We start from the raw sequence: 56203 nt of genomic DNA, 5'->3' as shown, positions 1-56203 counted from the left end.
AAATCGCTCAATCCGACGACCTTGGTCGCCGAGGCGTGCAGATCGTCGATGGTGCCGACGTCGTCTCTGCCGATCACAGTCATCTCCTAGTGGTGGTATTCGCCGCCGTTGACATCCAGGCATGCGCCGGTGATCGCCCGCGCCAGATGCGAGGCGAAGAAGACCACGGCATCAGCGATCTCATCGGGTTCGGGCAACTTGCGCAGGTCGATGGTCTCGGCCGTTTCGGCATATACCTCTTCGGGGGTGATCCCGCGCTGCTTGGCCTGATAGTTGAAGTACCACTTCAGGTTGTCCGCCCAGATATAGCCGGGCGCAATGGTATTCACCCGAATGCCCTTCGGCCCGAGTTCGGTGGCCAGACTCTGCGCCAACGCCAGCAGGCTCGCCTTGGCCATCTTGTACGGCCCGAAGGTGCGCCGCGAATGCCGCAGCACCGCCGAATTGATCATGACCACCGAGCCCTTGGACTCGGTGAGCGCGGGCACGAACAGACGCGTCAACCGCAGTGCGGCAAGCACATTCGTCTCGAAGCCGGCACGCACGTCATCGAGATCGACATCGGCCAGATCCGTGATCGGCGGAATCGCGAAGGCATTGTTCACCAGGGTGTCGACGTGGCCGAACGCGTTCTGCGCCGTCTCGACCAGATTCGTCACGGCCGCTTCATCGTTGATATCGGTCGGCACCACCACCGCGCGCCTGCCGAGTTCGGTGATCTCCTTGGCCACCTCGGTCAGCCGCGACTCGGTCCGCGAGGCCAGCACCACATCGGCACCGGCGCGCGCACTCTGCACCGCGATCGCACGCCCCAACCCCGGGCCGACGCCGGAGACGACAACTACCTTGTCCTGCAACAACATCAGCCGAGCATCCTTTCCGCCACGGCAACCTGACGTGCCGCGATCCGGGCCTTCCATTGCTCGGACGTGACCTGAGCCTCCTGGTAGTACGGCAGCCGGTCCGGCAATTCGGCGAGCGAAACCACCTCCACCTTCGGCCCGTCTTCGGGCTTCAGATCCCGTGACAGCTGCTGCCAGCGGAATTGCAGGTATCCGCGCGCATGCCCGGTGCGCTCGATCCAGTTGGTCAGTCCCGGATCACGCTCGCTGATCACGAGCCGGATCATCCCGTCCGGATCCACCCGCGCCTGGTCGGCGGTGAGGCTGGTCTGGTGGTTGATGTAGTCCAGCGACAGGTACCACATGCTGCCGAGTTGGAAACCCTGATACGGCGCATCCGATTTGGGGACCGTGAGGATCATGACCTGATCGTCGTCGAGTTCGTAGTGACCGACGGAGGAGAACTGCGTGGTCAGTCCGCCCGGGGTGGAGCGCGGTTCGGTCATCGTATTGACCGGCAGATTGAGATAGAACCACTTCGGGAACGCCAGGAAGGTATTCAGCCGCGAGACCAGCATTTTCCCCGCGATCTCATAACGCTTGCTCATCACGTCCCTGGTCAGCGGCGGCGGTGCGTCGCCGATCGTGTCCACCCGCTGAATGCGAATCGTGCCCGGCTTCTCGGTGGCCCAGTCGCTGTATACCTCGCGAACCACGAGCATGGCGGAGTCCGGTGCGAGATGGACGTAGCCGGGCCGCGCCGCGCCGGGGCCGAGCCGGAGTTCGTAGGTACCGTCGGCCGCGATATCGAGGGCGCGGGCATCGAAGGCGGTCTCGCTGTCGGGGACATCCACCGGCGAGTAGTTGCCGTTGAGCACCTGGAAGCTGAGGTCACGGGTGGTGCCGCGAGTTCCGGTCACCACATACTCGGCGTCGGGGCGCAGATACGAGTGGAAGTAGAGGGTGTCCGGATTGTCCAGACCCATTTTCGTATACGGCCCGGTGGACATGACGAAGAACGGAAAGTCCCGCTCGAAGGCCCACGCCATCTGAATTGAGGCGCGAATACTGCCCGCGAGGTAGTCGTAACCCTCGACGAGGTCCTGTTCGGTCCGAATATGCGGTGCGCCGGTGATGATCTCCTCGGCGGCGGCGATGGCTTCCGCGAACGGCTGTGTCAGCAAGAGGCTTCTCCGAAGTAGCTGTTCCAAATATGTACCGCTCTGGTACATTTCGATATGAGCAAGATTAGAACCTGTTCTAGGAGTTGTCCATGGTTGCCCGCAGATCCGCCCCGACCGCACGGGTGGTCCAAGTGCTGGATTTCTTCGTCGAGCGGCGCGGGAAACGCTTCGGACTCTCCGAACTGGCCCGGGAACTCGATTTGGCCAAGCCGACCTGCCTGGGCATCCTCACCGAACTGACCGCGGGCGGCTATCTCATGCGCGACGCGAACACCCGCACCTATGGCCTCGGACCTGCGCTTATCGCGGCCGGCCGGGTCGCACAGGACAGCTTCGCCATCGCCTCCATCGCGCGCGCCGAGCTGGAGAAACTCACCGCGCTCTACCGCACGACCTGTACCGCGTCGGCCGTGGTCGGCGAGCAGATCATGGTGCTGGAAAGCACCGGTCCGGGCCTGGTCAAGGTGGGTGCGGCCTACCATTTCGCGCCGCCGGTCGGTCTGATGTACGTGCTCTGGGATACCGACGCGGCGTTCGACGCCTGGTTGCGCAAGCCGCCGACGGTGCCGCTGCGCCAGGACGAGGCCCGGCTGCGCCGGATCGTCGCGGAGTGCCGCGAGCGCGGCTACCTGGTCGAAAGCCTGACCGCGGCCGGTCGGCGGCTATACGCTTTGCTGGCCGGGGTCGCGGCCAGCGACCTGCCGAGCGAGGTGCGCGAACTCGTCGGTGAACTGGTGACCAGCCTCGGGGAGCGGGTCTATCTCGGCACCGATCTGCGCCCGCGCAAGGAACATCCGGTCAGCCTGCTCGCGGCACCCACCTACGGCGGCGACGGCAGGCAGAACATGGTGCTGACGATGTACGTCGGAGCCTCCATCACCGGCGCCGAGATCGACCGTCGCGGAACCGCACTCGTAGCCGCCGCGGATCGGGTGACCGCCGAATCCGGGGGTCACAAGCCGGATTCCAACCATTGACCAATGACCGAAACGTGTTCTAGTTTTGGGGTGTGAGCCAGTACGCGAAGTCGACGGCGAGCACCTACGAGTTGCCTCATCTGGACGCGCTCGAGGCCGAGTCGGCACATATATTCCGGGAAGTCGCCGCTACCTTCGAACGGCCGGTGTTGCTGTTCTCCGGTGGTAAGGATTCGGTGGTGATGCTGCACTTGGCGGCGAAGGCCTTCTGGCCGGCGCCGCTACCGTTCCCGGTGCTGCATATCGATACCGGGCACAATTTCGACGAGGTCATCGAACACCGCGACCGCACCGTCGCGCGACTCGGTCTGCGGCTGGTGGTCGGCAGCGTGGGCGACGATATCGACGCGGGCCGGGTAACCGAGGAGACCGGACCCCGCGCGACCCGGAACCGTTTGCAGACAGCCACTTTGCTGCGGTCGATCCGTGAGGGCGGCTATGACGCGGTCTTCGGTGGCGCACGCCGCGACGAGGAGAAAGCACGCGCCAAGGAACGCGTATTCAGCTTCCGCGACGAATACGGGCAGTGGGATCCACGGAACCAGCGCCCCGAGTTGTGGAACCTCTACAACGGACGCCACAACAAGGGCGAACACATCCGGGTGTTCCCCCTGTCCAACTGGACCGAACTCGATATCTGGCATTACATCGCCACCGAGAACATCGAGCTACCACCGCTGTACTACGCACACCGCCGAAACGTGGTGCAACGCGATGGAATGCTGTTGGCGCACACCAGGTTCCTCACCCTGCTCGACGGTGAGCAGCCGTATGAAAGTACGGTGCGATTCCGGACGGTCGGCGATGCGACCTGCACCGGCTGTGTCGAATCGACCGCGGCAACCCCCGCGGAGGTGGTCGCCGAAGTCGCCGCCACCCGCATCACCGAACGCGGCGCCACCCGCGCCGATGACCGTATCTCCGAGGCAGGCATGGAAGACCGCAAACGCGAAGGGTATTTCTGATGACCACCACCACCCTGCTGCGCCTAGCCACCGCGGGCAGCGTCGACGACGGTAAGTCGACACTGATCGGGCGTCTGCTGTTCGACTCCAAAACGATCTTCACCGATCAACTCGCCGCGGTGGAGGCGACCAGTAAGGCGCGCGGTGACGACTACCCGGATCTAGCGTTGCTCACCGACGGCCTGCGCGCCGAACGCGAACAAGGCATCACCATCGACGTAGCACACCGCTACTTCGCCACACCCCGCCGCAAATTCATCATCGCCGACACCCCCGGCCACATCCAATACACCCGCAACATGGTCACCGGCGCCTCCACCGCCGACCTCGCACTGATCCTCGTCGACGCCCGCAAAGGCATTGTGGAACAGACTCGCCGCCACGCGTTCCTGGCCAGCCTGCTCGGGATCCCGCACCTGGTGCTGTGTGTGAACAAAATGGACCTGGCCGGATGGTCCCAAGACCGGTTCGAAGAGATCCGGGAAGAATTCACCGGCTTCGCCACCAAACTCGACGTCGCCGATCTGTCCTTCATCCCGATGTCGGCACTGCACGGCGACAATATCGTGCATCGCGGTGCGAGCATGGGCTGGTACGAGGGCTCACCGCTGCTGCATCACCTCGAGGAAGTGCATATCGCCTCAGACCGCAACCTCATCGACGCCCGATTCCCCGTGCAGTATGTAACCCGCAGGCACGCAACCGATTTCCGTGGCTACGCCGGCACCGTGTCCGGTGGCGTCTTCAAACCAGGCGACGAAGTCGCGGTACTGCCTTCGGGATTCACCACGACGGTCGAGGCGATCTGGGGTCCGGGCGGGACGCCGGTGGCCGAAGCCTTTCCGCCGCAGGCCGTTACCATCCAGCTCGCCGACCACCTCGATGTTTCCCGTGGCGATCTGATCTGCCGGCCCGCGAACCGACCCCACCTCGGACGTGATCTGGACGCGATGGTGTGCTGGTTCGCCGAGGATTCCGAACTCACCCCCGGCGCCACCTACACCATCCGCCACACCACCCGCACCGCGACGGCCGAAATCCGCACCCTCGACTACCGGCTCGACGTCAATACCCTGCACCGCGACGAGAACGCGAACTCACTGTCGCTCAACGAGATCGGGCGCATCCAGCTGCGCACCCGCCAACCCTTGCTCTTCGATCCGTACCGCCGCAACCGCACCACCGGCAGCTTCATCCTCATCGACGACACCACCAACAACACCGTCGCCGCGGGCATGATCACCGGACCGACCCTGCCCTCCTCTCGTGTCGTCTGGCATTCGACCGCGGTCGGCCGCGACGAACGCCCGACCGCGGGAATGACCGTGTGGCTGACTGGGCTGTCGGGCTCCGGAAAGTCCTCTGTCGCGGTGGAACTGGAGCGTCGTCTGGTCGCGGCAGGCCGCCCGGCATTCCTCCTCGACGGCGACAACCTGCGCCACGGCCTCAACGCCGACCTCGGCTTCACCGCCGCTGACCGTGTCGAGAACATCCGCCGCGTCGGCGAAGTCGCACGACTGTTCGCCGAAGCCGGTGTCATCGCAGTGGTTTCCCTGATCAGCCCGTATGCCGCTGACCGCAACAAAGTCCGTGCCGTGCACGAGGCCGCGGGCATCCCCTTCGTCGAAATCTTCATCGACACACCACTGCAGGTCTGCGAAGCCCGCGACCCCAAAGGCATGTACGCCAAAGCCCGCGCCGGCGAAATCCACGGCTTCACCGGCATCGACGACCCCTACCAAGCACCCACCCGCGCCGAACTGGTACTGCGCCCCGAAGACGGCGACCCGGCGGCCATGGCCACCGCCATCCTCGCCAAGCTGGCGGATCTCGACTGAGACGACCGGTCAGGAATCGGCCCGCAACGCGGCGCGCAACCAGTCGAACACCGGTCCCAGGGTCGGCGGGACGGGCCAGCCGTTGATGATCGAGAGGAGTTGCCAATAGCGTTCGGCGCGTGGGTCTCCCGCGACGTCGAGGCGGATCAGCAGCCAGTTCCGTAGCTCGGCGTCATCGGGGCGGCCGAATGTCGTCGCGTATGCGGCGGTCAGCTCGTCGACAATGGGTCGGGCCGCGGCCGACGAGGGTGCGGTGCCGGCCGAGAGCGCCTGGCCGACTCGTTCGCGCACGAGTTCGGTCAGCTCGTGGTGCAGCCCGGTGGTATCGCCTTCGGCGCGCTGCGCGGCCTGGTATTCCGCCATGCGGCGCACCGATGCGCGGAAATCCGGATCTCGAGTGAGTTCGGCGAGTTCCACCCAGGCCTGCACCTGGACGGGTTCCGGGTCGTCGGGTAGTTCCGGCATTGCCGCGCGGATGAGATCGACGAATTCCGGGTTGGCATCGGCCCCACCGAAGGTGTCTTCGACGAATTCGGTAATGAGGCGGCGCTTTTCGGCGTCGGAGAGTTCGACGAGCTTGTGCATGAGTTCCATCTCCTCGGGGGTCGAGCCCCGCTCGGCTATTGCTCGTAACACCGTGCGCCGCACCCGCAGTGTGCTGATCTGGAACTCCAGCGCGTCGGCATGTGCGGCCGCGACCTCGGGCACCGTCAGTTTGCGGTCGAGCACCTGTCGGATGGCGGGCAGATCAATACCGAGTTCGCGCAGGGTTCGCACCAGTTGCAGGCGGGCGAGCGCATCGTCGTCGTAGAGCCGGTAACCGGCGGGGCTGTGGGTGGTCGGCGGCACGACACCGGTATCGGCGTAGAAGCGGATGGTCTTGACCGAGAGACCGGTCCGTTCGGCCATCGTGCCGATCGGATAAAGCGTGTCGCCGTCCATACCCCTACCCTCGTGTCTCCCCTTGGTGGAGACGCAAATCCCCGCACGATGCTACGGGTCCGGCGGGCTCAGCCGATGGTGCGGAAGAACTCGCGGATATCGCCGATGAGCAGGTCGGGTACCTCGAGCGCCGGGAAGTGGCCGCCGGAGTAGAACTCCGACCAGTGCGTGATGTTGTGCGCCTTTTCCGCGAAGCGGCGGATCGCGTAGTCACCGTCCTTGAAGACCGCGACACCGGTGGGCACGGTGCCCTTCGGCGTGGGCGCGAACATCGCGGCATCGTGGAACCGCTCGTAGTAGAAGTTGGCCACGCTGCGGGCGGTGTCGGTGAACCAATAGATGCTCACATTCGCCAGCATTCGATCGCGGTCGATGCCCTGTTCCGGCAGGTCGTTTGACTGGTCGATCCACTCCTTGTACTTCTCGACGATCCAGCCGAGCTGCCCGGTCGGGGAATCGGCCAGCAACTGCGCGATGGTGTTCGGGCGCGAGCCGTTGAGGTTCATATAGGCCGAGCCGTCCTTCTGGAAGTTCTGCATGCGTGCCAGCCGCTGCTGCTCGGCCTCGGTGAGCGCGGCCATATCGGCGGGATCGCCGGTCGGAAAGGTGACCAGCGCATTGACGTGCGCGCCGAGCACATGCGCACCATCGAGCCGGGCCAGCCGCGGGGCCAGAAACGCCCCGTGGTCGCCACCGTGCACCCCGTACCGGTCGTAGCCGAGGCGAGCCATCAGCTCCGCCAGCGCCGCCGCGACCCGGCCGTCGTGCCAGCCCGCCTCGGTGATCGGACCGGAGAAGCCGTGGCCCGGCAGCGACGGAATGACGAGATGGAAGGCGGGCACGTCGGCGTGACCGTGTGCCTTCGGATCGGTCAGCGGGCCGATCAGATCCAGGAAATCGATCACCGAGCTGGGCCAGCCGTGCAGCATCAGCAGCGGGGTGGCATCGGCTTCGGCGGACCGCACGTGCAGGAAGTGCACATCTTGTCCGTCGATAGTGGTGCTGAACTGCGGGTATTCGTTGAGCTCCGCCTCGACCGCGCGCCAGTCGAACTTTTCGGCCCAGTAACCGGCGAGCTCGCGCAGGTAGGCGGTGGGTACGCCGCGTTCCCAGCCGGTGCCGGGCAGGTCGTCGATCCAGCGGGTGCGGGTCAGCCGCTCGCGCAGATCGTCGATATCGGCCTGGGGGATCTCGATGCGGAAGGGGCGGATCTCGTTGTTCGTCATGCTTTCGACTCTGCTGGTAACGGGGATGCCGCCGAATCACGAGAATTCGTTATCTTCGGGTCCACGACTCTTTACGTTGGCACCGAGGCCATGATCCGGGCATGATCGCTTGGTGTTGAGCGTTCCCGACCGCGGTGCCTTCGTCGGGCGAGCAGCAGAGGTCGCCGCGCTCCAACGTGCGTACCAGGACGAGTCGGTGCAGACCGTGCTGATCGCCGGTGAGCCCGGTCTCGGCAAGTCGCGGCTGGTCAGTGAGTTCGCCTCGCGGCTCGGCTCGGATGTGCTGGTGCTGACCGGCCGGTGTCCGGAGTTCGGCGTGAGCGGGGTGCCGTTCGCGCCGTTCGTCACGATTATGCGCGCTCTGGTACGGCGGATCGGCATCGACGAGCTGACCGCACTACTTCCGGCCGCGCGCCCCGCGCTCTCACGCTGGCTGCCCGAGCTTGCGATGCGGACCGGTGCGGCCGAGCCCGAATCGGATCGGATCCGGCTGTTCGGCGAGATCCTCACGGTATTCGAGCAACTGGCGATCTCGCATCCGGTGGTGCTCGTCCTGGAGGACCTGCACTGGGCCGATGATTCGAGCCGCGAACTGCTGGCCTTCCTCATCGCGAATCTCACCCAGCGCGATCTGCTGCTGATCGGCACCTACCGGCCCACCGATTCGGAGCCGCTGCGTCGACTCGTCACCGGACTGCGCCGTGATCCCGGTGTGCGCGTACTGAATCCGGAGCCGCTGACCAAACACGAGGTCGGGCGTCAACTCGCCGCGGTGCTCAACCGCGAACCGGAACCCGGGGTTGCCACCCGAGTCTTCCAGCGCAGCAAGGGGATTCCGCTTTTCGTCGAGGCGCTGGGGCGAGCGCTGCAGGAGGATCCCGATCGCGTACCCGCGGACCTGTCCGACCTGTTGCTCGGCTATCAGGCCGGACTGCCGGAGCATGCCAGGGCGCTCTTGCGACTGGCCGCTACCGCGGGCTCGCCCGTGCGGGCAGCGTTACTGGAATCCGCGACGGACCTGTCCGACGACGCCCTGCACCCGGCACTGCGCCAGCTGACCGACCAGCGATTACTGCTCACCACCGACACCGGCTACGAGTTCCGGCACAGCCTGATTCGCGATGCCGTCTACGACGATATGCTGCCGGTCGAGCGAAAGCGTCTGCACACCAGGCTTTCTCAGGTGCTACTCGGCGAAGACGCCCTCCGTGCCGGTGACCAGCGGATGGGCGAGCTGGCCTATCACGCGTATGCCGCGGGCGATCTGCCACACGCACTCGTGGCCTCCTGGGGTGCCGCTACGGAATCCGAAGGGGTACAAGGCGAACGCGTGCGCCAGCTGGATCGAGTGCTGGAGCTGTGGCATCGAGTGCCCGACGCGGCGACGCTGATCGGGGCCGATCGGCTCACCGTGCTGGAACGCATTGTCGAGGCATGCTTTCACGGCGGCATCGTCGAGCGCGGCGTCGCGGCGGCCGACGAGGCGCTGGAACTGCTGGATGCGGCGGCCGCACCGGAGCTGGCCGCACGCCTGTACTACTACCGGGCGGGTTTGGAGAACCAGAGCAGCGCCGGATCCGTCGATGATCTCACCCGGGCCTTGGAGTTATTGCCCGCGTGGCCGCCGAGCGTGCTGCGTGGCGAGGTGCTCGCCACACTGGCCGCATCCCGTGTCTTCAACGGTGATGCCGACGGGGCCGCTCGCGACGCCCGCGCCGCCGTGGAGATCGCCGAGCAGACCGGCACGCCGGCGCTCGCCGCGCGCGGCTACGCCTATCAAGGTCTGGCGGCGGTCGCCGGAAATGGTTCCGCCGTTGCGTATTTCGAACAGGCGCATGCCGCGGCGAACGATCCGCAGACATTGCTTACCGTGGTGCTGTGGGAGTCGGCGGCGCTGGTCGCGGCGGGCGAATACCAGGCGGCCATCGAGGCGATCCAACAGGGATTGCGGGCCGCCCACAAGACCTTCCGTTTTGCCGATGCCGGGCCCATCCTGTTGGTGAAATGGGCGCAGGCATTGGCCGCGCTCGGACGCTGGCCGGAGGCACTCGGTCTCATCGACGAATCGCTCACCGAGCAACTGCCGCCGCTGAGCAAAGCCGCGCTGCTGCTGTGTCACGCGAGAATCGTGCTGGCCCAGGGCTCTTCGGCGGCGGCAACGAGCAGTGCCGATGCCGCCGCGGAACTGTTGAGCGACGGACCGTGGGCGCGCCAGTACCAGCTCCAATTGCATACGGTGCGAACCGATATCGCGATCGCGGACGGACGATCCCGACATGCGCACGAGCTCGTCGCCGAGACGCTCGCGGCCGACGACCTCACCACCCACCACCATGAGGTGTGGCCGTTGCTCGCGACCGCTGCCCGGATTGCGGATTTCGCGTCCACCGCCGACCGATTGCCGGTGACCACCGCGGTCGACACGGCCTACCGCGCCGTCTTCACCGCCACCATGGATAGCGATCCGGCCGCCTGGCACAAGGCGGTATCCGCATGGCGCGCCATCGATCAACGCTACGACCTGGCCCGCAGCCTGCTCAACGCCGCCGAAGCCGAACTGGCGGTCGGCAATCGCGCCGCCGCCCGAGAACCCCTGCGCGAAGCCGCCGAACTCGCGGCGGATTTGGGGGCGACACCATTGGCCGACGCGGTTGCGCAGGTGGCCGAACGTGCCAGGGTGGCGCTCCAGGTAACTCGGCCGGAACCGGTGAACCAACAGCCCCGCACCTTCGGTCTGACACCACGCGAACTCGACGTATTACGTCTGGTCGCACAGGGATTGAGCAATCGCCAGATCGCGGCCGAGCTGTTCATCAGCGGCAATACCGCGGGCGTGCACGTATCGCGCATCCTCACCAAACTCGGTGCCGCGACACGGACCGAAGCCGCCGCGGTGGCCCGCAAACACGGCCTCATCGAGCCTGACTGAAGCAGCCGTTCACTTCCCCACCGCGCGGATCAATTCTTTCGTTGTCGATCAAGCCGTGAGCGGCGCGGTGATGCGCCGTCCGTCGGCGGCACCTGCGACAAGCGTCAGCCGACACCGAATGCGGTGACTACTCACCGAAGGGAGCTGAACCCCGATAATGGTCGGACTATGACCGAATCCCTACTCCACCGGCGCTTCCCCGAACTGGCCGGCACACTGCCGTTCGCCCGGCTCGGTATCGCTCCGACACCGGTCCGCCCGCTGGACCTCGGCACTCACAGCACTGTGTGGTGCAAGGACGAAAGCGGGTACGGCTCCGGCGGGTGGGGTGGCAATAAGATCCGCAAGCTGGAGTGGCTGTTGCCCGAGGCCCGACGGCGCGGTGCCCGGACCATTCTCACCTTCGGCGGCACCGGAACCAATTGGGGTCTGGCCACGGCGCTCTACGCCCGGGAATTCGGCATCGACACCGCGCTGGCGCTGGTCGACCAACCGGTGGACGACCACGTCCGCGAGCAGCTGCGACGACTGGAAAACTCCGGCGCCACCCTACATTTCACGCACAGCAAGTTGCGCACCGTCCTGGCCGCACCGTGGCTGCTGCTGCGGCATATGCACGGGCGCACCCCACCATATCTGCTGCCCGTCGGCGGATCGTCGCCGATCGGCGCACTCGGCTATGTCGAGGTCGCATTGGAACTGGCGGCGCAGATCGCCGCGGTCGAACTACCGCAACCGACACATCTGGTGACCGCCGTCGGATCCGGTGGCACGGCGGCGGGTTTGGCCCTCGGCCTACGGCTTGCCGGACTACGCACCCGCGTCGTCGGTGTCGTCGTCAACGACTCGCTCCCCCTCGACGCGCGACACATTGTCGAGCTGGCGAACCGCGCCGCGACGGTGCTGCGCGCACGCGGCGCGGAATTCACCGCGCCCGAGTTGCGCCAGGACGACGTGACGATGGTGCGTGACTGGCTCGGTCCCGGCTACGGCCATGAAACCCCGGCCGCCATTGCCGCGAAGAAGCTCGCCGCGGCCAACGGGCTGGAATTGGAAACCGTCTACACCGCAAAGGCTTTGGCCGGACTCCTGGAGATGGATACCCGCGGCGACTTCGGCAACGGACCCGTTCTGTTCCTCGATACCTATGGGCCGCGCTGATCCGGGTCCAGTCCCAGAATGACCGCCAGCACCGCACGCAACCGCTCCACATCGCCGCGAAGGCCGGTCACCGCGTCCTGATACAGGAAGGCCTCGATGAGCCGGACCAGCGCATAGGCGAAGGTCTGGGTATCGACCCGGTTCTGGTAGCCGTCCACGATCGCGGTATCCAGAATTTCGGCGACCACCCCGACCACCTTCGGCTGTACCGGCCCGTCGCTGGTGGTGATGATGCGGCCCGCGGTGGCCTGTTCGGTCGCGATGAAATACCTATATGCCTCGCTGCGCGTCAGCCACAGCGCCGCCCGGTCCAGCAGGGCCAGTACCCGCCGCGCGCCGGTGTCGTCCACCCGCGTCTGCGCCGCCACGACCATCCGCTCGAATTCCGACACCATGACCGCGCCGAGCAGACCGTCGCGCGAACCGAACCAGCGGTAGATCGTCGCGCGCGACAATCCGAGTTCCGCCGCGATCGCCTGCACATCGACCCGCTCGCAGGCCAGGAACTGGGCGCTGGCCGCGGCGAGCACCTGGTCCTGGGAGGCGGCGGCGGGACGGCCGACGGGACGGGCGGCACCGGAGGTTGTGGTCATCCCAGCCCTGGGATCGATTCGCGACACATGCGTAGTAACGTACCAAATCGACCCGAGCGAGCACCGCGCCCGTCTGGGCCAGTGCTCCGTCACCGCGAGAGGATGTGCCCGTGCGCTCGACCCTGATCTCCCGTAGGGACCTGGACTTCCTGCTCTACGAATGGCTGCGGGTCGAGGAGCTCACGGCGCTGCCCCGGTTCACCGAACACTCCAGGGATACCTTCGACGGCTTTCTCGACCTCTGCGAGGATCTGGCCACAAGGCACTTCGCCACCCACAACAAGCGCAACGACAGCAACGAGCCGACCTTCGACGGTGAGACGGTCACCATCATCCCGGAGGTGAAGGCCGCGATCGAGGCCTTCACCAAGGCCAATCTCATCGGCGCCGCGATGGACGAGGAGATCGGCGGGCTGCAGCTGCCCGCCACCGTGGAGGCCGCCGGATTCTGCTGGTTCCAGGCCGCCAATGTCGGCACCACCGGCTATCTCTTCCTGACCGTCGGCAATGCCAATCTCCTCGCCGCGCACGGCACCCCGGAGCAGATCGACCGCTTCGTCAAGCCCATGGTCGAGGGCCGGTTCACCGGAACGATGTGTCTGTCCGAACCGCAGGCGGGCTCTTCGCTGGCCGATATCGTCACCCGCGCCGAACCGCAGGCCGATGGCACCTACCGGCTGTTCGGCTCGAAAATGTGGATCTCCGGCGGTGATCACGAGCTGACCGACAATATCGTGCACCTGGTCCTGGCCAAGATTCCGGGCGGACCGGCCGGAACCAAGGGCATCTCGCTGTTCGTCGTGCCGAAATTCCTGGTGGCCGAGGACGGTTCGCTCGGCGCACGCAACGATGTGGTGCTGGCCGGGTTGAACCACAAAATGGGATATCGGGGCACCACCAATACGGTGCTGAATTTCGGTGAGGGCAAGCACAATCCGGACGGCGCGCCCGGTGCGGTGGGCTACCTTGTCGGCGAACCGCATCGCGGCCTGACCTACATGTTCCACATGATGAACGAGGCGCGCCTCGGCGTCGGGCTGGGCGCAACGGCGTTGGGCTACACCGGATATCTGAAGTCGCTCGACTACGCCCGGGAACGCCGCCAGGGTCGCGCGCTCACCGCCAAGGATCCGTCCGCACCGCAGGCGCCGATCATCGAGCATGCCGATGTGCGACGAATGCTGTTGGCGCAGAAGGCTTATGTCGAGGGCGCGCTCGCTCTGCTGCTCTACTGCAACCGCCTCGTCGATCTGGAACGCACCACCACGGATCCGGCTGCCAAACGCGATCACACCCTGCTGCTGGAAATCCTCACCGGCGTGGCGAAGAGCTGGCCGTCGCAATGGTGTCTGGAGGCCAACAGCCTCGCCATCCAGGTACACGGCGGCTACGGCTACACCCGCGAATACGATGTCGAACAGCACTATCGCGACAACCGCCTCAACCCCATCCACGAAGGCACCCACGGCATCCAGGGGCTGGATCTGTTGGGCCGCAAGGTGATCCAGCACGACGGCGCGAGCCTGCGGCTACTGGCCGCACAGATCGAGCGGACCGTACTCGCGGCCACCGAGGCGGGCGGCGAGTGGACCGAATTCGGCGGACAGCTCGACGCGGTCTGGCAACGGCTGCTCACCGTCACCGGCTGGATGTTCGCCGCCGGCGATATCGCCGCCGCGATGGCCAATTCCAGCATCTACCTGGAGGCCTTCGGGCACGTGGTAGTCGCCTGGATCTGGCTGGAGCAGGCACTCGCCGCACACGGCAAGGACGGCGACTTCTACGACGGCAAGCGTGCGGCGGCCCGCTACTTCTTCCGCTACGAATTACCCAAGACCACACCGCAATTGGATCTGCTCGAGCTGATGGACCGCACCACGCTGGATATGCGCGACGCCTGGTTCTGACCCGTCAGAGGACCAGTGGTTGCCGCCCGGGTCGGGTGCGGCGCCACGCCACCGCAAGGAAGACCAGCAGGCCGACCAGCGGCAGGGTGCCGATCGTCCAGCTCAGCGGCAGCGGCGGTCCGGGCTGGTCGAGCACCGTGATATTGCCGAGCGTCCCTTCACCGTGTCCGAGCGGGCCGTCGATCGCGAAGGTGAAGGTGTAGGTGCCGGGGTCGTCGAAGGCCTTGACGTCGAGGCCCCAGGAGTCGCGTTTGCGGGGATGGCGGACCAGCGGTGTGGCGCGGCGGCCGGGTCTGATGGCGGGTCCGGTCAGGCGAAGTGTCCCGGATTTGTCGGCGATGCCGCCATCGGGCATGAAGGTGAAGTCGAGCGACTTCATCGCGCGGATGGGCCAGGTGGAGAAGCCGACGGTCACGCCGTACGGACCCACCTGGACGCGCTCGGTATGCACAACCTCGACCGGTGCATAGGCGGAGGCGGGGGTGATGGCGACCAGCGACAGCGTGATCACGGCCAGTACGGTGACGGCGAGCCTGCGGAGTACGGACATCACGCATCCTTCATTGCGGGCAGCATGGTGGTGAACCGGCCGCCGAGGAATCCGGCGAGCAGGCCGAGCGGAATGCCGAGCAGCGTGATCGTCACGATGTCGCCGGCGGCGATATGCGACGTAGGGCGGACGAGGTTCAATTGCAGCGGGAACGTCAGGCCGACGATCACGCCGGTCACGGCACCGGCCACCAATACGATCTTGCGCGCATCGAAACCACGGGCCCGCGCCGACCAGAACAGCCCCTCGACCGCGACCGCCGCGACGATCATGAACATCGGCATCATGACGGGCAGATCCGGCGGCCGTCCCGTGAGACCGTCACGCAGCGGCAGTCCGATCGCCGACGCGTAGGTTTGCGCGGCCCAGGGCGAGAACCACCACAGGATCGCCTGCATGGCACCGAGCGAAACCGCGATGGCAACGGCCGCGCCCGCACGCGCCAAAAGTGCCGCGCCGAGTACGAGCAGCATCGGCCCGAACAGGACGATGCCGAGGATGGTCGGGTCGACGGGCAGATGCAGGTTGTTCAACGCATTGGTGGGAATCGGTGCGAAGGTGATCAGGATCGGAATCGCGACGACGATGCCGATTCGGCCCCAGCGGTGGTCGCGGTGGGCGGCGAAGACGATGATGCTGCCGATCATGGTGAGCGAGATGGACAGGAACAGCGCCACATGTGACGGGGTATTGAGCACCGCGTCGAAACCGTAGATCGAATGCCACTCCAGATCGAGCAGGCCGTACAGCAGGAACAGTGCCGCACCGGCTCCGGCGACCATATAGCCGAGCGGTGCGGTCAGGTTGCTGCCGAAGACTCGGATGGGAGTGCCGCCGAGGCGGGGCACGGGCCGACCGGCCCGTTGGGCCGAGGTCGCGATGAGAACCATGGCCAGGCTGGCGAATCCGGATATCGCGCTACCGGAGTACAGGAACAGATGCGGCAGGGTGAAGAACGTGTCGGGACCGACTTCATTGTGCCACTGGATATCCCAGCTCAGGCCGACCAATGTCACCGCGGTGCCGAGCAATACACCCCAGGCACCGATGCGGGCCGCGATGGTGCCATCGGAGATATCGGGTCCAGTGTCGGCTTCGACCGGTGCTGCCGTGGTCATGGTGATCATTCCTCCTGATCTGTGCATGTTTTCAGCCGCCGACCCAGATCGGCACCGCGAGTTCGTCGAGGCTGTCGTGTTCGTCGATCGACAGTCGAAGCTCCCACGGACCGGTCATCATCAGTGGTACCGATGCGGCATGGAAGTGGCCCGGACCGGTGGCCGTCGCCGCGATGGGCTGTCCAGCGTGGCCCATGAGCGGCTGATTCACCTGAATAAGTACTGCGGCATGGTCTTTCGGCGCGCCGGTGCGGTCGGTGACGGTGATATCGATAGCGGTGCTGCCGATTCGGAGGCTGTCGATGGAGACCGTGACGAGGTGCTGCGGGGTACCGGTTTTCAATACGAGCGGACCGGATGGGCGCGGCCAGGCGAACCAAGCGATGACGGCGAGCACGATCACGATCACCGCCCCTACTGCGAGGAAAACGCTTCTCCGAGTTGCGGACTCGAGTGCAGTCGATCGCTCACTCATGGCCGCGCTCCCGCCGCGACATCGAGAACGAGAGGGACCGTGAGTACGGTGTAGCGCCGTTCGACCTGGATCCAGAGGCGATAGCGGCCCGCGAGCGGGAAGGTGTAGGTGAACGGCACGTCGGGTCCGTATCCGGCGACCGTCTCGTCGGGTGCGCTTTCGCCATTGGCGGGTGGCATGAGCATGGTGCCGTGGCTCGCGGCGGGCTCGGTCATATCCATGCCGGGCATATCCATCCCCGGCATATCGGACATGCCATGCATCGATGTCGCGCCCATCGAGTGGCCGTGACCCCAGATAGGTGAGTTCTGTACGGCTGCAGCGATATCCGGGTCGCCGGGTAGTGGACCCGCCATGATCAGGTGGCCGACCATGCCGAGCCACGGTTGCAGATCGGCGGCATCGCCGAATTCGGCGGTGATGGTGGTCGGTGCCCCTGCCACCGGAGTAGTCGTCCTGACGGTGACCGGGTTACCGTCGACAACGGTCGACGCGATCTTGTCACCACCACCGAGATGCACTGTGGCGCTGGCGGATTCCGGTTCTGCAGCACCGGGCAAGACGGTGAAACCACTTGCCGCGCGTACCATTTGCACACCACCGCCGCGCCGCGCCAACTCCGCGGACAGCGCATACCGCCCGGCCTCGGGCGCAGCCAGATGAACCTGATACCGGCCGGGCCCGACCCGGATCGGATGCAGATGCGACAGGCGACCGGTCGGGCCGACGGTTAGCAGATGCATGAGCGCACTGTCGTGCACGACCAGATCGTCGACGGGTGCACCGGTGGCGGCATCGATCAGAACGAGGTCGAGATCGCCTGGCCGCCCGGCGTTCACGGGCCCACCCGCGACCATGAGCAGTACCGGCGGCCGCGAAAAGTCCGAAATCAACGGCTGATGCACGGCATAGGGATCGGTGACATTGTCGAGCGTGGGATCGAGCTGACCGCCGGGTTGCGGTGGCAGCGGCAGCGATGCCGAAAGCAGCGCGGCGGTCACCGACACCGCGACACCGGCCACCATCCCGGCGGCCGGAACCAGCGCCCATACGCTGCGTCGAGCACGAATCGCGATCACCACCGCGACGGGCAGCAGAACGCCCGCCACCAGAAATCCGCCGTAGACCAGGCGCTCGGGCGGCGGGATCACCTGCGCGGGCACGATGAACGGAATCCGCGCCACCCGCGTACCGTCGCCGACGGCCAGTTCCCACGGCCCGGCGCGGTCCATTCGGACAGTCGCCGAGTACATCCCAGCAGTGCCGCCGAGTTCGACAACCGCCTCGGCGGTGGGCGCTCCAGGTGCAGGCTGTGTCGACTTCTCGGACACCCCCGTCGGCGTCGCCGCGAGCGTGAGTTGCCCGGGCGCGGCACCGGCATGGGTGACCACATCCACCCGCAACGGCCCCGGCACGCTGGTCACCCGGCGCAAGATGATCGTCAGCTCCCGATCACCGAGCGACTGCGCGACCGAAATATCCGAACCGGAGGACGCCGAATCCGCCGCCACGGGACCCACCCCGATCGACACCAAAAACGCACATACCCCCGCGACCAGCAGAGCGCGACCAGCACCGGCGACAACACCCACGCCCGTCATGGTAGGGATGCGTGACCGCCAGAACATCACCTCCAGTGGGGATTTCGCCTCCCCCGCCGGAGTGATGCCGCCCTGGACCGGCATCCGGATAATGCCCCAGCTCACCGCCGAAACCACCGCTCGGCGGTGAGCTGATTCAATCGCCGGTCCACGTCCGGCGAATGGGCCGCCCACGAGAAGTGGGTGGGGCAGCGGCGTGGACTCGCTCGTTAGCGCAACGGTAGTGGCGGCCCGCTACGCGGAACCTGGTGTTCGGGGCCTGCCGAGCCCGACATTGTTCCGTTCCGCCCCGCCAGCCCGTCATTCGAATCTGTGTGATCGAAAGTCATCGGCTGTGAGCGAGGTGGCGCAATGGCCACTCCGAGACCCATCTGCCCAGGTCAGAGCGTGTGGTGGGCGGCGGAATAACATCCGCTGATTTGCGGAGCTCCAACGCGGGCATTTGAGCGTCTCCGCGGCAACTATCGTCGCTATCCATGCAGGTCAGCGAGAGAAAGGTGGCGGAGGTGGGAGCCGAGGCGACGCCCGTGCGACGGTTGCGGGCCGACCAGGCGCGCCGGATAGCCGACGTGCTGCGTCATCAGATACATGCGGGGGCGTTCGACGATGTGCTGCCGAATGAGCAGGAGTTGGTCGCGGAATACGACGCGTCGCGCAATACCGTGCGCGACGCACTCGCACTGCTCAAAGACGAAGGGCTGATCGATCGGGTACCGAAGGTGGGCACCCGGGTCGCCCGGCGCAAATACGATCACGGGCTGGACGCGCTGCTCGGGCTGCAGGAAACCCTCAAGGGCCACGGCACGGTGCGCAACGAGGTGCGCGCGGCAATGCATATCACCGCACCGCCCGCCGTCGCACGCAAGCTCGGGCTGAATCCCGGTGAGCGCGTGGTCTATATCGAACGACTGCGCTATCTCGCCGACCTACCGCTGAGCCTGGATCTGACCTATCTAGCACCCGAGATCGGCACCGAGGTCCTCGGCCACGATCTCGAGACCAACGACATCTTCGTACTCATCGAACAGATCAGCGGCGGACCGCTCGGCTCGGCCGACCTCGCGCTGGAAGCGATTACCGCCGACGCGCACACCGCCGCCACCTTGGAAGCACCCGAGGGCGCGGCGCTGCTGATGCTCGAACGGCTGACCCGGCTCGACGACGGCCGACCGGTGGATCTGGAATACATCCGGATGCGCGGAGATCGAATCACCATGCGCGGCAGCCTGACCCGCAGCGCATCCGAATGGAAGGTCATCTGATGGCACTTGCGAACCAACGCACCGACATTCCGGTGACCATCGACGAATCACTATGCATTCAGGGTTGCACGCTGTGCGTGGAGATCTGCCCGCTCGACTCGCTGGCCATCAATCCGGAAAACGGTAAGGCCTTCATGCACGTGGACGAGTGCTGGTACTGCGGCCCCTGCGCCGCCCGGTGTCCCACGGGCGCCGTCACCGTCAATATGCCCTATCTGTTGCGCTGAACGATCCGGAAGTCCCATGAAGAAACGCCTCGCTCCCCTGCTCCTCGCCGTCGCACTCGCCGCGGCGGGCTGCTCCCTGCAGAGTTCGGACAACACCCCCGAAGGCACCGTCAAGGTCGTCGTCGGCTACCAGTCCAAAACAATCAATACCGTCACCGCGGGCACCCTGCTGCGCGCCCAGGGCTACCTGGAGCAGCGGCTACAGAAGATCACCGACAGCGGCGGCGCCAAGTACCAGGTGGAGTGGCAGGACTACGACACCGGCGCGCCGATCACCGCGCAGATGCTGGCCGAGAAGATCGATATCGGGTCGATGGGCGATTATCCGTTGCTGATCAACGGATCTCGCACCCAGTCCAATGAGCGGGCGAAGACAGCGCTGGTATCGGTGACCGGCTACAACCCCAAGGGTGCGCTCAATATGGTTGTGGTGCCGCAGGATTCGACGGCGACCGGGATCGGTGACCTGGCCGGGCAGAAGATTTCGGCCAGCGTCGGCTCGGCCGGGCACGGCACCCTGGTGCAGGCGCTCTCGCGGACGGGTGTCGATCCGGCCAAGGGCGTCGAGGTGCTCAACCAGCAGCCGCAGGTCGGGGCCACCGCATTGGAATCGCATCAGGTCGGCGCGCTCGCGCAGTTCGTGGCCTGGCCCGGACTGCTGGTCTTCCAGAACAAGGCGAAATTACTCTACGACGGTGCGGAATTGGGTGTGCCGACCTTCCACGGCGTGGTCGCGCGACGCTCCTACACCGCCGATCATCCCGAGGTGCTGCAGGCCTTCCTCGCGGCCCAGCTCGATGCCACGAAGTTCTTGAACGAGAAGCCGTTCGAAGCCGCCAAGATCGTCGCCGACGGTTCCGGACTGCCGCAGGAGGTCGTGTACCTCTACAACGGGCCCGGCGGAACGTCTTTCGATACCACGCTCAAGCCCAGTCTGATCGACGCGTTCAAAGGCGACGTGCAGTACCTGAAGTCGATCGGCGACTTCGCCGAACTCGATATCGACAAGTTCGTCGATCCCGCGCCGCTGCGCAAGGCCTTCGCCGACAACGGCGTGGGCGACTACGACCAGGCGGTGGCGGCCACCGCCAACCCCAGCCGCGTCACCGGCACCGACCCGGTCTGCGCCCGCCCCGTGAGCAATGCCGCGCAGGCCGGTGAGCTGTGGCTCGACGGCACGGATCGACCGCAGCCCGCCGCCGATCCGACCTGCCTGTTGCGTGCTGTTCAGGCGGCCAAGGCGCAGGGCAAGGTGGTCCGCGCCGCGTATGTGCCCGATGCCGAACTCGGTACGCGCTGGTTCGCCGATAAGGCGGTGTGGTTGCGCGATGGCGACGGCTTCCTGCCGTTCACGACACCCGCAGCCGCGCAGCGCTATCGGCAGGCGCATCCGGCCGCCACGGCGATCTCCTACGACCAGGCCGTCACGGAAGTCCGACCATGACAGCATCGCGCAGCGATACGTTGACGGGTGGTGGCCGGGAGACGGGCAGGCGTACCGCGGCCCTCGCCGGCCCTGCCGTGGCCGATGACGAAACCGCCGAGGTGCGTGGGAGTTCCGTATGGCGTACCCGAGCGCTCCAGGTGACGTCGGTCGCGACAGCGATCGGACTGTGGCAGCTGCTCACCGCCAATAATGTGCGGTGGTGGCTGCGCTTCGACACGCTGCCGACGGTCACCGAGATCATCCGCGAATTCGGCAAGCAGCTGCAGTCGGACCAGTTCTATGTCGATGTCGCGCAATCGCTGATCCGTATTCTCACCGGATTCGGGCTCGCGGCGGTGGTCGGTGTGGTCGCGGGCATCGGTCTCGGCCGCTCCGGACTCTTCGCCGCGGTGCTCGGACCGCTCACCGAATTGGCGCGGCCGATTCCGGCCATCGCGCTGGTGCCGGTGGCGATTCTGCTGTTCCCGAGCGACGAATCGGGCATCGTCTTCATCACCTTCATGGCATCACTGTTCCCGGTACTGGTCAGCACCCGGCACGCGGTACGCGCCCTGCCGACCATCTGGGAGGACGCACTGCGCACCCTGGGCGCATCGCGCACCGATGTCGTTGTGCGAGTCGTATTTCCGGGCATCCTGCCCGGCGTATTCAGCGGCCTGTCGGTGGGCATGGGCGTTGCATGGATCTGCCTCATCTCGGCCGAGATGATCTCCGGGCGGCTCGGCATCGGCTACCGGACCTGGCAGGCCTACACCATCGTCGATTATCCGGCGGTATTCGTCGGCATGATCACCATCGGCATCCTCGGCTTCGGCACCTCCGGAATCGTGGAATTGGCCGGACGTCGGATCACCCGCTGGCTGCCGAGGGAGGTCGCCGAATGACCACGACAACCGCACCCGCCACCCCGACCACAACCGGAATGCGGTTGAGCCTGGACGGAATTCGCATCGCCTACGGCGGCAAAACGGTGCTCGAGAACCTGGAGCTAGCTATCACGCCCGGCGAAATCCTGGTCGTGGTCGGCAAATCCGGCTGCGGCAAGTCGACGCTGCTGCGGGCGATCGCCGGACTACGCAAGCCGGACCAGGGCGTGATCCGCGCCGACGGCATAGCGGTGACCGGACCATCCGCCGACCGCGCCCTGGTCTTCCAGGACGATGCACTGCTGCCGTGGCGCAACGTGCGCCAGAACATCGAGCTCGCACTGCAATTGCGCAAGGTGCCGCGCGCCGAACGCAAGGCGAGCGCCCGGCATTGGGTGGAGGAGGTCGGACTCACCGGCTACGCCGATTATCTCCCGCGCGATCTCTCCGGCGGCATGCGGCAGCGCGTCCAGTTGGCGCGCAGTCTCGCCGGATCGCCGCGCGCGGTGCTGATGGACGAACCGTTCGGAGCACTCGACACCCAGACTCGAACAACCATGCAGCGCTTGCTGATCGACACCTGGCGCGCCCACCCCACCACCGTCGTATTCGTCACCCATGACCTGGACGAGGCGCTACTGCTCGGCGACCGCATCGCGGTACTCGGCGGCGGCGTGCTGCACACCCTGGTCGATGTGCCCGAGCCCCGCACACCGGCGGATCGCCGGTCGGTGAAGGCCGAAATCCTGGAGAAGTTGTGAATATTCCCGAGCTATCCGATCGGATCCGGCTCGACTGCGATGTGCTCGTCATCGGTGGCGGCACCGCGGGGACCATGGCCGCACTGACCGCCGCCGAAGCAGGCGCCGATGTGTTGCTGCTGGAGAAGGCGCATGTGCGGCACTCCGGTGCCTTGGCCATGGGCATGGACGGGGTCAACAATGCGGTGATTCCCGGCAAGGCCGAACCCGAGGACTACGTCGCCGAAATCACCCGGGCCAATGACGGAATCGTCAACCAGCGCACCGTATATCAGACCGCCACCCGCGGCTTCGCCATGGTGCAGCGACTCGAACGGTACGGAGTGAAGTTCGAGAAGGACGAGTACGGCGAGTACGCGGTGCGCCGGGTGCACCGGTCCGGGTCGTATGTGCTGCCCATGCCCGAGGGCAAGGATGTCAAGAAGGCGCTGTATCGCGTACTGCGCCAACGCAAGATGCGCGAGAAGATCCGCATCGAGAACCGGCTCATGCCGGTGCGGGTGCTCACCGATGCGGGTCGCGCAGTGGGTGCCGCCGCATTGAACACGCGCACCGGTGAATTCGTGGCGGTGGGCGCCAAGGCGGTGATCCTGGCGACCGGTCCGTCCGGTCGATTGGGGCTGCCCGCGTCGGGTTACCTGTATGGCACTTACGAGAATCCGACCAATGCGGGCGACGGATATTCGATGGCCTATCACGCCGGCGCGGAGCTCAGCGGTATCGAATGCTTCCAGATCAATCCGCTCATCAAGGATTACAACGGTCCGGCCTGCGCCTATGTGGCCAATCCGTTCGGCGGGTACCAGGTGAACGCGAAGGGCGAACGCTTCGTCGACTCCGATTACTGGTCCGGACAGATGATGTCGGAGGTCAAGCGCGAGATCGAATCCGCTCGCGGGCCCATCTATCTCAAGGTGTCACATCTGCCCGACGAGACCCTGACGACGCTCGAAGGCATTCTGCACACCACCGAACGCCCGACCCGCGGCACCTTCCACGCCAACCGCGGCCATGACTATCGAACCCACGATATCGAGATGCATATCTCCGAAATCGGTTTGTGCGGTGGACATTCCGCATCCGGCGTATGGGTCGACGAACATGCCCGCACTACCGTTCCCGGGCTCTACGCGGCGGGGGATCTGGCGTGCGTGCCGCACAACTACATGATCGGCGCGTTCGTCTTCGGTGATCTGGCTGGTGGCCATGCAGCATCCACACTGTCCGAAGTCGCTGCGCCCGTTGAACTTCCGGAAGAGCAGCTGGCGGCGGCACACGACCTGATCTACCGGCCGCTGCAGCAGCCGGACGGCCCGCCGCAGCCCCAGGTCGAGTACAAGCTGCGCCGATTCGTGAACGACTATGTCGCGCCGCCGAAGACGGCCGCGAAACTGTCGATCGCGGTCGAGACCTTCGAGCGGATGCGCGGCGAAATCGCCGAAATCGGTGCCCGCACACCTCATGAGCTCATGCGCGCGGTCGAGGTCTCCTTCATCCGCGACTGCGCCGAAATGGCGGCGCGCAGTTCACTGACCCGCACCGAATCACGGTGGGGGCTCTATCACGAACGTGCCGATCTGCCGCAGCGCGACGACAACGAGTGGCGCTATCACCTGAACCTGCGCAAGAACTCCGACGGCGCGATGGAATTCCTGAAGCGGCCGGTGGCGCCGTATCTGGTACCGGTGCCCGGTCTCGATGACCTGCCGTCGACCGACACCACGGTGGTCCCGGTGGCGCAGCCGGAACTCATCGGTGGGCGCGCACCCGCCGATGCACCACGCACCGTCCGCACCTCGACGACACCGCCGTCACCACGACTGGTCAGCCTGCTGGCCCTGGATTCGCCTACAGTGCAGGACCTTTCGACCTATCTGTCCGATGCCGATGCCGGTGTTCGAGTAGCGGCGCTGTCGGTGCTGACCGAGAACACCCCCGAGGGATTCACATCGGTATTGATCGACGCGCTCGACGATGACGCGGCATCCGTTCGCGCGGCGGCCGCGGCGAGTCTGCGCGAACTCGTGGAGGTGCTTCCCGATTCGACCGGCCTCGCCGATCGACTCGACTCCCCCGACCCGGTCGTCCGAGCGACCGTCGTGGATCTGCTGCGCGCGCTGCGAGCCGGAACAGCGGCGCAATTCGTTGTGGCACTGACCGATTCGGATCATCGGGTGCGCATCGAGGCGGTGCGGGCTCTGGTGTCGCTCGACGACTGGCAGGCGGTCTCGTCGGCGGCGACCGATGAGAACCGGGAGGTGCGCATTGCAGTCGCGCACGGGTTGTCTGCGATCGGCGGGCAGGGCACCGAAACCGCGCGCGCCCTTGCCGAGGATCCGGACCCGCTCGTGCGTGCCGCTGCCTTGGCCGCCTTCGCGAATCTCGGTGTCGCACAAGATGACACAGCGCTACTTGTCGGCGCGCTCGCACAGTCTGCCTGGCAGGTCCGGGTGGGTGCCGCGCGGGGTCTCGCGGGCGCGGACCCCGATTTCGGCGTCAACCCGCTTTCCGAAGCCCTGCACGATCCGCACCTCGATGTGCGCAAGGCGGCGGTACTGGCGCTGGCCACCTGGCCGCACAGCGGGGCGGCGCACGATGCACTGAAGCTGGCGATCGATGACACCGATGCGGACGTGCGTGCGTATGCGCGCCGCGCGTTGGACAGCGTGCACCCATGGTCGTAGCCGCACATTTCCCGCATCAGAAGCCGCGGAACACCCCATCCGCGTCGACACTGTCGGAGAAGTCCTCGAAGTCCATGTTCGACAGCGACAGATTGTTCTCTACGGCGGGCATTTCGCTCGGCACCACGCGGAAGGTCTGAAAGCCGACCACGTCTTCGTTCCCCCGGCTCGTATCCACAACGAGAATCGGATGTTCGGGATCGGTGATGGTTCGCTTGTCCACCAGGAACAGATAGTAGGGCGGTGGCGCGGGCAGCAGGCTCTCCAACTTCTCCACCGTCAGACCTTCGAAGCGACGGTCATCGACCGGCGTGATGCCCGCGTACGCGAGTATCCCGTCACCGAGATCCCACGGCTGCAGAGCCGCGTCCAGAGTTTCGGCCCACCCGGCATCGTCGGCGAAATCGGTTCTGATGAACAAGGATTCGTCGTCCGGCAGCAGCAACAAGTTTTCCTCTCTCGCCGAGGTCGGTCTCACATCACCCGCACACATGGCCAACACGAGCACGGCCAACGCAGTCACCACCACCGGACCAGACCTCACGAGCGGGAAGCCTACTCACCCTCCGGAGACCGGCCGCGCGGCCGTGCGAATAGCGACACCTCCCGATAGCGGCCTGGGTCGCCGATCAAGAATTCGGCACCTGCCACGGCCGCCAGGACCTGTTGCTGCTCGTGAGATCTCCACTGCTGGAGGCAAACTACGGAGCTGCCGGCCAGGAGAACACCACGCAATATGACGATGCCATCACGGCCGCGCTCCGGGCCCTGGATCGAAATCCGTTTATGCGCAGCGGAATTGGAAAGCAGCGACGGGTGTCGTGCCGGGTGCCACGTTGATCTGAACGTAGGCGATGCTCGCCAGCTCGCAGCCGGATGGCACGGAGGTGACCTGTGCTTGGTAGCAGCCGTCCGGGAAGGTCTGCGTCACGGTTCCATCGCCGCCGGTCGTCAACGTGGCCAGCACCGGACCGGCGGCGCACGTGGTGATGCCGACTCCGACACCTGTCACCGGCAGTTGATCGGTGCCGGTGGTCGCCTGCACCTTCAGCGAACCGTCGCTGGGTCCCTGAGCATCGGCCGCGCCAGCAGGCAGCATCGCCACCAGTGCGGCACCGAGTACGGATGTGACAAGCAGCGTGTTGCGCAAGCGGGTCTCCTTCGGCGGATGTGAGCGGATCCGGGCGATCACCCCCGCCACGGTATTCCAAACCGACCGGCACGGCCACGACCCGGAGCAGCCAGTCGCGCCGAGGATCAGGCTGGATCCGCGATAACCACCACGCCACTGGGCGCATCAACCAGCGAAACCGTCCGCGCGGCAGCATCATCCACGTGCACGCGCGGATGATCGGGCAGCTCGGATTCGTAGTACGTACCCGGGCCATAGAATTGGCCGTACTTGACGACCACACCGCCGATATCGAGTACCGCAGCCTCATGTTCCTGGATGACGGCACCGCGACCGGCCGGCGGCTCCCACGCAATGCTCTGGGCGACAAAGCGTTTCGAGCCCGCCGCCTGCGCGGCGGCGATCAGGTTGCGAGTGCCCTCGGAACGGATGCGCGCATTCGCACCGGCGAGTTCCGGGAGCAGCGCGGCATCGTCGGGGAGATCGGTGAGCTGATGCATCAACAGATCGGGCCGGAAGGCTACGACCGCGGCGGTGAGCGCGTCGAGGTCGTACACATCGCAGACCACCGGTTCCGCACCGACGGCACGCACCTGATCGGCCTTGGCGGCAGACCGGGTCATCCCGGCAACCTCGTGTCCGGCCTCGATCAGCAGGGGTAATAACCGCGTTCCGATGACGCCGGTCGCGCCGGCCAGATAGATCCGCACCCGACCCACCCTAATTCCCCGGACCGAAAGTGGGGAACGCCGAGGCGTTGCTGGTCGTATGCTCTTGCCCAGCGGCATCGAGGGAGATGGAGGATCCATGGCGGATCGGGAAGTGCTGACCTGGGAACTATTCGGTACGGCGAGCCGCGAGCTCGCCACCGAAATCGCCAAAGACGGGTTCGAACCGGATCTGATCCTCTCGATCGCGCGCGGTGGCCTATTCGTCGCCGGGGCGCTCGGTTACGCACTGGACGTGAAGAACCTGCACGTGATGAATGTCGAGTTCTACACCGGTATCGACCAGCGCCTCGATCTCCCGGTCATGCTGCCGCCGGTCCCGCAGGCGGTCGATCTGGCCGGTGCGACGGTCCTGATCGCCGACGATGTGGCCGATACCGGCGCCACCCTCAAACTCGTCCGCGACTTCTGCATCGACCATGTCGCCGAGGTGCGCTGCGCGGTCGTTTACCAGAAACCGCATTCCGAGGTCGATTGCGAATACGTCTGGCGGCGCACCGACCGCTGGATCAACTTCCCCTGGTCCACCGAACCGCCGGTGGTCGATCGGCAGGCCCGAGTACTCGACGCCTGAACCGCGCGACTCGGCGCCTTGCTCAGGCGGACGGTGATTACGGGCCGGATCACAGAAGTAGATGTCGAGATCGGTCACTTCGGCGATCCGGATATGGTTGGCCATTTCCTGGCCCCCGGTCAGTGTTCGGCGGAGGGTCCGTGGCAGCCGTGCCATCGCCGTCATCATCGCTTCCTGACGTCGAGGACCTTGTGGGTATGCGGCGAGTACAACAGGATGACGAACCCGGAGGCGGAGCCATTCGGGCGCGGCGGTTCAGGCCGGTGGCGGCTGCGGTTCGGTGGTTCGTCTCGCGCGAGCGAAGCGGCGCATGATGGGCAGATCCATCCAGTGGTAGAGCACTGCGGCGGTGGTGGTCGAGACGATCAGGCTCAGTATTGCGAATCCGGTCCAGCCGAGGATGCCGAACTGTTTGCCGCCGATGAGATTTCGGGTGATCAGCACCATTACCGGGAATTGGATCAGGTAGAAGGCGTAGGAGACGTTGCCCAGCCATACCATGCGCGGATGGGCGTTGAGACCGCGAATTCCGTGCGATCCCGTGCGGCGAGGGTGGCCACCACCGCTGTCATCGGCGCGAGCAACAGCACCGACATCTTGTAGTTCACCGGCGCGTAGTAGCGGATGTAGGTCACCGCATTGCGCAGGCAATCGGCGAACAATTCCCCGGTCACTGCGTTGTAGTCGGGCATACGGCCCTGCTCCACGGCCTCCGGCCCGCAACCGTCGACGAGGTTGAACACGCAGTTCTGCAGCGATTTCCACAGGGTTTGTTGGGATCGGCCCCAGTGATCATTGAGCCCGAACTGCAAGGTCACCAATTCGGTCCGCGGTCCGAACGCGCCCGACTTGTCCGCCTTCGCGGCCTGCATGCCCACTGTCCACCCAGGCCCAGTGTCGATCGACGCGCCCGGACAGGACACATCGACCATCTCATCGGTCCCGTACACGCCGATCAATCTGCCCAGTTGCGCAGGCCAGGCCGTGCTCCCATGACGTAGGCAACTGTTGTCAGGGTCGGTCGAGTCCAGGCGTTCGCGGAGAACGAATCACCCAGCACCACAAGCGCTTTCCCCTCGGGAGCGGAATCCGCCTCCGCACCCCCCGCCCCCGCCATCGAGACCGAGAGCGCTACCGCAGCAGCGCACAGCCACCGTCCACTTACGCCGAAAACCTGAATTCCCTGGCCTTCTCAGTATCCGGCGTGCGGGTCGAACCCGTCGGCGGGTGTGGCTACTCGAATCATGTCCACTCCTAATCGGTTGGTGCGGCACCGGCGAGGTCGCGTGCGGCCAGCAAAGACGAGGCCCGATCCGATCGGCAGCGGAGCGACCGGTCATGGGGATCGGATTGTGCGCGTCGAGTGTGTGGCCGACGGTGCCGGACCGAGTCCGGGATTCCGCTGAGCGGGACGGCACCGGCCGAGGTGGGGAGCCGTCCGCGGATACACCACCAAGGAGCTGATCTGCGCTTGCACGCCTCTGGCCCTGGGGCATATGCCGAACCGAGGATCGCCGGAATACTCACTGCCGCAAAGGCACTCGCCGAACGTATCGCCTTCCGCGATTACCAAGTCGCAACCCTGACCACCGATCTCGATGAGCTCACCGCTGTTTGTGTCCAACGCTGCCTGCAGCCCACGGTGTCGGCATGGACACTGCCGCCCAGTTGCTCGTCACCGCCGGTGACAACCCGGAGCGGCTACGCGAGGAGAGCTCGTTTGCGGCGTTGCGCGGCGCCGCTCCAGTCCCGGCTTACTCCGGAAAGACCACGCCGGCACCGACTTTCGCGTGGTAGTCATCGTGGAGCGAACAATGCGCTGCATCGAATTCCCCTGGCTGTCCGCCAGTTCGACAGGTCATCGGCTCCCACCTGTGCCGGGCACTGATCGCACGCGGCGACCGGGTCACCGCGATCGACAACCCGAGCACCGGACATCGGGAGAATCTGTCCGATCTCCTCGCCTGCCCCGAATTCCGGCTCGTAGTCGGTGATATCACGACTCATCGATCATGTCGCCGAGGTGCGTTGCGCGGTCGTGTATCAGAAACCGCATTCCGAGGTCGATTGCGAATACGTCTGGCGGCGCACCGAACGCTGGCTCCCTTGGTTCACCGAACCGCGTGGTCGATCGGCACGCCCGAGTCACTCGACGCCTCAACTCGGCGCGCGACTCAGGGCGGACGGTGATTACCGGCCGGATCGCTCGGCAACGGCGGCGTCGAGGCGGGCGCCGAGCGCGTTGACCTGGTCGCGCAGCCGGATGAGATGCTCGATCGGATAGCCGACCTCCGCCATGACCGCCTCGATCATCTGCCGGGCCTGCGGTTGCAGTGCGCGTCCGGCATCGGTGGCGCGCAGTTCGACGGCACGGCGGTCGTTGGCACTCCGGACGCTCTCGACCAAACCATGTGCCTGGAGTCGCTGGATGAGCGGTGAGACCGTGCCGTAGTCCAGCTGCAGCTGTTCGCCGAGTTCCTTCATGGTCATCGCGGGCCGCCCCCACAACGCCAGCAGGGCCAGATACTGCGGATAGGTAACACCCATCCCCTCGAGAAACGGCCGGTATGCCGCAGTCATCGATCGGGATGTGGAGTACAGAGCAAAACACAGCTGCGACGCGAGCGAGAGCAGGTCGGCATCGGTTCCCCCGACGGTTGCGGTAACACCATCGGACCCCGCGGCCGCTCCGACACGCACCACTGGTGTGGAATGCGCTTCTTCGGGCATTAGCACACTGTATCCCAGCGAATTCGCTCCACGAGTTGTGCTGTTACGGGGTAACAGCACGGGAAGCGAACGGTGGCGATGACACCCGACTTTCTGACACCTGTTCTACCGGGCAAGGCTGAGAGGAGCGCGCCGCATGGTGACGGCCAGGACCGTCCGGTCACCGAACTGTTCCGCGCGGCCCCGGTGCCGAAGCTGCAGTGGCGGTACAGGGCATTTCGGCCGCAGTTGGCTAGATTGCGGGTAGCTGGTCGCCTTGTACGACTTCGATGTCGAGGTCGAGTTTTACGGTGGTGCCGATGGCGGCCACTCCCGCGCGCACAACAGTGTTGTAGTCGATCGCGAAATCGTTGCGGTGCAATAGTGTTTCGGCGTGGAACGCGGCACGCACACCGCCCCACGGATCCGCTCCGAACCCACCATAGGTCACGTCGAGATCGACCGAGCGACGCTGCCCGTGCAGGGTCAGCTCACCCGGCATCACCCAGGTGTCACCACCGGTACGACGCAACCCGCTGCCGGTGAAAGTGATCAGCGGATAACTGTCGACATCCAAGAAGTCCGGCGAACGCAGGTGATTGTCACGCATCGCGGTACCGGTATCGATACTGGCCGCCTTGATCTCCGCGTGCCCCGTGGACCGCTCGAACGGTTCAGCGATATCGAGCCGCCCACTCACCTCCGCGAATCGGGCCTTGATACTCGCAATACCCAGATGACGTGCAGTTGCGATCACCGTCGAATGCACCGGATCGATCGTCCACGGCCCCGACGGCGGCGACGCCACCGTCCCCACGACCGGCACCAACACCACCTCACCGAGCACACCCGTCCCCACCGAAGAGATCTGCACGGTCCGCGCCACCGGTTCGAATCCGACAGCAGTGAGCACCGCGGTATGAACACCGGCAGGCAACAGCTCGGTACCCAACGCCCCGGTCTCGTCGACGACCGCGCGGGTGATCTGGCGGCCCCGCATATCCGTCACCGTCAACACCGCGTCCGGCACCGGCCACCCCTTCGCGGTGCGAACACGACCGGTCAAACCACTCATCAACGATCCCCGGACTCGTCGTAACCGAGCCGCACATCGTAGGCGACCTCGCCACCGGACACAGTAACCTGCCCGGTCACCGGCGGATAACCACGAGCAACCACGGTGTACTGCCCTTCGAGCAGATCGGTCACGACATAACAGCCGTTCTCGTCGGTGCGTGCCGTAGCGGTCACCGCACCCGCCGCGTCGAGCACACTGACCAGCACATCGGGCACCGCCCTGCCGTCGGCCCACGCGGACCCGGCAAGTACCGCCATCGCAGCCAACTCGATGTCATGACGCAACACACCACTGTCCGGCACCGTCAATGTGGTGGCACTGGGACGCATATGCTCAGCGGCCGCGACCAAGGTATAGACGCCCGACACCACACCGTGGCACACGTAGGTGCCGTCGCCGCCCGTGACAGCCGCCCCGACCACCTCGCCATGCACATCGGTCAACGTGACGGTCGCACCCGACAACGGCACACCGCGGCCGGCGGTACGGACCACACCCGACAACTCACCGGAACCCACCAAGGTCAGGTCCAGGTGCTGGGGCCGATGACCGAGCGACACATTGACCGCGGTCGGCTGGTGCCCCATCGCCGACACGATCAGCACGTAGCCGCCCATCTCCGGCGCATTGACCGCATAACCACCATCAGCAGCGCTGCTCGCCCGCGCGACCTGGCGGCCACTGTGATCGATCAACGTCAACACCGCACCTGGGACCGGACGGCCGTCCTCACGATGGACACGACCGCCCAACGCCCCACCGTCGAAGTCCGACCCGGGCAACCCGCCGTTCGACAGACCAGTCTGTGACGACGCAACAACCCGGTACACACGACCGTTCTGTTCTACCGATGCATGCCCCGCGCCCGACGCAGCCGGCACCGGTTCAGGCTCGGACAACACCCGCTCGGCGTCTTCCCAGAGTTGGTCTTCGTCCCAGCTCGACTCCGCGAATTCAGCCAGTTCGGCATCCAGTGCCGCCATGCCGTCCGCGGCGGCCGGAATGTCCTGCGACGCAGACTCTTTCATGGTCGGGTCGACGGCCGGATCGATGTCGATCGTGCGCCGCAGCGGACGGTTCGGAAGCAGCGCGGTCGCGATGAGGGCGACGACCGTCGCAGCCGCAGCGATGAGGAAGATCCGGCCGGTCGCGTCGCCGTAGGAGGCGCGCACGATCGTGAGTATCGGTGTCGGCAAGGCATCGAGATTCAGGTTGCTGCCGCCGGAGGACCCAGTCTGCACACCGATCCTGGCGAAACCCTCTGCCGACAGCTCGCTCACTCGGGTAGCCAGCACCGAACCGAGTACCGAGACGCCGATCGCGCCGCCGAAGGTGCGGAAGAAGGCGACGCTGCTGGATGCCGCGCCGATGTTGTGCACGCTCACGGTGTTCTGCACGGCCAGCACCAGGTTCTGCATCATCATGCCGACGCCGAGCCCGACAACGGCGATATAGATGCCGACCAGCCACAGGTTGGTCGCGTGGTCGATCGTCGAGAGCAGTGTGAATCCGACCACCAGCAGCGCACCGCCTGCGACGACGAATGGCTTCCACTTGCCGAACCGGGTGATCAGCTGTCCGGAACCGACCGAGGCGACGAGCATGCCCGCAACCATCGGGATGGTCAGCACGCCGGCCACAGTCGGTGAGTATCCGCGTGCGGTCTGGAAATACTGGCCCAGGAAAGTGGTCGCACCGAACATACCGACTCCGACCGCGATCGAAGCGATGATCGCCAGACCCGTGGTGCGCTCGGTGACGATCGCCAGTGGGATGATCGGCGACTTGGCGCGGGACTCGACCCACACGGTCGCGATCAGCAGCAGCACGCCGATGCCGACATAGAGCGCCGATTCCCTGGAAAGCCAGGCGTAGTAGCCGGCTTTCCCGACGAACGACACCCAAACGAGCAGGACCGACACACCGCCGGTGAGCAGTGTGGCGCCGAGCCAGTCGATCGACACTCCGTCCTTACGCTCGGTGGGCAGCCGCAAGGTCGCCTGCAACAGCACCAGGGCGATCACGGCCAGGGGCACGCACACGAAGAAGCACCAGCGCCAGCCGAGCGGACTGTCGACGATGACGCCGCCGAGGATCGGCCCACCCGACATCGAAACCGCCATCACGGCACCCATGTAGCCGGAATACCGACCGCGTTCGCGCGGCGCGACGATGGAACCGATGATCGCCACGACCAGGGCGGTCAACCCGCCCATGCCGATGCCCTGGATGACGCGTGCCGCCAACAACATTGGCACGTTGCCCGCGATGCCCGCGATCACCGAACCGGCGACGAAAATGACGATGGCCGATTGGACCAGCAGCTTCTTATTGAACAGATCGGCGCACTTGCCCCAGATCGGGGTGGAAGCGGCGTTGGCCAGCAGCGCCGTGGTGATGACCCAGGCGTATGCGGTCTGCGATCCCTCCAGGTCGCCGATGATCGTTGGTAGCGCGGTCGACACAATCGTGGTGCTGAGCAACGCCGTGAACAGCGCAGCCAGCAGCCCGGTCATAGCTTCCAGGACTTGACGATGGGTCATCGCGTCCGGATCGCGCCGCGTCCCCGCATCGACTGAATTAGACATCCACTTCCTGACTCTCCGTCGAAACCGGCTCGCTCTCACCCACCGCGGTGTGGTGCGCAACTGCGGCCAGCGAATTCCTGAGCTTCTGAACAACCAAGGTGGCCTGCTCGGCTTCGTCCTCGCTCCAATCGGCGAGAGCAGCCTGCAACCCCCGCGCCCGCGACACCCGGACGCGCCGCAACAGATCGCGTCCCTGGTCGGTGATCTGGATGAGGGTGGCCCGGCCGTCGCTCGGATCGGCATGGCGGGCAATATCGCCGGAGCCCACCAGCTCGGCGACATGCCTGCTCAGTGTCGATGGGGTGATGCACAAGTCCACCGCCAGATCCACCTGCCGGCACCGCCCCCTGGCCTCGAGGGAACCCAGCACGCCGACACCCCCTGGAAGTAACTGCCCTTCTTCCGGATGAGAGAGGGCAGCGCGGATCGCCCGGCCCATGAAATAGAGCTCCTTTATCAGGCTCTGAGCCGTCTCGGGTGACACTGCCATGCCCACTCCCAGCACGAGATTAGTTACTTGCGCTACGCAACTATACATAGGTTACTTGCGCTAAGCAATTAGCTGACCGTGGAGCATCGCCCCCGGTGGTACCGCCAGAGACCCACCTGTCCCCCAGACCGTGGCGGCATACTCGGGATCGACGAATCGGGAGCATCGGCGGTGAAACCGGGACCTATGACTCTTGCCCCGGTCAGAAGTTGTAGACGAACTGGGCAGCGTTTTCCATCACGCACCAGTTGGAGAACTCGGAGGTGAAGGCCACCGGCTTGCCATCCCACATGCCGATCGCAAGGAATGTCACCGGCTGATAAACCATCGGACACGCCGCGCCAGGGATACCGGTGAGCTTCGCGAAATCCCCATTGGCCGTGGCCAATTCGCCGCAGGACTTCTCGGCTTCGGGGTGGCTCCCGCCAGTCTTCGACGAACGAACCAATGTCGCCACCCGGACGTCGGGCTTATCGGCTCGCGAGATCGCGACCAGCGCCGGCGCCGAGGCACCGGGGGCCGCTGGATTCGGGGTATCGGTTCCTGCGCGGCTGGTCATGAACGCGACGTTCGTCGCGCTCGGTTCACTGACCATCGTGGGAGCCATCGGATTTCGCGACTACATCCCCACGGACCGCGCCAGTGGTCGATTGTCGCCCTCGCTGTCGTCATCGGCCTGAGCACCGCCGCGACCGGGGTGTTCCCTCCGATGACGGCATCGTCGTGCACGCCCTGGCCGTGATGCCGGCGTTCGTGTCCCGGCATCTCGTGCTGGTCCTGCCGGCGATCTGGATGGCCGTCACCGGCGCGGGAATCATGCTCAGCCCCCTCCGCGGTGCGCTACGACGGCGTCCCCCGCCCCTCCATGGGGGTTAACATTGCATGTCATGATCGTAGGCCTACATTGTTGACACCACGTTCTGGGCGGCGTCTACTGGAGATCTACAGTTCCAATCCGACCGCTCGGGGTTCCCCATCATGGTCATCGTCATCGGCATGTTCGTTCTGATCACCGCCATCATCGCCGGGGCCGCCGCCCTGCTCTCCACCGGCGGTGATGCCCACGCACTGACCGGAGACGTGACCTTGTTCGGCTACCACGCCACCGACACCGCAGGCCTCATGGTGATCTGGGGTATCACCGTCGGCGTCATCGGGCTCGTCGAACTCAGCCTGCTACTGGCCGACACCCGGCGCACGCACCTCGCGCGCCAACTCCCCCGCCGTCCCGGCCGGTCCGGAAACAAGTCCACCCCGCAGGCAGCAGACGAGGCGAAAAACGTCCTCCAACACTGACTCTCGCCACCGGTGCACACCCCGCGTGCAGGCTACGCCTACCCGATGTTGTTCTGCCCCAGACTTATTCACTGAAACCAGGTAGCTGACATGACCGTCCTGATCCTCGGAGCCGCCCTACTCGTCACCGGGTTCCTACTCGGCATTTCCCTTCTCGTCACCGCAGGGATCGTGATCCTCCTCATCGGAGCAATAATGATGTTCATGGGAATCGGGGGCGGATCCGGACGCGGCTGGCGCCACTACACCAGCCGACCCCGCCGTCGTCGGCGTCGGACGCGGCAAAGCTGGTAGACCAAAAGCCCTGACCGCGGCCACTCGAGCCGGCAAATTCGTGTCCGGATCGAACTCGCCGAATGGACCTGCGATGACCGCGCGGGACCGAATCGCGCTGTAACCGGTGCCAAAACGATGGACGATTCGTCGGCGCACGAAGGGTACGACGTCGACGACGGGGTAACTCCCATAACAGGACCGAACGCGACCCGCGGACTCGGACGACGCACAACATCTCGACGCCTACCGCGTCGGGAAACCCGAGGAGGTCATCGTGAAGCCTGCAGGCCATGACCAAGCGTCTGCGCCGAAAAGGCCTGACGGAATTCCGGTGGAGCCGTCAGCTCCGGTGCAACCAGCGCCACCGCCAGCCCGGATCGACCGGACCAGAGCTGGCAGCATCTGGGTGAGCATGAGCGTCGGCGGCGTGTTCTTGGTCGTGCTGTTGATATTCGTGGTCCAGAACACGACCAGTCTCCGGCTGGGATTCCTGGGATGGCACTTCACCCTGCCGGTCGGGGTCGCGATCCTCGTCGCCGCAGTCGCGGGACTCCTGGTCATGGCCGTGGCTGGGGGCGTCCGGATCATCCAACTTCGCCAAGCCTTCACCCGCCTGGCACGCGCCCGCAAAACCGACACACCTCACCCCATCCACAACACAAACACACCCCGGCCGTGAAGACCGGCGCCGAGGACGGTGAGTGCTGCGAGACCGGTGCGGAGGGCCGGAATGAGCTGGTGTGTGTGCTGAGCCATCGGATTCCTTTATTTCGGGGTGAACGTCGGGGATCGGTGGCGCGTGGTTCGGGTGGATGCGGTGGGGCAGTGTGCGGGTGTAGGCGCGTACGCGGTCGGCTTCGGGTCCGCGCGGGCTCTCGATCGTGGTGAACACGACCGGTTGGCCAGCGGCCAGGGCTTTATAACCGGTCGCTTCGATGCTCGAGTATTCAACGAACACTGCGCTGGTGTGGTCATCGGGTTCGATGAAGCCGAACCCTTTTTCGGTGTTGAACCAGGCGACGATGCCGTGGCGCCAACTGGTGGGGTCGGGTCGGATGGTGAAGATGTCAGTAGGCGAAGGGGTAGTCGTCATCGGGTAGTGGGGTGATCAGGGATTGTTCGAGTCGATCGGTGGCGTCGGCGGCGTCGAACGCAGCGCGGATGCGTTCGGCCAGCGGTGTGAGCGCCGTGGTATCCAGACCGATGTCGCGTTCGGTGTCGTGGGCGAGGGTGAGTTGTTCGGCGAAGTCGGCGTCGTCGCGGGTGGGGATCGTGGCCATGGTCAACCTCCTTGCGCGGTCGCTGCAGACTGAGTCTGGGTGTTATGGGGTGGGCCCGGTTGCCGGTCCGGGCCCACCCCTGGTCGGGGGAGGAAGAGTGACGTGACATTCGACAGATTGTCCGCGTGTGGCGGTGCCGTCCTTTGCCCCGATATTTGCCACAGTGTGGCGGTGCGCGGAATTGCTGGTTCGTTCAGCGTTCTCGAATGCGCCTGGTCGGAGTAGGGACCTCATCGCCACCGCGACGGTCATTCCCACTATCGGTAACGGGCATCACCTCGCTTTCTTCTGGCTGCGCTGTGCGATTTCGGCTCGTCCCCCGGCGCGGCGGAGGTCCACGCTGGGTGGCCCGTCCAGTGCGGGGGCGACGGCCCCGCAATCGCTGGAAGTATTCCGATAGCAGCGGGCGAGCTGGTGCCCGCAGGCCCGGCACCGGGACCAGTGGACGCGGTGCGGCGGGCATTCGGGCGAGGGCTTCGCACAGGATCTGCTCGACCTCGGCGAACAGCGACTCGACGTCGGGATCGAGGATCAGCAGCTGCGCGTCGAGGGTGTCGAACGGACCTACACGGGTGGTGTTCGTGATCATGACGCTGCCTCCTTCGGAAGAAGCGCCGGGTGGGGGGGTGTCAGGCGTTGATGGCCTGGCGCTGGCCGTTGCTGTGTTCGATTTCGATCTTGCGGGGTTTGGCCTTCTCCGCGACCGGGATCGCCAGGCGCAGCACACCATCGGTGTAGTCGGCGCGAATGTGGTCGGTGTCCAGGCCCTCACCGAGGAACAATTGGCGGCTGAATACCCCGCGGGAACGTTCCGCGGCGATCATCGACCGCCCCTGATCCAGCTCCGGGCGCGATGCTCGCACGGTCACCACATTGCGCTCGATATCCAAGTCGAGGGACTTCGGATCGATACCGGGCAGATCGAACTCCACCAGGAACTCATCGCCCTCGCGCCAGGCGTCCATCGGCATCACCGCGGGACGGGCCGCCGTGCCGAACACCTGCTGCGTGAGACGGTCCAGATCACGGAACGGATCGGTACGCATCAGCATGGTCGCCACCTCCAACACACTCCAATCTACATGGTCGGATCAGATAACCTGTGCCATCTGACATAGATTTGTTTTAGCACTCACGACAAGAGAGTGCAAGCATCTAAAATAGAAAACCTGTCAGCGGTGTAGCGGTGAGGAGAAGGATGCAGCAGGACCCACCACCCGGATCGCATCTGCCCGATCCAGGGCAGGCGGTGTACGGGATTTCGGTGACCGCGGACCTGGCGGGGATCGGGGTGCAGACGCTGCGGCTCTACGAACGCCACGGACTGATCGCTCCCGCCCGCAGCGACGGCGGCACCCGCCGCTACAGCAGCGACGACCTCGCCCGCCTGCACCGCATCGTCGCGCTGGCCGCGACCGGCGTAAACCTCGCCGGTATCGCACGCATCCTCGACCTCGAAGACGCCAACGCCGACCTGCACACCGAAAACGACCGCCTACGCCGCGACACCGGCCAACCATCGACGTCATCGGACTGACGCGCCGGCGTCGGCGCGCGATGTGAACCGCTGCCGCGCGAGTCCGCCTGCGCCCCAGCCCATGCGAACAGTGGTTGTCTCCGGCGGGAGGTCCACCAGGCTCGGTGGATGACCGAATAGTGCGCTGGCAGGTGAATGTGTTCATTCCATGCGCGACCCACGAACTCGACGCCGAACCCTCGACAGGTTTACCCGCACCAAGCCCCGCGCAGCCGAACGCAACCAGTGCGCTGGGTGTCATCGCGGACCAACTGGCGAAGGCCGAGGAAGCTGACTTCTCGACGCTGATGGCACTGACCGACGAACCCGATACGACCCGAACGCGCGGTCCTGATCGCACACACCACCTCGGTGACGGCGGGAAGTAAGCCCGTGCGATGGAAGGAGAAAATCTACCGTGGCGGGTGTAGACATTCTTCGAGGGCCGGTATACAGTCACTGTCGTTCGAAGAGAGAAGTCCAGTGGCCGGGCAGGTGAACTGCCCGGAACATGAGGTTCCACCGTCCCCTCCGGCGGAGACGAGAATCCGGTGCAATCGGCCGGACCGCCGGAGGGGACGAAGAAGATCAAGGTTGAAGAACAAGATCAACAAGCAAGACCGGCGATCCAGGAGGTGGTCACTGAGTAGTCACCTAGCAGTTCCGCGTCCCGGGAAGTGTCGGGTGCGGTGTAGGACATCGGCCCGCACGGCCGGTGGACAGAATTGATATCAATCCCCCCTCTTCCATAGATCCCAGGCCCCGGCGCACACGCGCCGGGGCCTGCCGACGTTGAACCCCGAGAGGTGCTGTGCAACAACCGAACACCGACCCCGCCGACGGCCCCAGCGCCGCCGACAAACTCGATGACGACGACTACCCCGCCTACAGCATGGGCCGTGCCGCGGAAATACTCGGCGTCACCCAAGCATTTCTGCGCGGCCTCGACGCCGCCGAACTACTGACCCCGCAACGCTCCCCCGGCGGGCACCGCCGCTACTCGCGCTACCAGCTACGCATCGCCGCCCGTGTCCGCGAACTCGTCGACGCCGGTAACCCCCTCGAGGCGGCCTGCCGCATCGTCATCCTCGAGGACCAACTCGCCGACGCCCAACGCATCAACACCAACCTCCAGCAAGCCCTCGACGACCGCTCACCCGGAGCTGATTGATCTCTGGACGCCCGGACCGACGACACCCTCACGGCGCATCGGTTCCGCGTACATCTCCCGCATGCCGATGCGGTCAGATTGACCAACCAACGGTCGGGAATCGCTTCTTCGACAGCTGATTTCATTCCCTCATCAGAGGTCGAAACGGGTCCGAAGCACCTACCGATCCCGCCGCGAGTCGATCGCCAGGCGCCCCAGTGTGGTCGATGTCAACGCTGGAGCAACCCCAGCAGCGTTGGTTCCAGAAGTCGATCGCACACCGCGATCAAAGATCGCGGACAGAATCACCGGGGCGCTATCGCTCCGCCGACGCATAGAGCTCGGTGACCGCCCGGCGCAGTTCACGCACGGCCACCATCGGTTTGGCCAGGTCTACCGCCGCCAGGCCGCGGCGGACCGGTCCGGGTGCGCGGCCAGCCAGGTGGCGACCTCGTCGTTGGAGATCAGCGCGCCTTCGCGGCGGGCGTGCCAGGCGCCGCAGGTCGATGGTCTGTGACCGATCCGGCAGCGTCACCTGCGGCATGTCGCGCCGGGTTGGCGGCGATCGTCCCGACGTGCTCACCGCCCGGTCTCCGGCGGTTTCGCCGGGGCGGGTGTCTGCGCGGGCCACGGTTGGAGTTCGAGGGTGCTCAGGAAGCTTTCGGCAGCATCCTGGACCCGGTCGTGGTCGCCGGTGGCGAGCAGGTCGAGTAGCAGTCCGCGAATCGTCGCGATCACCAATGTGGCTGTGCGGGTTGCGGTCTCGGGGTCGGTGCCGGGCGCTTGATCCTCGCGCAGCGAGTTCATCCAGTCGGTGACGACGTGGTCGAGGAAGTCCGCGAATTGATGGGGGGCTTGCAGGGCGCGTCCGTAGACGGCGAAGAACAACCGGAACTCGGCCTGCCGCCGCGGGTCGGAGGTTCGGATCCAGACCGCGCGTGCTGCCGTCGCCAGGTCGGGGTGCGCACCGACCGCATCGCTGGTAGCGGCGAACATCCGCTGCCGTAACCGCTCGAGGATGGCCTGGAGCATGTGCTCTTTGGTGCCGAAGTGGTGCACCAGCGTCGTCGGCGAGACCCCGAGGCCGGCGGCGACCGGCCGCCACGACAGCTCGGAGAGCCCGTGCTCGACGGTGTAGTCGACTACCGCGTCGAGCAGCTCGTGCCTGCGCTGATGGTCGACCGGGCGCCCTGCCATCGCCACCTCCTCATGTGCCCGATTGACATTTCTAGAACGACTGTACTATCTATGTTTATAGAACGAATGTACAAGGAATCGAGTGGTCAGGAGTCCTCATGTCACGAGTCGTCGTCTTCGACGAAACCGGCGCCCCTGAAGTCCTGCATATCGTCGACGAGCCGGTCGGCAACCCCGGCGCCGGCGAGGTGCGCCTCAGGATCGAAGCCGTCGGCATCAACCGACTCGACCAGATGGTGCGCACGGGTATGTCGCCGCGACCGATCCGATTGCCACACGCCCGCCTCGGCGTCGAGGCGACCGGCACCATCGACGCCCTCGGCACCGGAGTCGAAAGATGGTCCATCGGCGATCCGGTCATCGTCACCGCCGTGCCCGACATGGACTCCAACGGCACCTACGCCGAACACATCGTTCTCCCGGCCGACCGGGTCGTCGCCCGGCCCCCGAGCTGGACGCCATCAGTGCCGCAGCGCTGTGGGTGGCGTACTCCACCACCTACGGCGCGCTCGTGGAAAAGGCCGCGATGCAACCCGGCCACCATGTCCTGATCACCGCCGCTTCCAGCGCTGTCGGTTTGGCCGCTATCCAGATCGCCAATCAGATCGGCGCCATCCCCCTCGCCGTCACCCGCCGCCCCGCCAAGGCGGACACCCTGCTGGCGGCCGGTGCCGCCGCGGTCATCGTCACCGACCACGACGACGTCGTCGAGGCCACGCACCGGCACACCAACGGGGCCGGCGCCGACATCATCCTGGACTCCGTCATGGGCCCCGGTCTGGCGGAACTGGCCGGCGCGGCCAAACGGTTCAGTGGCACCCTGGTCACCGTCGGCTGGTTGGACCCCCGCCCCGCACCGTTCCCGGCCAGCCCGATCACCATGATCCGCTACATGAGCTTCGAGCACACCCTCGACCCGACAGCGGTACAGCGCATCGCCGCCTTCCTGACCGCCGGAATCCGCACCGGCGCCCTGCACCCCACCATCGACACCGTGTTCACCCTCGACGACATCGTCGCCGCCCACCACCACCTGGAACAAGGACACCACATCGGCAAAATCGTCGCCACCATCTGACGCAGACCTGGCCGGGCGCTCGCGCATCCCTTCCTCCCGCACGCATGAACCTCGACCGGATATCCGGCCCGCTCAACTCCGCCGGTCTCGGGATCAACCGGACACTGGACTCTCTCCCGCGCCCGGCGTATTGCCGCGGCGTATCGCGCAACCCCGATCCCTCGGAAGACGCCCATCGTCTTGATCGGTCGGCGTGGTGCCTCGCGCAGCACCATCGGAAGTCGTCGCGCACGTTCCCCCGCCGCCCGAGGCCGGTCATGACCCGGATCACAGCTGGCTGGTAACGAGCAGACCGAACCGGACATCCGCATTGAAACGCCGGCGAGCCGTACTGGTTCGCGGTGGACGCGTTCGGCGAAGGCGGCGTGACACCAGGTCCGGTCGTCTCGTAACTCGCTTACGCGGGATTGCGGCCGATGAAGAATTCCCGGAACGGATCCGTGCTCGGTTCCAGACCGGAATCGATCAGGCCCTTGCGCAGCGCGTTCATCTGGTGGTCGTGGATGCGCAGGGTGGGCATACGCAGTGGGCCGCCGTTGTAGCCCTGCAGCCAGCCCTGGAATTTCCACGCCTGACGGTTCAGGATGGATCCGCCGTGCAGTCCGTTGAACAGCGCGGCCTTGGCTTTGCGCGCCGGGTGCAGCTGCCAGTAGATCTCAGTGGCGTCGTCGTACTTGCCGTCCCGCAACAGCTGCATGACACGCGGGATCATCTGACCGAAGTACTCGTGGTCGCTGGTGGCCGACAGCTGGATGGGCATGACTTGCGAGAGCGGTATCAGTTCACCCTCGATCGGGTTCGAGATAACGACTTCCTTGCCGAACAGCCGCGTGCATTCGATGACGCTCTGGATGCTCGGGAATCCGCCCTCGGCTTTGATCACCGCGACGTTGGGAATCTCGTCGATCATGCGACGGATGAGGCGGGTGGGAATATCGGACGGGTGGATCCGGCTGCTGAAGCCCCAGGACACCATAGGGAACAGAATGATGGCGAGGTTCGTCGCATCGGCCACCGCCTTGGTGTAGTCGAAGATCTCCTGCTCGGACTCGGGATAGAAGTTCGGTGGGTAGGACAGCAGCACCAGGTCGGCGCCGACTTCCTCCGCTCGCTTCACCGCCTCGATGTTCTGTTCTAGGTCGTTCCAGCTCGCGTGGTGGACGATGTAGAAGTCGCTACCGCCCTCATCCTTGGCGATCCGCAGGAAATTCGCGTATTCCGGCAGTGTGATGCTGACTTCGGAAATACCCAGGCTGCCGATGAAGCCGTGCTCCTTCGCCAGCCGGATGTCGTGGCGAATGCCCTTCTCGTTGATGTCGCGCAGGTCGTTGGTGAACGACGGAATGGTGCAATTGATCGCACCGACAAGCTTCTCCCGAGCCCAGTCCCGGACTTCAGAAAGGTTGTACTCGGCCATGTGGGCCTCCTTGTCGCAGTTTCGATGGATGGAAGGTGATGAAGTGGGTGAGTTCTCGAACGGCCGCGATCAGAGCGCTCCGCTGCCCGCCCATGCCAGGTACTTCATCTCCAGGTATTCGTCGATGCCGTAGATCGATCCCTCCCGGCCGAGGCCGGACTGCTTGATGCCGCCGAAGGGTGCGGTCTCGTTGGAGATCAGGCCGGAGTTGATGCCGACCATGCCGGCCTCGAGGGCCGCCGCCACGCGCCAGATCCGCTCCGCATTGCGACTGAAAAGGTAAGCGGCCAAACCGAATTCGGTATCGTTCGCCTGCCGAATCACATCGGCCTCGTCGGTGAACGGAATCAGCGGAGTGATCGGGCCGAAGGTCTCCTCGCGGGTGATCTTCATACCGGCGGCAACGTCGGCCAGCACGGTCGGCTGATAGAACAGGTCGCCGCGCTCATGCCTCGCGCCGCCGCACACGACCCGCGCACCGTGCTCGACGGCGTCGGAGACGTGTTCCTCGACTTTGGCGATCGCCGCACGATCGATCATGGGGCCTTGCGCGACACCGGGTTCGAAGCCGTCGCCGACCGTCAGCTCGGCGACTCGCTCGGCCAGCCGCGCGGTGAAACGCTCGTAGATACCCGACTGCACATACACGCGGTTCGCACTGATGCACGCCTGGCCGGTGTTGCGGTACTTCGCCGCGAGCACGCCCGCGACGGCGACCTCGAGGTCCGCGTCGTCGAAGACGACCGCCGGCGCGTTACCGCCCAGCTCCATCGACGCCTTCTTGACAGTCACCGCGCACTGCTCGAGCAGCAGCCGCCCGACCTCCGTCGAACCGGTGAAACTCACCTTTCGGACCAGCGGATTGCCGGTGAGTTCCGGGCCGATCTCGCGCGCATTGCCAAGCACCACGTTGAACACACCGGCGGGCACCCCGGCACGCCGGGCCAGCTCCGCGAGAGCCAGTGCCGTCAGTGGTGTCTGCTCGGCGGGCTTGACCACCATCGTGCAGCCCGCGGCCAGCGCCGGCGCCGCCTTGCGGGTGATCATGGCGGCGGGAAAGTTCCACGGCGTGATCGCGACACAGACACCCACGGGTTCTTTGAGCACCAGAACTCGGTTCGCGGGATCCGGCGCCGGGAAGATGTCACCGCGCACCCGCTTGGCCTCTTCGGCGAACCACTCGATGAACGACGCAGCATAGGCGACCTCGCCCCGTGCCTCGGACACCGGCTTGCCTTCTTCGACGACGATCAGCCAGGCCAGGTCCTCGGCATGCTGGGTCACGAGGTCGAACCACCGCCGCAGAATCTGGGCGCGTTCCTTCGCGGACCGGGCCCGCCATCCGGGCAGCGCCCGGTGCGCGGCATCGATGGCACCGGCCACCTGCGCGCGGCTCAGGGACGGAAGCTCGGCCAAATGTTCGCCCGTCGAAGGGTTTTCGACGACAAAGCTGCCAGAGTCGCCCTGTTCGACCCACTCGCCGTCGATATAGGCCGCGCCGCGTAACAGCAGGGCGTCGGCGAGCATCGGCTTATCAGTGAGAGGAATTCCCATGGTGCGTCCTTACTTTCGAACGGGCTGAATCCGGATCGGAAGTTCCGACCCGAGCCCTGCTTTGCGAGCGGCATCCGCGCACATGGCGGCGACGGCCAGATCCTGCACCGCGGAGCCCACGGACTTGTACACAACGATCTGCTCCGCGGTCGTACGGCCGGGGTGCCGTCCGGACACCAGGTCCGACAGTGCGGCGATCCGGTCGGTCACGTCGATTCCCGCTTCGGCCGCGGCGATGAGGTCGCCGCTGTCGTGCAGCACTTCCTCGAGTACGTCGGCAATGACGACATCGGCGCGCGCGATCACCTCCGGATCGACTTCGCGCTGTTCCCGCACGGTGGAGCCGATGGAGACGACGGTCGTGCCCGGCTGGAGCCACTCACCGAGCAGGATCGGCGACTCGTCATAGGAGCGCGCCGCGCAGATCACCAGATTCGCGCCCGCCACGGCGGCTTGCGGCGACTCGGCCGGAACGATCGAGGTGTCCAGATCCGCCAATTCCGCGGCGAAGCGCGCGCGGCTCTCCGCGCGCGGGCTGAACACGCGTACGGCATCGAACTCACGTACCGCGGCGAGTGCGCGAACGTGCTTTTTCGCCTCGAAGCCCGAACCGATGACGCCTACGGTCACCGGTCCTGGCACGGCCAGCAGGTCAGCTGCCAGCGCGGATGTGGCCGCGGTGCGGAAGCCGGTGATCGAGTTCCCGTCGAGCAGCGCCACCAATTCCGCGGACTGCTGATCGAACAGGGAGATGAGATAGGAGAACTGGCGCACGCCGATCGCACCGGCGATGGTCTTCAAGCCCATCAGCCCGCCGCTGCCCGGCACGCCGCTCATCGTCCGCAGCATCGAGGTGCCGCCGCGTGCGATCGTCCGCTCCGGGAAGCGTGATTCTTCGGACGCCGCCGCGTACGCCTCACGCAGCGCGGCGATCGCCGGTTTCCAGTCGAAGACCGATTGCACCGTGGTGTCATCCAGCAGGAGCGTCAATCGTCTCCCCTTCCTCTCCAAACGGTAGCGATACTAAACGGATCGTATCGGATGCGGATATAGTGCACCATAGCGTTGGACATTGGATATTGGATCTGCTGGACAGCCACGAGCCGGCGACAGCACAGGGAGTGGTGAATATGGATTCGATCCATCGACGGGTCGCGGACAAAGTCTGCGATCGACTGCGTGAACGGATCGTCGGTGGCGAACTGGCTCCCGGAGACCGCATCGACCCGACCGAGGTCGCCGAATCCCTCGGCGTCAGCCGCACCCCGGTGCGCGAGGCACTCCTGCAACTAGAGGCGCAAGGGCTGATCGAGCGACTCCCCTACCGAGGCGTGGTGGTGACCGGCATCGATCTGGCCGAGGCGGAGGACATCGCCGCGCTGCGCATCCATCTGGAGACGTTCGCCACCCGCATCGCGGTGCCTCGTCTGCGCCCGGAGAACCTGGACCGCATGCGGGAGGCCAATGAGGAACTGACCCGGGCCATGGCCGGCCCGACTGCCGCGCAGACCTCCTTCGGACGGTTCAACTGCGCGTTTCATCAGGCGCTGTACCAAGCGGGCGGCTCAAAGACGCTGTCGCGCATGACGAGCGACCTGTCCTCGCAGGCCGAGCGCATCCGAATGCACTTCGACCTCCGTCGCGGCAATGCCGTGGCCGAGCACGAGCGCATACTCGGCGCGTGCGCGGCAGGCGAAGTCGAGGAAACGGTGGCGGCCACCCGTGATCACCTGCTCGCGGTCCACCTGCGGGTGATGCCGGACGACTACCAAATTCCGCCGGGTTCGGCCCTCGAAGTCGCCCTGCTCGAAACCGGTTGGGAACCAACAGTATCGGCGTGAACCCGCGCGGCTACGGCGATCTGATGGTGGTACTCGTTCGCGCGCAAAGCTGGATGAAGAAGTTGTCGGAGTCTGGAAGTCGAACAACCGCGATCTACCTGTCGAGTGCGGCGTTGAGCCTCGTCGGCGCGCGAACTGAGCGCCCAGCACGTTCGCATCCCCGACGACCCCGCCGTCATCGTTGCCGGCAGCACCCGTGGTACGACGCATGGCCAGGTGGTCTCACCTCGGTCACCCTCCCCATAGCCGAACTCACCCTCGCCGCATCGGATCTGGCGTTGCGCCGGCACCGTGACCAGACCAGCGACACCGTGGTCACCTTGCTTTCCAGCTGATCGAACGAGGATCGACCGCCGCTCCGCGGTGACCCACAGCAACCGGTCGCGTACTAGACGTACCGTTTCATTTGCGCGATCCTGTGAGAGTCCCGGATCAAGGAAAGGCAGATCACCCATGACCGTTCGACTGCGCCAGTCGGTGTTCGTTCCCCCACCGCTGTACGTCGTGGCCGACCAACTCGGCTTTTTCGCGAGCGCAGAGCTTGAGATCGATACCACGCTCACTCGTTCCTCGGAGCAGCAGCGCGCCCAGCTCATCGCCGGTGAGCGCGACCTGGCTGTGACCGCCATCGACAATCTGATCGTCTGGAACGCCACCGGAGCCGGGATTCGGCTGCTCGCACAACTCGAGCGGACCACACCCCTGCACCTGGTGGGCGCCCGCGACTTCGACACGATCGAATCGCTGCACGGGGCCGAACTGGGCGTGGATGCGGTCGACAATGGATTCGCCGTCGTACTCCGGCACCGCCTGCGATCGCACGGGCTCACTCCCGGCGACTACACCCTGACCCCCGTGGGTGGGGTCCGCGAACGCTACGACGCGCTGCTCGCCGGCGATATCGCGGCGACCCTGCTCGGCCCACCCCTGGACGAATTCGCCCGGCGGGAGGGGTTGCCGGTTCTACTGGCAGTCGTCGACGAACTGCCAGACTATCCGGGGCAGGGACTAGTGGCCGGACCAGCCGGGATGGCGTCTGCCGAAGCGATCAGCCGCTACCTGTCCTGCCTGGACCAGGCGCGCCGGTGGCTCGCCACAGCCGAGAGCGCGCACGCGGTCGATGTTCTGATTCGGGGCGGCTATACCGAGCCCTCCGCCCGGACGAGCCTGCGCGCCACCCCGGATTCCCTCACACCTGCGCCCTCCGGCCTGCGGCGTCTCTACTCGATCCGCGCCGAACTAGACATGATGCCACCCGGCGCACCCGGAGCCGGTGAGCTTTTCGAGCCCGCCCCCCTGGCCGCGGGGGTGCCCGGGTGAACGCTGCCGTCGACGACATCGACAACGGCCGCGTAGCCGACGCGGTGCGCGCGCTCCTGGACACCGATCAGGTGTCGAGAATGCTCGGCATCGAGGTGCTGGCCGCCGATCGAGGCAGTGCGCTGGCGCGCATGCCGGTCCGGCCGGACATGGTCAACGGACACAGGATCCTGCACGGCGGCCTGGTGTTCACCCTGGCTGACACCGTATTCGCTTGTGCGGCAAACAGTTTCGGACCTGCTGCAGTTACGGCGGCCGCCGACGTCCAGTTCCTGCGCCCGGCATATCTCGGTGACGTGCTGACCGCCGAGGCGGCCGTCCGCTCCCGCGCCGGGCGGACGATGATCTGCGACGTGACCATCCGGCGCGACGACGAGGTCGTCGCCGAGTTCCGCGCACGCGGCAGCCTGCTGGGCGAACGTAGCGCGGGGCCATAGCCCGCGACCTGCGCAAATTCTGATCAGCACCAAGGGATTGTGATCCGCGCCGCACCGACGTACAGTTGTGATTCGATACGATACGTTTAGTACACAAGGGAGTGATGGTGTCGTACGACTACGAAGTTGCTGTCATCGGTTGCGGGCCGGTGGGAGCAACCGCTCTCGCCCTGCTGGGACGGGCGGGCATCTCCGCAATCGGAATCGAACGCGGAACCACGGCCTGGCCGCATGCCCGCGCCGTGCATTTCGACGGCGAAACACTGCGGACCCTGCAGGCGTTGGGAATCGGTGAGCAGGCCGCCGCGCTCTGTGAGCCGATGACCGAATTCCGCATGGAGAACGAGGAGGGTGAGACCCTCTTCGAACTTCCCACCGGTCAATTCGGCGCCCAGGCCTGGCATGACGATCTGATGTTCCATCAGCCCGATATGGAGGCGCTGCTGCGTGGCGAACTCGTGCGGAACCCGAACGTACGACTGCGTACGGGTGCCACGCTCCTCGACCTCACGCAGGACACCGACGGTGTCCGATGCCGAGTCCAGAATGCCGATGGCGCAACAGATTTCATCACCGCCCGCTGGGTGATCGCGTGTGACGGCGCCAACTCTCCGGTCCGGCGCCACCTCGGCATCGAGACCGAGAAACTGGGTTCCGACGACCCGTGGCTGGTCGTCGACGGGCTGCTGCGCGACAGCCCGGGCCTGCCCGGCACGATGGCTTTCCTCGGACACCATTCCCGGCCGGGACTATGGATCCGACTGCCCGGTGAACGCGTCCGGATGGAATTCAAGGTCATGCCAGGCGACGACCACGAGGAGATCGTGACCCGTCCGGCCATCGAGCGCATCAGCCGCGGCGTACTGCCGGTCACCAATTTCGAGCCCGACCGGATCGCCATCTACACCTTCCGTGCTCGGGTCGCCGAGCGGTGGCGCGTCGGAAACACCTTTCTCGCGGGCGACGCCGCCCATCAGGCGCCGCCATTGTTCGGTCAGGGCCTCTGCGCGGGTATGCGCGATGTCGCCAACCTGGTCTGGAAGCTGAAGGCGGTGACCCGCGGCGCCGCCCAGCCGGAACTGCTCGACACCTACCAGAGCGAACGGCTACCACATGCCCGCTACTGGGTGGAGAAGGCCGCCACCATGGCGCACCTGGTCCAGACGACCGACCCTGCGACGGCGGCCGGTCGTGACGCACACATCCGCAGCCATCCCCAGGACGTGTATCCGCCGATTCCGGCGCTCGGCCCGGGACTACACACGGGTCCCGACGATCCGAATGCGGGATACCTCTCGAGGCAGCCGATGCTGGCCGACGGGACTCGCCTCGACGACATCGTGGGCGCACACTTCCTCGTCGCGACCACTCCCGAACTGTTCGCCGGACTCCCCGAGGACAAGCGAATCGAAGTCGAGACCAATCCTGAGGTCTTGGTTCTGACCGCCCCGGAACAGGTCCGCGAGCTCCTCGCCGCGGTCGACTCGAAGGCCGTCATCGTGCGGCCGGACCGCTATGTGCTCGGCACCGCCGGTACAGCACCGGAATTGGCGGAACTGCTCACCATGGTCCCCGCGCTCGCCGCGGCGCCGCGAGTGCCCGCCGCGCCCGTAGTGGCCTCATAGCAGGCACCGCCGACAGACAGAATTTCGAAGGAGGAAAGACCATGTCGTTCAGTCCGATCACCCATCTGCGTCACGTCGACATCGCCGTGCCCGACTACGAGAAACAGGTCGAGTTCTATACCGAACACTGGGGTTTGGCCACCACGGGTGGCGAGCGGGACGTCCAGTACTTCGCCGCGGAAGGCTCGCCCGAGCAGTACATCGTGCGCGTCCGGAAGGCAGCGGAGAAGCGGCTCGACCTGATCTCGCTCGGTGCGGCCGACCGCGAGGCCGTCGATGGGCTCGCTGCCCGTCTCGGCAGCGAGGGGGTTCAGCTGATCAATGAGCCGGATGTCCTCCAAACCCCCGGTGGCGGTTATGGTTTCCGGTTCTTCGACCTCGAGGGCCGGACCATCGAGGTGTCTTCCGATGTGGAGACTCGCAAGCATCGCAAGATCGAGGAGAAGGAAGATATCCCCGTGCGCCTGTCGCACGTGGTGTTCAATTCGCCTGAGCCGGAGAAGATGACGGCGTGGTACGAGAAGCACTTGAACTTCCGGCTGTCCGACACGAATACCCATCCCCGGATAGGTGGTCTGTTCTGGTTCCTGCGCTGCAGCGACCAGCACCACAGCATCGCAATCTCCCGCGGTCCGCACACCTCGCTGAACCATGTCTCTTTCGAACTGCGTGGACTCGACGAATACCTGTACGGCAGCGGCCGTCTCATGCGCGCTGGAATCCCCAAGATCTGGGGCCCCGGTCGGCACCGCGCCGGTGACAATACATTCACCTACTTCCACGACCCCAACGGCAACACCATGGAGTACACGACCGAGCTCGCCACCATCGACGAGGACACCTGGCACCCCAGCATCTACGACGTCTCCGATCCGGCGACCTCCGATATGTGGGGCATCGCGGAGACCGCGGACGAGTGGATCAGCAAGCAGATGTTCAACGACCCCGACAAGGGCCAGTTCGTCGCACCGCCCATGTGAGATATCGGGCGGGTCAGCGGGCGGGAGGCAGCGAATTTCCAGCTGCCCCCGCCCTTTTCGGATCCCGGGGCGTTACGACAAGTTTCATGATCACCTCGAGCAGTCCGAGGGTTTCCCGAGACGGATCGAGCAGGGATTGGATGCGCAGGCCATCCATCACCGCCAGCACGAGAGTCACCTTCTCATCCGCCGACAAGTACGCGCTGCTCGTCGACATGGGTAGAGCGCTGCTACTGAAACGAGTTCGCATGCGCTCGCGGCGGCCGATGAAGAACTCGTGCGCGGGATGTGCGGGATCGGTTGCCGCGATCGCCAGTGCCATCCAGTTGCGCTGGTAGGCGGGGTCGGCGAACTCGCCACGAAGGACCTCGCTCAGAACTGTTTCCGCAGCCGCGCCGGCTTGGAGAATCTGCTCGGCGAGCTGCTCCTCATCGGCTTCTCGCTGGGCGAGTGCGGCCAGGAGCAGCTCGTCCTTGCCGGAGAAGTGGCGCAGCAACGCCGCGTGCGTCAAACCCGCCCGCTCGGCGATGTCGCGCAGTGACGCCCTCTCGTAACCGTGCTGGGCGAAGCTCTCCAAGGCAGCACGGACGATCTGTACGCGCCGGGCGGGCGTGGATGCGTTCGGGCCCCGGCGACGTTTTCGCGGTTCCTTGGGCGGCACGGATGGGTTCACGAACGTCCTTTGGAGTGGTGGGCGGCACGGTCTTTCGCTCGACTCCGATCCTAACCTTGCTAATTGTTACCACAATGGTTACTTTTAACTGGTCATTTCAGGAGGAGATTCATGTCCACTGCCGATGTATCGAGCAAATCCCTCGCCGAACTCATTTCCCTGCGGGGCCGGCGCGCGGTCGTAACCGGAGGCGGGCGCGGTCTCGGTCGGGCGATCGCATCGCGCCTGGCCGAAGCCGGCGCCGACGTGCTGATCGGAGATATCGACGCAGCACTGGCGGTGGCCGCCGCCAAGGAACTCGCCGAACAGCACGGCGTCCGTGTGATCGGCACCGCCATGGACGTCACCGACTCGGCCTCCGTCGCCGCGGCGGCCGACCTCGCCGTCGCCGATCTCGGCGGCCTGGACATCTGGGTGAACAATGCCGGCGTCTTCCCGAACGTTTCCGTCCTCGAGATGAGCGACGAGACCTGGGATCAGGTATTCGCCGTCAACGCGCGCGGCGTCTTCGTCAGCGCGCGCGAGGCGGCCCGGCGCATGTCGGACGCGGCGACGGGCGGTGTCATCGTCAACATCATCTCGACAGCCGGATTCCGTGGCAGCGCACCGGGTTTGGCCGCGTACGTAGGATCGAAGCACGCCGCTCGCGGTCTCACGCGCGAGCTGTCCCTCGAACTCGCACCGCTGGGCATTCGCGTACTCGGTGTCGCGCCGAGCTATGTCCCCACAGAAGGCAATATGCTGGCGGCCGCGGCGGCAAGGACCGACACCGCCGACACCACGGATGTCCGGAAGACCAGCCTGATGCTGAACAGCCCGATCGGCCGTCTCGGTGTTCCCGACGACATCGCCCGCGTCGCCCTCTTCTGCGCGTCGGATCTGTCAGCGTTCATGACAGGTAGCACGCTGCTCGCCGACGGTGGCAGCACCGCCTGACCAACCGTTCTGTTCGGTTGCGGCACTGGAGGATTCGGTGCCGCCGGGGGCCGGGCACTGGTTGCCCCGGCGGCACCGACCGAGTGCCCGACCGCGGTGGTAGCACGGTCGGGCACTCGGTGCGCTCGCCTCCGATCAGCCCCGGGTGGAGGCCGATCGGCAGACAGTGCGCTGCTTTCCGAGGCCGGTGATCTCGGCTTCCATCACGTCACCCGCACGCAGGAAACGCTCGTGGTGTGAGCCGTTGCCCGCGGGTGAACCGGTGATGACCATGTCACCCGGTTCGAGCGTGGTGTAGCGGGAGATATAGGCGATCAGCTGCGCGGGGCCGAACAGCATGTCGCTGGTCGAGCCCTTCTGCATCAGATCACCGTTGAGGTGCAGGGTGATCTCCAGATCGAGCGGGTCCGACACGAATTTCGCCGGCGTGAGATACGGCCCGGTCGGATAGAAGGTGGGCGCGTTCTTCGCCCGCATCCAGTCGGTGCCCATCATCGGGATATCGTCGCGGGGCACCAGACTCCGCGTGGTCAGGTCATTGCAGATGGTGTATCCGGCGACCGCGTCGAGGGCCTCTTCCACGCCGACATCGCGAGTCCGGCGTCCGATGATCACACCGAGTTCCAGTTCCCAGTCATGGTTTTCGCCCACGGACGGCAGGATCACGTCGTCATAGGGACCGCTGATCGATGACGGCACGCCGACCCAGACATAGGGGTCACCATTAGCGGCGCGTTCGTCGGTTTCACGGGCCGCCTGCTCACGCAGTTCCGCCTCGGACGCGCCGGGGGTTCCGATGCGGTGGGCGACCGTGATCTGGATGATGTGCTCACGGTAGTTAGCGCCCGCCGCAAAGATCTGGCCCGGCTGCTGCACCGGCGCGAGTACGCGTAACTCCTCGACGGGTCGGCCGTCGCCGGTCACTGTATTCGCGAGATCCTGCAACGACGGGAGGACAGACTCCCAGTCGCGGAGCAGCGCGGACGTCGACGCGTGCGGCAGGACGGTCCGCGTGTCGTAGGTACGCCCGGCCACGACGATTCCCGGATACGGCGCCTCATCTCCGTCGGCGAAGGTGCCGACGTGGAAGCTGACGTCATCACTCATGCTGTCCTCACAGTCTGTCGGTTATGTGCAAAGTCTTCGTATTCCCGGAGTAGGTCGCTGTCGTCCACCGCCCCCAGATCGACGACATCCGTCAGAGCGGCACCTTGGAGCATGCGCTTGACCGGGACCTCCAGCTTCTTTCCGGTCCGCGTATGTGGGATGGCGCGCATGAACACGATGTCATCGGGTACATGCCGCGGCGACAGCAAGGTGCGCAGAGCTTCGGCGATCCGGGGCGGCAGCGCGTCGAGATCCACACCCTCGATCACCGCCACGAACAACACCATGTAGTAGTCGTCGGCGCCGAGTTCGGCCCCTACCACCAGGGATTCGCGTACCTCGGGGAAATCCTCGACGACACGATAGATCTCCGCCGATCCGATCCGGATGCCCTGACGGTTCAACGTGGAATCCGAACGGCCGTGGATCACCGAACTACCGTCGGCATCGAATTCGATGAAGTCGCCGTGCCGCCAGATGCCGGGGAACATCTCGAAATAGCTGTCCCGGTAACGCCTGTTGTCCGGGTCGTTCCAGAATCGCAGCGGCATGGACGGCATCGGCTTGGTGACGACCAGTTCGCCCTGCTCCCCGACAACCGGATTGCCGTCACTGTCCCAGGCCGCGACCGCGACACCGAGCGCCGGGGCCTGCAACCGCGGCTTGCGAACCGGTAGTTCCGGAACGCCGCCGACGAAGATGGAACAGATGTCGGTGCCACCGCTCATCGAAGAAAGCCACATATCGTCGAAATGCGCGTAGACCCAATCGAATCCGGCTTCCGCCAGCGGTGATCCGGTCACCTGCAGGGTGCGCAACCGGGTCTGCGGCGGCTTCACCCCCGCCTTCAGGCAGGCATGTATGTAGCCGGCGCTGAGTCCCATGACGTCGACGTCATGTTCGGCCGCGACCTGCCACACGCGGCCCAGTTCGGGCCGGATCGGACTGCCGTCGAGCAGGACCACTGTCGCGCCGACGCCGAGGCCGGAGACCAGCATGTTCCAGACCACCCAGGCCGTGCTGGCGACATTCATGTAGCGATCGCCCGCCCGCACATCACTGTGGATGCGCAGCATCTTCAGATGCTCGAGCAGCACGCCGCCGTGGCTGTGCACTATGCCCTTGGGGATTCCGGTTGTGCCGGAGGAGAACAGCACCCACAGCGGGTGCTCGAACGGCAGGTCGGTGAATTCGAGTTCGAGGTCTCCGCCGGTAACGTCATCCCAGGTGTGCACCGGAACGTCGATGGCGGGCCGATCCCCCGGACGCAGGCGATCCACCCAGATCACCTGCTCGAGATCCGGCAGTTGGGCTGCCACCTCGATCATTTCGGCGGTCCGGTCGTGCTCGCGCCCGCCGTGCCGATAGCCGTCCGCGGCGATGAGTACCCGCGGGCCCAGTTGGGCGAAGCGGGAGACAATCGCGTTCGTGCCGAATTCCGGCGAGCAGACCGACCAGATGGCGCCGACCGCCGCACTGGCGAGCAGTCCGACCACGGCCTCGGATCGGTTGGGCAGTACCGCGGCCACACGGTCACCGGGCAGCACGCCCATCGACCGCAGCACCGCGGCCAGGGCTGCGACCTGCCTGCGCAGCTCGGTGCTCGACACGGTATGCGACCGATTGTCATCATCCACGACGATCAGCGCGGTCTCCGGGGCCTTGC

59 protein-coding genes and 2 pseudogenes (1 of these 61 cut by a window edge) are annotated in these 56203 nt (G+C 65.6%); 30 read left to right on the top strand and 31 right to left on the bottom strand.

Translation table 11 applies throughout. The features are described 5' to 3' along the window. The 3 genes in view from ON44_RS13455 to ON44_RS13445 are tightly spaced (at most 9 nt apart) and all read right to left on the bottom strand, a layout consistent with a single transcriptional unit that may run on beyond the window. Positions 1-77: the 5' end (the start) of a sulfotransferase family protein gene (locus tag ON44_RS13455; protein WP_373283155.1), read on the bottom strand. 1087 nt of this gene lie to the left of the window's left edge; only the first 77 of its 1164 coding nucleotides appear in the window; it begins with the start codon at positions 75-77; the stop codon falls past the left edge of the window. A 9-nt stretch (positions 78-86) separates the two neighbouring features. Next, positions 87-863 carry an SDR family oxidoreductase gene (locus ON44_RS13450; RefSeq protein WP_040689774.1) on the bottom strand — a complete coding sequence of 259 codons (777 nt, stop codon included), beginning with the start codon at positions 861-863 and terminating at the stop codon, positions 87-89. Next, positions 863-2026 (bottom strand): hypothetical protein, encoded by a 1164-nt coding sequence (locus ON44_RS13445; protein WP_040689839.1) that lies wholly within the window; start codon positions 2024-2026, stop codon positions 863-865. Before ON44_RS13445 ends, ON44_RS13450 begins: the two co-directional genes overlap by 1 nt. An 89-nt stretch (positions 2027-2115) precedes the next feature. On the opposite strand from ON44_RS13445, the gene ON44_RS13440 reads away from it, so the two are divergent. Genes ON44_RS13440 through cysC form a run of 3 tightly spaced genes read left to right on the top strand, consistent with a single transcriptional unit; the run spans position 2116 to position 5806 of the window. Then, a complete protein-coding gene (locus tag ON44_RS13440; protein WP_040689837.1) occupies positions 2116-3003 on the top strand; it encodes a helix-turn-helix domain-containing protein in 888 nt (295 codons plus the stop codon). A 32-nt stretch (positions 3004-3035) separates the two neighbouring features. Then, on the top strand, positions 3036-3968 hold the full coding sequence (gene cysD / locus ON44_RS13435; RefSeq protein WP_040689772.1) for a sulfate adenylyltransferase subunit CysD: 933 nt from the start codon (positions 3036-3038) through the stop codon (positions 3966-3968). Continuing rightward, positions 3968-5806 (top strand): adenylyl-sulfate kinase, encoded by a 1839-nt coding sequence (gene cysC / locus ON44_RS13430; RefSeq protein ID WP_040689771.1) that lies wholly within the window; start codon positions 3968-3970, stop codon positions 5804-5806. The genes cysD and cysC overlap by 1 nt, the downstream gene beginning before the upstream one ends. A gap of 9 nt (positions 5807-5815) precedes the next feature. On the opposite strand, the gene ON44_RS13425 is transcribed toward cysC, so the two are convergent. Further along, the gene (locus ON44_RS13425; protein ID WP_040689769.1) at positions 5816-6748 is read right to left on the bottom strand and encodes a MerR family transcriptional regulator; all 933 of its coding nucleotides are present in this window, start codon (positions 6746-6748) and stop codon (positions 5816-5818) included. Between the two features lie 68 nt (positions 6749-6816). Then, positions 6817-7974, bottom strand: a complete 1158-nt coding sequence (locus tag ON44_RS13420; protein ID WP_040689766.1) for an epoxide hydrolase family protein — start codon at positions 7972-7974, stop codon at positions 6817-6819. A gap of 112 nt (positions 7975-8086) precedes the next feature. Between ON44_RS13420 and ON44_RS13415 the strand changes: the two genes are divergently transcribed. Both ON44_RS13415 and ON44_RS13410 read left to right on the top strand, forming a co-directional pair. Then, positions 8087-10903 carry a helix-turn-helix transcriptional regulator gene (locus ON44_RS13415; RefSeq protein WP_040689763.1) on the top strand — a complete coding sequence of 939 codons (2817 nt, stop codon included), beginning with the start codon at positions 8087-8089 and terminating at the stop codon, positions 10901-10903. A 168-nt stretch (positions 10904-11071) separates the two neighbouring features. Next, entirely contained in the window at positions 11072-12064 is a 993-nt protein-coding gene (locus tag ON44_RS13410) for a 1-aminocyclopropane-1-carboxylate deaminase/D-cysteine desulfhydrase (RefSeq protein ID WP_040689761.1), read from the top strand. Here the strand turns inward: ON44_RS13410 and ON44_RS13405 are convergent. Beyond that, positions 12049-12657, bottom strand: a complete 609-nt coding sequence (locus ON44_RS13405; protein ID WP_040689759.1) for a TetR/AcrR family transcriptional regulator — start codon at positions 12655-12657, stop codon at positions 12049-12051. The two genes, ON44_RS13410 and ON44_RS13405, sit on opposite strands and share 16 nt — an antisense overlap. 110 nt (positions 12658-12767) lie before the next feature. Between ON44_RS13405 and ON44_RS13400 the strand changes: the two genes are divergently transcribed. Then, positions 12768-14564, top strand: coding sequence for an acyl-CoA dehydrogenase (locus ON44_RS13400; protein ID WP_040689757.1), 1797 nt, complete (start codon positions 12768-12770; stop codon positions 14562-14564). Between the two features lie 4 nt (positions 14565-14568). Here ON44_RS13400 and ON44_RS13395 read toward each other — a convergent pair whose 3' ends face one another. Genes ON44_RS13395 through ON44_RS13380 form a run of 4 tightly spaced genes read right to left on the bottom strand, consistent with a single transcriptional unit; the run spans position 14569 to position 18413 of the window. Continuing rightward, positions 14569-15114 (bottom strand): hypothetical protein, encoded by a 546-nt coding sequence (locus tag ON44_RS13395; protein ID WP_040689755.1) that lies wholly within the window; start codon positions 15112-15114, stop codon positions 14569-14571. Next, a complete protein-coding gene (locus ON44_RS13390; protein WP_174415062.1) occupies positions 15114-16232 on the bottom strand; it encodes a hypothetical protein in 1119 nt (372 codons plus the stop codon). The genes ON44_RS13395 and ON44_RS13390 overlap by 1 nt, the downstream gene beginning before the upstream one ends. Positions 16233-16263: 31 nt before the next feature. Next, the gene (locus tag ON44_RS13385; protein ID WP_157187135.1) at positions 16264-16707 is read right to left on the bottom strand and encodes a FixH family protein; all 444 of its coding nucleotides are present in this window, start codon (positions 16705-16707) and stop codon (positions 16264-16266) included. Then, on the bottom strand, positions 16704-18413 hold the full coding sequence (locus ON44_RS13380; RefSeq protein WP_245567137.1) for a DUF8832 domain-containing protein: 1710 nt from the start codon (positions 18411-18413) through the stop codon (positions 16704-16706). The genes ON44_RS13385 and ON44_RS13380 overlap by 4 nt, the downstream gene beginning before the upstream one ends. Positions 18414-18784: 371 nt before the next feature. Between ON44_RS13380 and ON44_RS13375 the strand changes: the two genes are divergently transcribed. From ON44_RS13375 to ON44_RS13350, 6 genes are read left to right on the top strand one after another with little or no spacing between them, the layout of a single operon-like run. After that, a complete protein-coding gene (locus ON44_RS13375; RefSeq protein WP_051181965.1) occupies positions 18785-19570 on the top strand; it encodes a GntR family transcriptional regulator in 786 nt (261 codons plus the stop codon). Beyond that, the gene (locus tag ON44_RS13370) at positions 19570-19797 is read left to right on the top strand and encodes a 4Fe-4S dicluster domain-containing protein (RefSeq protein ID WP_040689749.1); all 228 of its coding nucleotides are present in this window, start codon (positions 19570-19572) and stop codon (positions 19795-19797) included. The genes ON44_RS13375 and ON44_RS13370 overlap by 1 nt, the downstream gene beginning before the upstream one ends. 16 nt (positions 19798-19813) lie before the next feature. Next, on the top strand, positions 19814-21241 hold the full coding sequence (locus tag ON44_RS13365) for an ABC transporter substrate-binding protein (RefSeq protein WP_040689747.1): 1428 nt from the start codon (positions 19814-19816) through the stop codon (positions 21239-21241). After that, the gene (locus ON44_RS13360; protein WP_040689743.1) at positions 21238-22128 is read left to right on the top strand and encodes an ABC transporter permease; all 891 of its coding nucleotides are present in this window, start codon (positions 21238-21240) and stop codon (positions 22126-22128) included. Before ON44_RS13365 ends, ON44_RS13360 begins: the two co-directional genes overlap by 4 nt. Beyond that, the gene (locus tag ON44_RS13355; protein WP_051181964.1) at positions 22125-22871 is read left to right on the top strand and encodes an ABC transporter ATP-binding protein; all 747 of its coding nucleotides are present in this window, start codon (positions 22125-22127) and stop codon (positions 22869-22871) included. Before ON44_RS13360 ends, ON44_RS13355 begins: the two co-directional genes overlap by 4 nt. Then, positions 22868-25555 (top strand): fumarate reductase/succinate dehydrogenase flavoprotein subunit, encoded by a 2688-nt coding sequence (locus tag ON44_RS13350; protein ID WP_040689740.1) that lies wholly within the window; start codon positions 22868-22870, stop codon positions 25553-25555. Before ON44_RS13355 ends, ON44_RS13350 begins: the two co-directional genes overlap by 4 nt. A 16-nt stretch (positions 25556-25571) precedes the next feature. Here the strand turns inward: ON44_RS13350 and ON44_RS13345 are convergent, their stop codons facing one another. The 3 genes from ON44_RS13345 to ON44_RS13335 form a co-directional block, all read right to left on the bottom strand. Continuing rightward, a complete protein-coding gene (locus ON44_RS13345; RefSeq protein WP_157187134.1) occupies positions 25572-26000 on the bottom strand; it encodes a DUF6924 domain-containing protein in 429 nt (142 codons plus the stop codon). Between the two features lie 339 nt (positions 26001-26339). Further along, entirely contained in the window at positions 26340-26747 is a 408-nt protein-coding gene (locus ON44_RS13340) for a hypothetical protein (RefSeq protein WP_040689739.1), read from the bottom strand. Between the two features lie 65 nt (positions 26748-26812). After that, positions 26813-27397: an NAD-dependent epimerase/dehydratase family protein gene (locus ON44_RS13335; RefSeq protein ID WP_040689823.1), complete on the bottom strand. Its 585-nt coding sequence runs from the start codon at positions 27395-27397 to the stop codon at positions 26813-26815. A 97-nt stretch (positions 27398-27494) separates the two neighbouring features. On the opposite strand from ON44_RS13335, the gene ON44_RS13330 reads away from it, so the two are divergent. Beyond that, a complete protein-coding gene (locus ON44_RS13330) occupies positions 27495-27989 on the top strand; it encodes a phosphoribosyltransferase (RefSeq protein ID WP_040689736.1) in 495 nt (164 codons plus the stop codon). A 255-nt stretch (positions 27990-28244) separates the two neighbouring features. On the opposite strand, the gene ON44_RS52490 is transcribed toward ON44_RS13330, so the two are convergent. Further along, positions 28245-28490 carry a hypothetical protein gene (locus ON44_RS52490; RefSeq protein ID WP_040689733.1) on the bottom strand — a complete coding sequence of 82 codons (246 nt, stop codon included), beginning with the start codon at positions 28488-28490 and terminating at the stop codon, positions 28245-28247. Then, positions 28451-28939, bottom strand: a complete 489-nt coding sequence (locus ON44_RS52485; RefSeq protein ID WP_245567136.1) for an SGNH/GDSL hydrolase family protein — start codon at positions 28937-28939, stop codon at positions 28451-28453. Before ON44_RS52485 ends, ON44_RS52490 begins: the two co-directional genes overlap by 40 nt. Before the next feature lie 706 nt (positions 28940-29645). On the opposite strand from ON44_RS52485, the pseudogene ON44_RS48170 reads away from it, so the two are divergent. Next, a pseudogene (locus ON44_RS48170) lies at positions 29646-29826 on the top strand (transposase); the annotation flags it as partial. A 23-nt stretch (positions 29827-29849) separates the two neighbouring features. Next, on the top strand, positions 29850-30179 hold the full coding sequence (locus tag ON44_RS54390; RefSeq protein ID WP_157187136.1) for an NAD-dependent epimerase/dehydratase family protein: 330 nt from the start codon (positions 29850-29852) through the stop codon (positions 30177-30179). On the opposite strand, the gene ON44_RS13310 is transcribed toward ON44_RS54390, so the two are convergent. The 5 genes from ON44_RS13310 to ON44_RS46715 form a co-directional block, all read right to left on the bottom strand. Next, positions 30180-30719 carry a MarR family winged helix-turn-helix transcriptional regulator gene (locus tag ON44_RS13310; protein WP_051181961.1) on the bottom strand — a complete coding sequence of 180 codons (540 nt, stop codon included), beginning with the start codon at positions 30717-30719 and terminating at the stop codon, positions 30180-30182. 232 nt (positions 30720-30951) lie between these two features. Continuing rightward, positions 30952-31773 carry a YceI family protein gene (locus tag ON44_RS13305; protein WP_040689729.1) on the bottom strand — a complete coding sequence of 274 codons (822 nt, stop codon included), beginning with the start codon at positions 31771-31773 and terminating at the stop codon, positions 30952-30954. Beyond that, positions 31773-34364 carry an MFS transporter gene (locus tag ON44_RS54460; protein WP_083897839.1) on the bottom strand — a complete coding sequence of 864 codons (2592 nt, stop codon included), beginning with the start codon at positions 34362-34364 and terminating at the stop codon, positions 31773-31775. Before ON44_RS54460 ends, ON44_RS13305 begins: the two co-directional genes overlap by 1 nt. Then, positions 34357-34854, bottom strand: coding sequence for a MarR family winged helix-turn-helix transcriptional regulator (locus ON44_RS13295; protein WP_040689728.1), 498 nt, complete (start codon positions 34852-34854; stop codon positions 34357-34359). The genes ON44_RS54460 and ON44_RS13295 overlap by 8 nt, the downstream gene beginning before the upstream one ends. 202 nt (positions 34855-35056) lie before the next feature. Beyond that, positions 35057-35413: an SSI family serine proteinase inhibitor gene (locus ON44_RS46715; RefSeq protein ID WP_051181960.1), complete on the bottom strand. Its 357-nt coding sequence runs from the start codon at positions 35411-35413 to the stop codon at positions 35057-35059. A 419-nt stretch (positions 35414-35832) separates the two neighbouring features. Between ON44_RS46715 and ON44_RS13285 the strand changes: the two genes are divergently transcribed. The 3 genes from ON44_RS13285 to ON44_RS13275 all read left to right on the top strand — a co-directional run bounded on the left by ON44_RS13285 (position 35833) and on the right by ON44_RS13275 (position 37105). Next, complete coding sequence (locus ON44_RS13285; RefSeq protein ID WP_051181959.1) at positions 35833-36150, top strand: hypothetical protein; 318 nt, start codon at positions 35833-35835, stop codon at positions 36148-36150. Positions 36151-36240: 90 nt separating this feature from the next. Continuing rightward, the gene (locus tag ON44_RS13280) at positions 36241-36444 is read left to right on the top strand and encodes a hypothetical protein (protein WP_040689726.1); all 204 of its coding nucleotides are present in this window, start codon (positions 36241-36243) and stop codon (positions 36442-36444) included. 394 nt (positions 36445-36838) lie between these two features. After that, a complete protein-coding gene (locus ON44_RS13275) occupies positions 36839-37105 on the top strand; it encodes a LapA family protein (protein WP_083897837.1) in 267 nt (88 codons plus the stop codon). 174 nt (positions 37106-37279) lie between these two features. Here the strand turns inward: ON44_RS13275 and ON44_RS48155 are convergent. The 4 genes and pseudogenes from ON44_RS48155 to ON44_RS13260 all read right to left on the bottom strand — a co-directional run. Then, positions 37280-37519: pseudogene (locus ON44_RS48155) on the bottom strand (cold shock domain-containing protein); the annotation flags it as partial. Beyond that, positions 37494-37706 (bottom strand): Rv3202a family protein, encoded by a 213-nt coding sequence (locus tag ON44_RS13270; protein ID WP_040689723.1) that lies wholly within the window; start codon positions 37704-37706, stop codon positions 37494-37496. The pseudogene ON44_RS48155 and the gene ON44_RS13270, both read right to left, overlap by 26 nt. Positions 37707-37899: 193 nt before the next feature. Then, positions 37900-38295: a hypothetical protein gene (locus tag ON44_RS13265; protein WP_040689720.1), complete on the bottom strand. Its 396-nt coding sequence runs from the start codon at positions 38293-38295 to the stop codon at positions 37900-37902. Positions 38296-38335: 40 nt separating this feature from the next. Beyond that, on the bottom strand, positions 38336-38758 hold the full coding sequence (locus tag ON44_RS13260) for an Hsp20/alpha crystallin family protein (protein ID WP_040689813.1): 423 nt from the start codon (positions 38756-38758) through the stop codon (positions 38336-38338). A gap of 146 nt (positions 38759-38904) precedes the next feature. On the opposite strand from ON44_RS13260, the gene ON44_RS13255 reads away from it, so the two are divergent. The 3 genes from ON44_RS13255 (at position 38905) to ON44_RS13245 (ending at position 40393) form a co-directional block, all read left to right on the top strand. After that, positions 38905-39243 carry a MerR family transcriptional regulator gene (locus ON44_RS13255; protein ID WP_051181958.1) on the top strand — a complete coding sequence of 113 codons (339 nt, stop codon included), beginning with the start codon at positions 38905-38907 and terminating at the stop codon, positions 39241-39243. Positions 39244-39347: 104 nt separating this feature from the next. Beyond that, positions 39348-39611, top strand: coding sequence for a hypothetical protein (locus ON44_RS13250; RefSeq protein WP_157187133.1), 264 nt, complete (start codon positions 39348-39350; stop codon positions 39609-39611). Between the two features lie 422 nt (positions 39612-40033). Further along, the gene (locus ON44_RS13245) at positions 40034-40393 is read left to right on the top strand and encodes a helix-turn-helix domain-containing protein (RefSeq protein ID WP_040689716.1); all 360 of its coding nucleotides are present in this window, start codon (positions 40034-40036) and stop codon (positions 40391-40393) included. A 558-nt stretch (positions 40394-40951) separates the two neighbouring features. Here the strand turns inward: ON44_RS13245 and ON44_RS13235 are convergent. Beyond that, entirely contained in the window at positions 40952-41569 is a 618-nt protein-coding gene (locus tag ON44_RS13235; RefSeq protein ID WP_040689711.1) for a TetR/AcrR family transcriptional regulator, read from the bottom strand. Positions 41570-41667: 98 nt separating this feature from the next. Between ON44_RS13235 and ON44_RS52465 the strand changes: the two genes are divergently transcribed. Both ON44_RS52465 and ON44_RS52460 read left to right on the top strand, forming a co-directional pair. Further along, positions 41668-42120 carry an alcohol dehydrogenase catalytic domain-containing protein gene (locus ON44_RS52465; protein ID WP_245567135.1) on the top strand — a complete coding sequence of 151 codons (453 nt, stop codon included), beginning with the start codon at positions 41668-41670 and terminating at the stop codon, positions 42118-42120. Further along, the gene (locus tag ON44_RS52460) at positions 42051-42647 is read left to right on the top strand and encodes a zinc-binding dehydrogenase (RefSeq protein ID WP_245567134.1); all 597 of its coding nucleotides are present in this window, start codon (positions 42051-42053) and stop codon (positions 42645-42647) included. Before ON44_RS52465 ends, ON44_RS52460 begins: the two co-directional genes overlap by 70 nt. 397 nt (positions 42648-43044) lie before the next feature. Here ON44_RS52460 and ON44_RS13225 read toward each other — a convergent pair whose 3' ends face one another. From ON44_RS13225 to ON44_RS13215, 3 genes are all read right to left on the bottom strand, one after another. Further along, positions 43045-44064, bottom strand: coding sequence for a dihydrodipicolinate synthase family protein (locus ON44_RS13225; RefSeq protein ID WP_040689710.1), 1020 nt, complete (start codon positions 44062-44064; stop codon positions 43045-43047). A gap of 69 nt (positions 44065-44133) precedes the next feature. Further along, positions 44134-45618, bottom strand: coding sequence for an NAD-dependent succinate-semialdehyde dehydrogenase (locus ON44_RS13220; protein WP_040689708.1), 1485 nt, complete (start codon positions 45616-45618; stop codon positions 44134-44136). A 9-nt stretch (positions 45619-45627) separates the two neighbouring features. Further along, positions 45628-46608 (bottom strand): ornithine cyclodeaminase family protein, encoded by a 981-nt coding sequence (locus ON44_RS13215; protein ID WP_040689707.1) that lies wholly within the window; start codon positions 46606-46608, stop codon positions 45628-45630. Between the two features lie 140 nt (positions 46609-46748). Here ON44_RS13215 and ON44_RS46710 point away from each other — a divergent pair, with 140 nt between their 5' ends. From ON44_RS46710 to ON44_RS13185, 6 genes are all read left to right on the top strand, one after another. Next, positions 46749-47459 (top strand): GntR family transcriptional regulator, encoded by a 711-nt coding sequence (locus tag ON44_RS46710; RefSeq protein ID WP_157187132.1) that lies wholly within the window; start codon positions 46749-46751, stop codon positions 47457-47459. Next, positions 47456-47794: a hypothetical protein gene (locus tag ON44_RS13205; RefSeq protein ID WP_040689704.1), complete on the top strand. Its 339-nt coding sequence runs from the start codon at positions 47456-47458 to the stop codon at positions 47792-47794. The genes ON44_RS46710 and ON44_RS13205 overlap by 4 nt, the downstream gene beginning before the upstream one ends. Before the next feature lie 118 nt (positions 47795-47912). Then, positions 47913-48779: an ABC transporter substrate-binding protein gene (locus ON44_RS13200; protein ID WP_051181956.1), complete on the top strand. Its 867-nt coding sequence runs from the start codon at positions 47913-47915 to the stop codon at positions 48777-48779. After that, complete coding sequence (gene paaI / locus ON44_RS13195) at positions 48776-49216, top strand: hydroxyphenylacetyl-CoA thioesterase PaaI (RefSeq protein WP_245567133.1); 441 nt, start codon at positions 48776-48778, stop codon at positions 49214-49216. Before ON44_RS13200 ends, paaI begins: the two co-directional genes overlap by 4 nt. A gap of 104 nt (positions 49217-49320) precedes the next feature. After that, the gene (locus tag ON44_RS13190; RefSeq protein WP_051181955.1) at positions 49321-50841 is read left to right on the top strand and encodes a bifunctional 3-(3-hydroxy-phenyl)propionate/3-hydroxycinnamic acid hydroxylase; all 1521 of its coding nucleotides are present in this window, start codon (positions 49321-49323) and stop codon (positions 50839-50841) included. A 41-nt stretch (positions 50842-50882) separates the two neighbouring features. After that, positions 50883-51821 carry a VOC family protein gene (locus ON44_RS13185; protein ID WP_040689702.1) on the top strand — a complete coding sequence of 313 codons (939 nt, stop codon included), beginning with the start codon at positions 50883-50885 and terminating at the stop codon, positions 51819-51821. Positions 51822-51834: 13 nt separating this feature from the next. Here the strand turns inward: ON44_RS13185 and ON44_RS13180 are convergent, their stop codons facing one another. Further along, positions 51835-52494: a TetR/AcrR family transcriptional regulator gene (locus ON44_RS13180; protein ID WP_218007554.1), complete on the bottom strand. Its 660-nt coding sequence runs from the start codon at positions 52492-52494 to the stop codon at positions 51835-51837. A gap of 111 nt (positions 52495-52605) precedes the next feature. Here ON44_RS13180 and ON44_RS13175 point away from each other — a divergent pair, with 111 nt between their 5' ends. Continuing rightward, positions 52606-53430, top strand: a complete 825-nt coding sequence (locus tag ON44_RS13175; protein ID WP_040689700.1) for an SDR family NAD(P)-dependent oxidoreductase — start codon at positions 52606-52608, stop codon at positions 53428-53430. Positions 53431-53565: 135 nt separating this feature from the next. Here the strand turns inward: ON44_RS13175 and ON44_RS13170 are convergent, their stop codons facing one another. Then, positions 53566-54537, bottom strand: coding sequence for a fumarylacetoacetate hydrolase family protein (locus ON44_RS13170; RefSeq protein WP_040689698.1), 972 nt, complete (start codon positions 54535-54537; stop codon positions 53566-53568). Then, positions 54534-56203: acetoacetate--CoA ligase (locus tag ON44_RS13165; protein ID WP_040689696.1), on the bottom strand; the 1670-nt coding region annotated here is incomplete at its 5' end. The genes ON44_RS13165 and ON44_RS13170, both read right to left, overlap by 4 nt.

This window comes from Nocardia vinacea NBRC 16497, from assembly GCF_000308835.1.
GTDB lineage: Bacteria > Actinomycetota > Actinomycetes > Mycobacteriales > Mycobacteriaceae > Nocardia > Nocardia vinacea.
The sequence above is the reverse complement of the archived record's forward strand: the minus strand, read 5'-3'. Positions and strand labels throughout refer to the sequence as shown.

Bases quoted from the DNA above. Each gene is read 5' to 3' on its own strand.
- ON44_RS13450 (WP_040689774.1), bottom strand. From the start codon at position 863: ATGTTGTTGCAGGACAAGGTAGTTGTCGTCTCCGGCGTCGGCCCGGGG.
- ON44_RS13440 (WP_040689837.1), top strand. From the start codon at position 2,116: ATGGTTGCCCGCAGATCCGCCCCGACCGCACGGGTGGTCCAAGTGCTG.
- cysC (WP_040689771.1), top strand. From the start codon at position 3,968: ATGACCACCACCACCCTGCTGCGCCTAGCCACCGCGGGCAGCGTCGAC.
- ON44_RS13425 (WP_040689769.1), bottom strand. From the start codon at position 6,748: ATGGACGGCGACACGCTTTATCCGATCGGCACGATGGCCGAACGGACC.
- ON44_RS13420 (WP_040689766.1), bottom strand. From the start codon at position 7,974: ATGACGAACAACGAGATCCGCCCCTTCCGCATCGAGATCCCCCAGGCC.
- ON44_RS13410 (WP_040689761.1), top strand. From the start codon at position 11,072: ATGACCGAATCCCTACTCCACCGGCGCTTCCCCGAACTGGCCGGCACA.
- ON44_RS13405 (WP_040689759.1), bottom strand. From the start codon at position 12,657: ATGACCACAACCTCCGGTGCCGCCCGTCCCGTCGGCCGTCCCGCCGCC.
- ON44_RS13395 (WP_040689755.1), bottom strand. From the start codon at position 15,114: ATGTCCGTACTCCGCAGGCTCGCCGTCACCGTACTGGCCGTGATCACG.
- ON44_RS13390 (WP_174415062.1), bottom strand. From the start codon at position 16,232: ATGACCACGGCAGCACCGGTCGAAGCCGACACTGGACCCGATATCTCC.
- ON44_RS13385 (WP_157187135.1), bottom strand. From the start codon at position 16,707: ATGAGTGAGCGATCGACTGCACTCGAGTCCGCAACTCGGAGAAGCGTT.
- ON44_RS13375 (WP_051181965.1), top strand. From the start codon at position 18,785: ATGCAGGTCAGCGAGAGAAAGGTGGCGGAGGTGGGAGCCGAGGCGACG.
- ON44_RS13370 (WP_040689749.1), top strand. From the start codon at position 19,570: ATGGCACTTGCGAACCAACGCACCGACATTCCGGTGACCATCGACGAA.
- ON44_RS13365 (WP_040689747.1), top strand. From the start codon at position 19,814: ATGAAGAAACGCCTCGCTCCCCTGCTCCTCGCCGTCGCACTCGCCGCG.
- ON44_RS13360 (WP_040689743.1), top strand. From the start codon at position 21,238: ATGACAGCATCGCGCAGCGATACGTTGACGGGTGGTGGCCGGGAGACG.
- ON44_RS13355 (WP_051181964.1), top strand. From the start codon at position 22,125: ATGACCACGACAACCGCACCCGCCACCCCGACCACAACCGGAATGCGG.
- ON44_RS13330 (WP_040689736.1), top strand. From the start codon at position 27,495: ATGGCGGATCGGGAAGTGCTGACCTGGGAACTATTCGGTACGGCGAGC.
- ON44_RS52490 (WP_040689733.1), bottom strand. From the start codon at position 28,490: ATGGTATGGCTGGGCAACGTCTCCTACGCCTTCTACCTGATCCAATTC.
- ON44_RS13310 (WP_051181961.1), bottom strand. From the start codon at position 30,719: ATGCCCGAAGAAGCGCATTCCACACCAGTGGTGCGTGTCGGAGCGGCC.
- ON44_RS13305 (WP_040689729.1), bottom strand. From the start codon at position 31,773: ATGAGTGGTTTGACCGGTCGTGTTCGCACCGCGAAGGGGTGGCCGGTG.
- ON44_RS54460 (WP_083897839.1), bottom strand. From the start codon at position 34,364: ATGTCTAATTCAGTCGATGCGGGGACGCGGCGCGATCCGGACGCGATG.
- ON44_RS13295 (WP_040689728.1), bottom strand. From the start codon at position 34,854: ATGGCAGTGTCACCCGAGACGGCTCAGAGCCTGATAAAGGAGCTCTAT.
- ON44_RS46715 (WP_051181960.1), bottom strand. From the start codon at position 35,413: ATGACCAGCCGCGCAGGAACCGATACCCCGAATCCAGCGGCCCCCGGT.
- ON44_RS13285 (WP_051181959.1), top strand. From the start codon at position 35,833: ATGGTCATCGTCATCGGCATGTTCGTTCTGATCACCGCCATCATCGCC.
- ON44_RS13280 (WP_040689726.1), top strand. From the start codon at position 36,241: ATGACCGTCCTGATCCTCGGAGCCGCCCTACTCGTCACCGGGTTCCTA.
- ON44_RS13275 (WP_083897837.1), top strand. From the start codon at position 36,839: ATGAGCGTCGGCGGCGTGTTCTTGGTCGTGCTGTTGATATTCGTGGTC.
- ON44_RS13270 (WP_040689723.1), bottom strand. From the start codon at position 37,706: ATGGCCACGATCCCCACCCGCGACGACGCCGACTTCGCCGAACAACTC.
- ON44_RS13265 (WP_040689720.1), bottom strand. From the start codon at position 38,295: ATGATCACGAACACCACCCGTGTAGGTCCGTTCGACACCCTCGACGCG.
- ON44_RS13260 (WP_040689813.1), bottom strand. From the start codon at position 38,758: ATGCTGATGCGTACCGATCCGTTCCGTGATCTGGACCGTCTCACGCAG.
- ON44_RS13255 (WP_051181958.1), top strand. From the start codon at position 38,905: ATGCAGCAGGACCCACCACCCGGATCGCATCTGCCCGATCCAGGGCAG.
- ON44_RS13235 (WP_040689711.1), bottom strand. From the start codon at position 41,569: ATGGCAGGGCGCCCGGTCGACCATCAGCGCAGGCACGAGCTGCTCGAC.
- ON44_RS52465 (WP_245567135.1), top strand. From the start codon at position 41,668: ATGTCACGAGTCGTCGTCTTCGACGAAACCGGCGCCCCTGAAGTCCTG.
- ON44_RS13225 (WP_040689710.1), bottom strand. From the start codon at position 44,064: ATGGCCGAGTACAACCTTTCTGAAGTCCGGGACTGGGCTCGGGAGAAG.
- ON44_RS13220 (WP_040689708.1), bottom strand. From the start codon at position 45,618: ATGGGAATTCCTCTCACTGATAAGCCGATGCTCGCCGACGCCCTGCTG.
- ON44_RS46710 (WP_157187132.1), top strand. From the start codon at position 46,749: ATGGATTCGATCCATCGACGGGTCGCGGACAAAGTCTGCGATCGACTG.
- ON44_RS13200 (WP_051181956.1), top strand. From the start codon at position 47,913: ATGACCGTTCGACTGCGCCAGTCGGTGTTCGTTCCCCCACCGCTGTAC.
- ON44_RS13190 (WP_051181955.1), top strand. From the start codon at position 49,321: ATGGTGTCGTACGACTACGAAGTTGCTGTCATCGGTTGCGGGCCGGTG.
- ON44_RS13185 (WP_040689702.1), top strand. From the start codon at position 50,883: ATGTCGTTCAGTCCGATCACCCATCTGCGTCACGTCGACATCGCCGTG.
- ON44_RS13175 (WP_040689700.1), top strand. From the start codon at position 52,606: ATGTCCACTGCCGATGTATCGAGCAAATCCCTCGCCGAACTCATTTCC.
- ON44_RS13170 (WP_040689698.1), bottom strand. From the start codon at position 54,537: ATGAGTGATGACGTCAGCTTCCACGTCGGCACCTTCGCCGACGGAGAT.